At 71.1% G+C, this 57671-nt stretch carries 45 protein-coding genes and 1 other RNA gene (2 of these 46 cut by a window edge); 9 read left to right on the top strand and 37 right to left on the bottom strand.

Annotated elements, in window-relative coordinates; all coding sequences use genetic code 11:
* The 12 genes from BLU79_RS39910 to BLU79_RS39855 form a co-directional block, all read right to left on the bottom strand.
* On the bottom strand, positions 1-95 hold the 5' end (the start) of the coding sequence (locus BLU79_RS39910; RefSeq protein WP_256333634.1) for a GNAT family N-acetyltransferase. Its footprint begins 475 nt before the window's first position; 95 of the gene's 570 nt are visible here — the first part of the coding sequence; its start codon is at positions 93-95; the stop codon falls past the left edge of the window.
* Positions 92-1297 (bottom strand): SUKH-4 family immunity protein, encoded by a 1206-nt coding sequence (locus tag BLU79_RS39905; RefSeq protein ID WP_093910929.1) that lies wholly within the window; start codon positions 1295-1297, stop codon positions 92-94. Before BLU79_RS39905 ends, BLU79_RS39910 begins: the two co-directional genes overlap by 4 nt.
* 192 nt (positions 1298-1489) lie before the next feature.
* A complete protein-coding gene (locus BLU79_RS39900) occupies positions 1490-2047 on the bottom strand; it encodes an AAA family ATPase (protein WP_093910973.1) in 558 nt (185 codons plus the stop codon).
* A gap of 31 nt (positions 2048-2078) precedes the next feature.
* Positions 2079-4388 carry a xanthine dehydrogenase family protein molybdopterin-binding subunit gene (locus tag BLU79_RS39895; protein WP_093910928.1) on the bottom strand — a complete coding sequence of 770 codons (2310 nt, stop codon included), beginning with the start codon at positions 4386-4388 and terminating at the stop codon, positions 2079-2081.
* Positions 4385-6118 (bottom strand): 2Fe-2S iron-sulfur cluster-binding protein, encoded by a 1734-nt coding sequence (locus BLU79_RS39890; RefSeq protein WP_093910927.1) that lies wholly within the window; start codon positions 6116-6118, stop codon positions 4385-4387. The genes BLU79_RS39895 and BLU79_RS39890 overlap by 4 nt, the downstream gene beginning before the upstream one ends.
* Positions 6115-7008, bottom strand: a complete 894-nt coding sequence (locus tag BLU79_RS39885; protein ID WP_093910926.1) for an FAD binding domain-containing protein — start codon at positions 7006-7008, stop codon at positions 6115-6117. The genes BLU79_RS39890 and BLU79_RS39885 overlap by 4 nt, the downstream gene beginning before the upstream one ends.
* Before the next feature lie 225 nt (positions 7009-7233).
* Positions 7234-8844 (bottom strand): beta-N-acetylhexosaminidase, encoded by a 1611-nt coding sequence (locus BLU79_RS39880; protein ID WP_093910925.1) that lies wholly within the window; start codon positions 8842-8844, stop codon positions 7234-7236.
* A 15-nt stretch (positions 8845-8859) separates the two neighbouring features.
* Positions 8860-9720: a carbohydrate ABC transporter permease gene (locus tag BLU79_RS39875; protein ID WP_093910972.1), complete on the bottom strand. Its 861-nt coding sequence runs from the start codon at positions 9718-9720 to the stop codon at positions 8860-8862.
* 5 nt (positions 9721-9725) lie between these two features.
* Positions 9726-10616 carry a carbohydrate ABC transporter permease gene (locus tag BLU79_RS39870; protein WP_093910924.1) on the bottom strand — a complete coding sequence of 297 codons (891 nt, stop codon included), beginning with the start codon at positions 10614-10616 and terminating at the stop codon, positions 9726-9728.
* A complete protein-coding gene (locus BLU79_RS39865; protein WP_093910923.1) occupies positions 10613-11908 on the bottom strand; it encodes an extracellular solute-binding protein in 1296 nt (431 codons plus the stop codon). Before BLU79_RS39865 ends, BLU79_RS39870 begins: the two co-directional genes overlap by 4 nt.
* A 186-nt stretch (positions 11909-12094) precedes the next feature.
* Positions 12095-12382 (bottom strand): DUF3039 domain-containing protein, encoded by a 288-nt coding sequence (locus tag BLU79_RS39860; protein ID WP_031478284.1) that lies wholly within the window; start codon positions 12380-12382, stop codon positions 12095-12097.
* 29 nt (positions 12383-12411) lie between these two features.
* The gene (locus BLU79_RS39855) at positions 12412-12984 is read right to left on the bottom strand and encodes a YqgE/AlgH family protein (RefSeq protein ID WP_177001353.1); all 573 of its coding nucleotides are present in this window, start codon (positions 12982-12984) and stop codon (positions 12412-12414) included.
* A 309-nt stretch (positions 12985-13293) separates the two neighbouring features.
* On the opposite strand from BLU79_RS39855, the gene murA reads away from it, so the two are divergent.
* Complete coding sequence (gene murA / locus BLU79_RS39850; RefSeq protein ID WP_093910921.1) at positions 13294-14634, top strand: UDP-N-acetylglucosamine 1-carboxyvinyltransferase; 1341 nt, start codon at positions 13294-13296, stop codon at positions 14632-14634.
* Positions 14635-14912: 278 nt separating this feature from the next.
* On the opposite strand, the gene BLU79_RS39845 is transcribed toward murA, so the two are convergent.
* From BLU79_RS39845 to BLU79_RS39820, 6 genes are all read right to left on the bottom strand, one after another.
* Entirely contained in the window at positions 14913-15194 is a 282-nt protein-coding gene (locus tag BLU79_RS39845; RefSeq protein WP_004000874.1) for an HU family DNA-binding protein, read from the bottom strand.
* 357 nt (positions 15195-15551) lie between these two features.
* Positions 15552-16976, bottom strand: a complete 1425-nt coding sequence (locus tag BLU79_RS39840; RefSeq protein ID WP_093910920.1) for an NAD-dependent malic enzyme — start codon at positions 16974-16976, stop codon at positions 15552-15554.
* Between the two features lie 313 nt (positions 16977-17289).
* On the bottom strand, positions 17290-19722 hold the full coding sequence (locus BLU79_RS39835) for a HelD family protein (protein WP_093910919.1): 2433 nt from the start codon (positions 19720-19722) through the stop codon (positions 17290-17292).
* Positions 19723-19791: 69 nt separating this feature from the next.
* Positions 19792-20616 (bottom strand): anti-sigma factor family protein, encoded by an 825-nt coding sequence (locus BLU79_RS39830; protein WP_093910918.1) that lies wholly within the window; start codon positions 20614-20616, stop codon positions 19792-19794.
* Positions 20616-21137: a sigma-70 family RNA polymerase sigma factor gene (locus tag BLU79_RS39825; RefSeq protein ID WP_010039908.1), complete on the bottom strand. Its 522-nt coding sequence runs from the start codon at positions 21135-21137 to the stop codon at positions 20616-20618. Before BLU79_RS39825 ends, BLU79_RS39830 begins: the two co-directional genes overlap by 1 nt.
* 319 nt (positions 21138-21456) lie before the next feature.
* Positions 21457-22053, bottom strand: a complete 597-nt coding sequence (locus tag BLU79_RS39820; RefSeq protein ID WP_093910917.1) for a CGNR zinc finger domain-containing protein — start codon at positions 22051-22053, stop codon at positions 21457-21459.
* A 227-nt stretch (positions 22054-22280) separates the two neighbouring features.
* Between BLU79_RS39820 and BLU79_RS39815 the strand changes: the two genes are divergently transcribed.
* The gene (locus BLU79_RS39815) at positions 22281-22772 is read left to right on the top strand and encodes an anthrone oxygenase family protein (RefSeq protein ID WP_371132028.1); all 492 of its coding nucleotides are present in this window, start codon (positions 22281-22283) and stop codon (positions 22770-22772) included.
* Positions 22773-22857: 85 nt separating this feature from the next.
* Here the strand turns inward: BLU79_RS39815 and BLU79_RS39810 are convergent, their stop codons facing one another.
* The 7 genes from BLU79_RS39810 to BLU79_RS39780 all read right to left on the bottom strand — a co-directional run bounded on the left by BLU79_RS39810 (position 22858) and on the right by BLU79_RS39780 (position 32575).
* Positions 22858-24009: a uroporphyrinogen-III synthase gene (locus tag BLU79_RS39810; RefSeq protein WP_093910915.1), complete on the bottom strand. Its 1152-nt coding sequence runs from the start codon at positions 24007-24009 to the stop codon at positions 22858-22860.
* 152 nt (positions 24010-24161) lie between these two features.
* A complete protein-coding gene (locus BLU79_RS39805) occupies positions 24162-25544 on the bottom strand; it encodes a nitrate/nitrite transporter (protein WP_093910914.1) in 1383 nt (460 codons plus the stop codon).
* Between the two features lie 258 nt (positions 25545-25802).
* Complete coding sequence (locus BLU79_RS39800; RefSeq protein ID WP_093910971.1) at positions 25803-26807, bottom strand: hypothetical protein; 1005 nt, start codon at positions 26805-26807, stop codon at positions 25803-25805.
* A gap of 137 nt (positions 26808-26944) precedes the next feature.
* The gene (locus BLU79_RS39795; protein ID WP_093910913.1) at positions 26945-28156 is read right to left on the bottom strand and encodes an acyltransferase family protein; all 1212 of its coding nucleotides are present in this window, start codon (positions 28154-28156) and stop codon (positions 26945-26947) included.
* A complete protein-coding gene (locus tag BLU79_RS39790; RefSeq protein WP_093910912.1) occupies positions 28153-30351 on the bottom strand; it encodes a bifunctional polysaccharide deacetylase/glycosyltransferase family 2 protein in 2199 nt (732 codons plus the stop codon). Before BLU79_RS39790 ends, BLU79_RS39795 begins: the two co-directional genes overlap by 4 nt.
* Positions 30351-31445 carry a hypothetical protein gene (locus BLU79_RS49790; RefSeq protein ID WP_177001351.1) on the bottom strand — a complete coding sequence of 365 codons (1095 nt, stop codon included), beginning with the start codon at positions 31443-31445 and terminating at the stop codon, positions 30351-30353. Before BLU79_RS49790 ends, BLU79_RS39790 begins: the two co-directional genes overlap by 1 nt.
* A gap of 158 nt (positions 31446-31603) precedes the next feature.
* Positions 31604-32575: a LysR family transcriptional regulator gene (locus BLU79_RS39780; protein WP_093910910.1), complete on the bottom strand. Its 972-nt coding sequence runs from the start codon at positions 32573-32575 to the stop codon at positions 31604-31606.
* Positions 32576-32658: 83 nt separating this feature from the next.
* Between BLU79_RS39780 and BLU79_RS39775 the strand changes: the two genes are divergently transcribed.
* Positions 32659-34005 carry an MFS transporter gene (locus BLU79_RS39775; protein ID WP_256333633.1) on the top strand — a complete coding sequence of 449 codons (1347 nt, stop codon included), beginning with the start codon at positions 32659-32661 and terminating at the stop codon, positions 34003-34005.
* Here BLU79_RS39775 and BLU79_RS39770 read toward each other — a convergent pair.
* Positions 34002-35372, bottom strand: a complete 1371-nt coding sequence (locus tag BLU79_RS39770; protein WP_093910909.1) for a cytochrome P450 — start codon at positions 35370-35372, stop codon at positions 34002-34004. The two genes, BLU79_RS39775 and BLU79_RS39770, sit on opposite strands and share 4 nt — an antisense overlap.
* 174 nt (positions 35373-35546) lie before the next feature.
* Between BLU79_RS39770 and yicI the strand changes: the two genes are divergently transcribed.
* Both yicI and BLU79_RS39760 read left to right on the top strand, forming a co-directional pair.
* Positions 35547-37799: an alpha-xylosidase gene (gene yicI / locus BLU79_RS39765; protein WP_093910908.1), complete on the top strand. Its 2253-nt coding sequence runs from the start codon at positions 35547-35549 to the stop codon at positions 37797-37799.
* Complete coding sequence (locus BLU79_RS39760) at positions 37799-38809, top strand: LacI family DNA-binding transcriptional regulator (protein ID WP_093910907.1); 1011 nt, start codon at positions 37799-37801, stop codon at positions 38807-38809. The genes yicI and BLU79_RS39760 overlap by 1 nt, the downstream gene beginning before the upstream one ends.
* A 9-nt stretch (positions 38810-38818) precedes the next feature.
* Here the strand turns inward: BLU79_RS39760 and BLU79_RS39755 are convergent, their stop codons facing one another.
* The 7 genes from BLU79_RS39755 to ftsE all read right to left on the bottom strand — a co-directional run bounded on the left by BLU79_RS39755 (position 38819) and on the right by ftsE (position 44965).
* Entirely contained in the window at positions 38819-39817 is a 999-nt protein-coding gene (locus BLU79_RS39755) for an extracellular catalytic domain type 1 short-chain-length polyhydroxyalkanoate depolymerase (protein ID WP_093910906.1), read from the bottom strand.
* 106 nt (positions 39818-39923) lie between these two features.
* On the bottom strand, positions 39924-40901 hold the full coding sequence (locus BLU79_RS39750; protein ID WP_093910905.1) for a DUF4232 domain-containing protein: 978 nt from the start codon (positions 40899-40901) through the stop codon (positions 39924-39926).
* 117 nt (positions 40902-41018) lie between these two features.
* Positions 41019-41387: a transfer-messenger RNA gene (gene ssrA, locus BLU79_RS39745) on the bottom strand.
* 90 nt (positions 41388-41477) lie between these two features.
* A complete protein-coding gene (gene smpB, locus BLU79_RS39740; RefSeq protein WP_093910904.1) occupies positions 41478-42020 on the bottom strand; it encodes an SsrA-binding protein SmpB in 543 nt (180 codons plus the stop codon).
* 69 nt (positions 42021-42089) lie between these two features.
* On the bottom strand, positions 42090-43256 hold the full coding sequence (locus tag BLU79_RS39735; RefSeq protein WP_093910903.1) for a S41 family peptidase: 1167 nt from the start codon (positions 43254-43256) through the stop codon (positions 42090-42092).
* 67 nt (positions 43257-43323) lie between these two features.
* Positions 43324-44241 carry a permease-like cell division protein FtsX gene (gene ftsX, locus BLU79_RS39730; protein WP_093910902.1) on the bottom strand — a complete coding sequence of 306 codons (918 nt, stop codon included), beginning with the start codon at positions 44239-44241 and terminating at the stop codon, positions 43324-43326.
* A 34-nt stretch (positions 44242-44275) separates the two neighbouring features.
* Positions 44276-44965 carry a cell division ATP-binding protein FtsE gene (gene ftsE / locus BLU79_RS39725; protein ID WP_031478235.1) on the bottom strand — a complete coding sequence of 230 codons (690 nt, stop codon included), beginning with the start codon at positions 44963-44965 and terminating at the stop codon, positions 44276-44278.
* Between the two features lie 327 nt (positions 44966-45292).
* Between ftsE and BLU79_RS39720 the strand changes: the two genes are divergently transcribed.
* Positions 45293-45484, top strand: a complete 192-nt coding sequence (locus BLU79_RS39720; protein WP_093910901.1) for a hypothetical protein — start codon at positions 45293-45295, stop codon at positions 45482-45484.
* Between the two features lie 108 nt (positions 45485-45592).
* Here BLU79_RS39720 and BLU79_RS39715 read toward each other — a convergent pair whose 3' ends face one another.
* The 4 genes from BLU79_RS39715 to BLU79_RS39700 all read right to left on the bottom strand — a co-directional run bounded on the left by BLU79_RS39715 (position 45593) and on the right by BLU79_RS39700 (position 51002).
* Positions 45593-46216 carry a hypothetical protein gene (locus BLU79_RS39715; protein WP_093910900.1) on the bottom strand — a complete coding sequence of 208 codons (624 nt, stop codon included), beginning with the start codon at positions 46214-46216 and terminating at the stop codon, positions 45593-45595.
* Positions 46217-46508: 292 nt separating this feature from the next.
* The gene (gene prfB, locus BLU79_RS39710) at positions 46509-47612 is read right to left on the bottom strand and encodes a peptide chain release factor 2 (RefSeq protein ID WP_093910899.1); all 1104 of its coding nucleotides are present in this window, start codon (positions 47610-47612) and stop codon (positions 46509-46511) included.
* Between the two features lie 292 nt (positions 47613-47904).
* Positions 47905-49146: a serine/threonine-protein kinase gene (locus BLU79_RS39705; RefSeq protein ID WP_093910898.1), complete on the bottom strand. Its 1242-nt coding sequence runs from the start codon at positions 49144-49146 to the stop codon at positions 47905-47907.
* 161 nt (positions 49147-49307) lie between these two features.
* Entirely contained in the window at positions 49308-51002 is a 1695-nt protein-coding gene (locus BLU79_RS39700) for a serine/threonine-protein kinase (RefSeq protein WP_093910897.1), read from the bottom strand.
* Positions 51003-51371: 369 nt separating this feature from the next.
* On the opposite strand from BLU79_RS39700, the gene BLU79_RS39695 reads away from it, so the two are divergent.
* The 3 genes from BLU79_RS39695 to BLU79_RS39685 all read left to right on the top strand — a co-directional run.
* Entirely contained in the window at positions 51372-54866 is a 3495-nt protein-coding gene (locus BLU79_RS39695) for an FtsK/SpoIIIE domain-containing protein (RefSeq protein ID WP_093910896.1), read from the top strand.
* A gap of 270 nt (positions 54867-55136) precedes the next feature.
* Positions 55137-56513 (top strand): ABC transporter substrate-binding protein, encoded by a 1377-nt coding sequence (locus tag BLU79_RS39690; protein WP_093910895.1) that lies wholly within the window; start codon positions 55137-55139, stop codon positions 56511-56513.
* Positions 56514-56517: 4 nt separating this feature from the next.
* On the top strand, positions 56518-57671 hold the 5' portion of the coding sequence (locus BLU79_RS39685; RefSeq protein ID WP_093910894.1) for a carbohydrate ABC transporter permease. It continues 193 nt past the right edge of the window; the window shows 1154 of its 1347 coding nt (coding positions 1-1154); the start codon lies at positions 56518-56520; its stop codon lies off the right edge, out of view.

Raw genomic sequence — 57671 nt, 5'->3', positions numbered from 1 at the left:
GCGACTGCCGCCAAATCGGCAGGTTCGGCCGGGCGGACGGTGATGTTGTCCTTGTCCTTACGGACGCCCTCACCCACCCCCCTGCCCGACGTCACCGCACCCCGCCCACCGACTCCAGCACCCCGCTCGCCGCGTCCTGGAACACCTCGGTCCAGTAGTGCCGGCCGTCCCCGCCCGCGGCGGCGACGCCGGTCGGGTCGACCGTCGACAGGACCTGGAGCATGGTCATGGCCAGTTGGTCATAGGTGTCGGCCGTCAGCTCGTGGCCCGACTCCTCGTCGATCGCCTGCTCACGGTGGAGCAGCCACAGCGTGAAGGCGAGCGTCGAGATGTCGGTGTTCAGGGGGAACAGCCGCGCCTCGGGCTCGCTCCAGTTCAGGACTGCGCCCGTCGCTCCGTCGACGACCAGGCTGTTGTCCTCGATGAGCCGGCCGAGACGTATCAAGTGATCGGCCCGGAAGGGGAGTTCGGCCGAGGGGGCGACGTCGGCGTAGTGCTCGGCCAGGGTCGGCAGGGGGACGTCGGTGTCGAGGTCGAGGGAGAACAGGTCGCAGTCCTCCGGCAGCCCGACCTCGCGCAGAAAGCGGCGGGTCGGCTCGTGCGTGAGCGTGGCGGGGAAGTCGACCTCCTCGAAGCGCACCATCTTGCGCGGGCCGAACTCCTGGTCCAGCAGGCGCAGCGGCAGGTCCAGGGCCAGGCCCGACGCGCCGGCCCGGCCCGCCACGAGCGCGAGCGGGCGGATCAGGGCCGCCATCTTCCAGAAGGGCGCCGGCTCGCCGTCCGTGGCCTCCTCGAAGACCGCCAGCAGGTGCCGCGAGGCGTCCGCGACCGCCTTCGGGCCGTAGCGGCCGACGTAGGAGGCGAACTGGCCGCGCAGACCGGCCAGTTCGTCCGTCGCCTCCGCGAAGCGCACCAGCGTCCGCAACGACGGCGCCAGCGGGCGGCGGCCCATCAGGTCGGGGCGGTCGTACAGGAAGTGCGTCGTCGAGATCTCGCCCGTCGCGCCGTCGAGCAGGACCGACTCCGTCTCCAGGGCGCCGACGCCCAGCAGTCCGCCTATCACCAGCTGGTCCCGCAGCTCCGCGGCCAGCCGGTCGCCCGGACCGCCCGTCGAGTCCGCCACGGTCCGCAAGCCCTCGCGGCCCAGCTCGGCGAAGCTCAACACACCGCTGTCGCACGGCAGTCCGGGCCCGGTCAGCCATCGCCGCGTCGACGCGTGCGTGACGTACGGATCCAGCTCGGTCTCCGTCAGGATGATCGCCGTATCACCGGCGCGAGTCGTGATCGTCGTGCTCATGGCTCCCCCGCATGCGCTTGCTCGCCGCCCCCGGGCAGGACACGGCCGACCGTCCGGTCCCCTGCCCCGGCTGCCGTCCCCACTGCCCAGAACACTACGCGCCACCACTGACAACGCCCCCGGATCGGCACGACCACCGACAACGCACCGAATCAGCACGACCACTGACAGCGCTTCACATCAGTAAGACGCTCAACCCACCCTCGCGCGTTCCCACCCGGCCAGAATCGCCTCCACCGTCTCCCCCACGGTCAGCTCGGAGGAGTCCACCCACAGCCCGATACGCGGCGTCCGAGCGCGCAGCTCCCCGTCCAACCGCTCGACCGTCCAGGCCCCGTAGCCCGTCTTCGCCCGCCCGGCCTCCCGCGCCGCCACGGCCGCGGCGCTCGGCGCCAGGACGACCACGTGGAGCGGACGCGTGCGCACGAGCCGTACGTACGCCGCCAGCTCCGCGCCCAGCACCACGTCCTGCACGACCGCCGTGAACCCGGCCTCCGTATACGCGTCCGCCGTCGCGGCCGACAACCGGTACCGCAGTCGGAGTTGAGCCTCGCCCTCGCCAGCATCGACGCCCCCGCCGCCGTCGTCGTCCTCGACGGCGGGTTCGTACTCCACGCGCCCCGAGACGATCATCCGCCGGAAGACGTCCCCACGCACATGCGCAGCTCTCGGCAGCCTCTCCGCCAGCGCCTGCGCGACCGTCGACTTCCCGGCCGCCATCACCCCGGTGACCAGGACGACCCCGCTCATCATGGCAATCGGCAGAACAGCCGGAGCCGGCTCACTGGCCGGTCACCACCGCCGCCTGCGGTCGGATCGGCAGGCGGTTCACCGGGCGGCCCGTCGCGGCGCGTACGGCCGACGCGATGGCGGCCGGCGAGGTCACCACCGGCACCGCGCTCACCGCCTTCGCACCGAACGGCGCGACCACGTCCCGCTCCTCGACCAGCTTCACGATCCGGATGTCGGGGGCGTCCAGGGCCGTCGGCAGGGAGTAACCCGTCAGGTCCGGGTGGCGGATCAGCCCGCGCGCGCTGCGCAGGTTCTCCGTGAGCGCTATGCCCACGCCCTGCGTCACGCCCGCCTCGATGCGCGCCTCCAGCTGGGCCGGGTTCAGCACCCGGCCGACGTCCTGGGCGAGCGCCAGCTCGACCACGCGCACCGAGCCCAGTTCGATGTCGACGTCGACGACCGCGCGGATCGCGCAGAAGGACATGCCCACGAAGGCATCGCCCTGGCCGGCGTCGTTCAGCGGTTCGGTCGGGTGCGGGCGGCACTGGGCCGTCGCCCACAGTTCCTTGCCGTCCAGCGCCTCGGTGACGGTGGTCGACAGGACGCCGTCGTACGACGTGATCTTGCCGTCGGTGATCTGGAGCAGCTCGGTGGACATGCCGAACTTGTGCGCCAGGGGCTGCAGCAGCTGCGTGCGGACCATCTTGGCCGCCCGTTCCACCGCGCCGCCCGACACCCAGGTGTGGCGGCCTCGGCAGCCCGCGCCCGCCGGGGGCTGGTCGGTGTCGACGGGGGCCACGTGCACCTCGTCGATGCCCAGCGTCTCCTGGACGATCTGCCGGGCCAGCGTCGTGAAGCCCTGGCCGGTCTCGACGGCGGCGCACAGCACCGTCGCCACGCCGTCGTGGACCTTCACCGTCGCCGTGGAGACCTCGTCCGCGCCCTCGGCCCCGAGCATGTGCACCATGCCCAGGCCGTAGCCGACACCCCGCCGCACGGCACCCGGTTCGCCCGCGCCCTCGGGGCCGCCGGGCAGCAGCCACTCGTCCTCGGGGGTGTCCTTGGGAAGCGCCGGCAGGGGGTAGTCCCGTACGGCCTGGAGCAGTTCGGCCACGGGGGCCGGGCACGTCACCGTCTGGCCCGTCGGGAGTACGTCGCCCGTCGCCATGGCGTTGCGCAGACGCAGCTCCGCCGGGTCCACGCCGAGCTTCTTGGCCAGCTTGTCCATCTGCGCCTCGTAGGCGGCGCACACCTGCATGGCGCCCTCGCCGCGTACGTGGCCGGAGGGCGGGTTGTTGGTGCGTACGGCCCAGCCCTCGATGAAGGCGTTCGGGACGACGTACGGGCCGCAGGCGAAGCCGACCGCGGCGGCCAGCGCTTCGGAGGAAGTGTCGGCGTACGCTCCCGCGTCCAGCAGGATCTGCGCCTCGACCTTGACCAGCTTGCCCTCGGCGTCCGCGTGGTGGCGGTACCGGAGCAGGGTCGGGTGCCGGTGGGTGTGGCCGAGGAAGGACTCCTCGCGCGTGGCCGTCAGCTTCACCGGGCAGCCGGTCTTCAGCGCCAGCAGGCCGAGCGGCAGTTGGAAGCCCTGGTCCTCGCGGTCGGCGGTGGCGCCGGGGACGCCGGTGACGACGACCTTGACGCGCTCGGGCTCCAGGCCGTAGCAGGCGGCTGCCCGGTCACGGTCGGCGTGCGGGTCGGTCGAGGCGAGGTAGAGCTCCACGCCGCCGTCGGGACGCGGTACGGCGAGGCCCGCCTCGGCGCCGATGGGGGCCGGGTCCTGGCGGCCGATGCGGTACAGGCCCTCGACCACGATGTCGCCGGCCGCGTCGGGGTCGCCGTGGCGCAGCGGGATGTGGCGGATCAGGTTGCCGTCGGGATGCAGCGGCTCGGCCTCGAAGGCCTGCTCGGGGTCGGTCACCGGGTCGAGCACCTCGTACTCGACGATGACGGCCGCGGCGGCAAGGCGGGCGGTGTCCGGGTGGTCGGCGGCCACGGCGGCGATGGGCTCGCCGTGGTGGCGTACGACCTCGGAGGCGAAGACCGGTCGGTCGGCCTTGCCCCGTCCGTGCAGCGCGCTGCCCGGCACGTCCTCGTGCGTGACGACGGCCCGGACGCCGGGCATCTCACGCGCGTGGGAGGTGTCGATGGACGTGATGCGCGCGTGCGGGTGCGGCGAGCGCAGCACGGCCGCCCACAGCAGGCCCTCGGCCCACAGGTCGGCCGCGTACGGGAAGGTGCCCTCGGTCTTGGCGCGCGCGTCGGCGGGCGGCAGAGAGGCGCCGAGGCCGTGCGGGATCTGATCGGGGGCGGGGGCTGCCTCCGCGGCTGTGGTCGCGGTGGCGGCTTCGTTGCTCACGCCTGGCCTCCGTCCGGTCCGTACGCCTGGTCATGCGGTCCCCTGGCACCCGGCGGATCGAACGCCGACGGGTTGACCCCGCCGGCCCCCGGGCCCGCCTGATGAGGGATACGCGGCTCGTCGCCGCCGTGTTCGGGCTCGTCGGCCGTCGCCTGCGCCTCGCGCTCGGCGACGACCTCCTGGACGGCGTCCACCACGCCCCGGTAGCCGGAGCAGCGGCACAGGTTGCCGCACAGCGCCTGGCGGGTCTCCAGCTCGGTCGGCGCCGGGTTGCCCTCCAGCAGGTCGTGCACGGTCATCGCCATGCCCGGCACGCAGAAGCCGCACTGCACGGCGCCGCACCGCGCGAGCGCGCGCTGCACGTCGGAGGGCTGCCCGTCCTGGGCGAGCCCCTCGACCGTACGGACCTCGGCGCCGGCGGCGGTCACGGCGGGCACCAGGCAGGACGCGACGAGCCGTCCGTCGACCTGCACGTTGCACGCCCCGCACTCACCCTGCGAGCAGCCGTCCTTGGCGCCCGCGAGCCCGAGCCGCTCGCGCAGCACGTAGAGCAGCGACTCGCCGATCCAGGCGTCCGAGACGGGCCGGTCGGCGCCGTTGACGCGCAGGACGTAGGAGGCGAGGGGGTGTTCCTCGCCGGGGGGCGCCGGTACGCCGTCGGAGGCGGCGGCCCCGGCGGTTTCCTCGGCGGAGTCGCCGCCTTCGGCGGGGGCGCTCTCGACGGAAGCCTCTTCCGGGCCCTGAGCGGCCTCTGTGGCGCCCTGGGCGTCCGTGGCGGGCTCACCGGCTCCGGGAGCGGCCTGTGAGGCCGCTGAAGCGCTTTCGGCGGGATCCTCGACGGGCGCGGAGGCGTGCGCCTGCTCCTCGGCGGCGCGCGCGGCGGAACCGGGGTGCACGCGCGCGTGGGTGTCCGCTCCGGGCGCCGCGGGCGGGTTCCCGCCCGGGCCGAACCCGGCCGCCGCGGGCGGCTGCTCGTGCGTGTTCGGGGCGGGCCGTACGCCGGGCTGGTCACCGGGGTGTACGGCGTGCTGGTCACCGGCGTGCGGTCCGGGCCGGCCGGGAGCGTGCCCGGCATCGGCCGGCCGTCCGGGTCGGGGCACGGTCCCCAGCGCTTCGCCGGTCGCCGCCGCGGCCTCCGCCTGCTCACCCCACGGCTGACCCGCGGCCTGCGTCGCCCAGGGTGCGGGCGCGCCGCCGGGCAGCGTGGCCGGCGGGGTGCCGCCCCACTGCTCGACGAGCGACGACGTGGTGAACTCGCCCGATTCGTCCGGAAGGTCACCGTCGGCGACGGGAATCGACCACTGCCCGGTCACGTCATGACCGGGCGCCCCGACGGCCTCCTGGCCCGCCTGACCGGCCGAGGTCTCCGAGAAGTTCCACTGCTGGGTGGCCCCGGGGTTGTACGCGAACTGGCCGCTGCCCTGGTCCTGCGGGGCGGCGTTCGGGTCGGGCCACTGGGCACCCTCGGCGGGCGCACCGGCGACCGGCCAACCACCGGCGGTCGCGGGGTCGGCGTCCGGGGCCGAGCCCGGCGCGAACGCTATCTGCGGCGGCACATACCCGTGGCCGCGCGCGGCGAGCGGGGTGTCGGAGGAGGCCAGGAGGGCGTCGATGCCCCCTTCGGGGAGTTTGACGAAGGCGGTGGCGCCGTCGTCGTAGTCGCCCTGGGGCAGCGGGTCCCAGCGACCCCTGCCCTGGGGCGTGCCCTCTCCGTGCTGGTCGTCGGTCACGACAGCGCCCTCCCCAGTGCTCGTCGGGCCAGCGCGGCGACGGTGCGCCGCAGGTGCAGTACGGCGGGCGGATGCGGAGTCACGGACCCGTCCTCGGCCGGTACCGGGTCGGGGATGCAGGCCGCGGCGACGTACTCCCCGAAGGCGTGCAGCGCCTCGGGGACGATCGCGCGGCTGTTGTCCCAGTCGATCAGCCGGGCCACCCACTCCTCGGCCTCCAGCGGCCTCAGCGGCATCGGCGCTATGGCGCCCACGGCGCACCTGACTCCGCGCCGGGCGGGGTCGAGGACGACCGCGACGGAGGCCATCGAACGCCCCGGGCCGGTGCGGCCGGTGGCCTTGAGGAAGACTTGCGGGGCGTGCAGCAGCGGCACGCGCACGAAGCCGATGAGTTCGCCGGCGCGCAGCATCTCCATGCCGGCCAGCAGGTGCGACACCGGGATCTCCCGGCGGGCTCCGCCCGGGCCCGCGATGATCAGGGTCGCTTCGAGGGCGGCGAGGACCGGCAGCGCGTCACCGTTCGGGGACGCCGAGGCGATGTTGCCGCCGAGGGTGCCCGCGTTGCGGATCTGCGGCGGGCCCGCCGCCCGCGCGGCGGCCGCAAGCGCCGGGATCAGGGCGGCGAAGTCGGGGCGGCCCATACGCGCGTGGGTGAGGCCGGCACCCAGCAGGGCGTGGCCGTCCTGGTACTGCCAGCCGCGGATCTCGCTGATCCGGCCGAGGCCGACCAGCGCGGCGGGCCTGAGCTGTCCGGAGTTGACGGCGGCCATGAGGTCGGTGCCGCCCGCGACCGGCACGGCGGCGGGCATGGCGCTGAGTGCCGCCACGGCTTCGTCCAGCGTCGTGGGCAGCGTGACGGCCTGCGCCGCCTGCGGTGCGCTCGTGGTCAAACCGGCTGCCCCTTCCCGCTGCCCCACCTGGTCCCACCTGTGTTGCCGTACGGTACGTGCTGACAGGGCGGACGTGGCAACTCTGGCACATCTTCGCAGGACCCGAAGACAGGGGTCCGCTAGGAGGCATTCGCCCACCTCATCGCGGAGATGGTCCGTTTTCGTACGGCATCACCGATGCGTTCCGATTGACACTCTTCGGTGACGCCTTGCCGGTTTTTTCCATTACCTGTTCGGGGGCGGGCCGTCGATCGGGCGGCCGAGCACACCGGGGCGCCGCTGCCACGGCCGCGGTCCGGTGGGCGGACGGTACGCGACCCCCAGGGCGTCGAGTCGCCCGTAATGGGCGGCCATCCGCCGCTCGAAGTCGGTGAAGTCCCGTTCCGCCGGGGCGGGCAGGCTGCTCCAGGCCACCTCGGCGAAGGCGGCGAGGCGCGGGAAGGTCTGGTAGTCCACGCGCGCGTGGTCCTCCATCACCTCGGTCCAGACATTGGCCTGCGTACCGAGCACGTGCCGGGCCTCCTCGGGCGTCAACTCCGCGGGGACGGGCTCGAACCGATAGACGTCCTCCAGCGTGCGCACGTACCCGATCGGCACCGGCTCGTCGGCGCCCGCGTCCTGACGGTGGTCCAGATACACCTGCTGCTCGGGGCACATGACGACGTCGTGGCCCGCGCGGGCCGCCGCGATGCCGCCCGCGTACCCGCGCCAGGAGGACACCGTCGCGCCCTGCGCGAGCCCGCCCTCCAGGATCTCGTCCCAGCCGATGAGCCGGCGCCCGCGCGCGGTCAGCCACTTGTCGAAGTGGCCGATGAACCACGCCTGGAGCTCGTCCTCGTCCTTCAACCCGAGTTCTCTGATGCGTTCCTGCGCGGTGGGCGACTGCCGCCACTGGTCCTTGAGGCATTCGTCGCCCCCGACATGAACGAACTCCGAGGGGAACAGCTCCAGGACTTCCTCGAAGACCCCCTCGTAGAAGCGCAGGGTGTTGTCAGTGGGGGCGAGTACGTTCGGATTGATCCCCCAGGTGTCCCAGACGGAGAGGGCGTTGGTGTCGATGACGTCGGTGTTGCCGAGTTCCGGGTACGCGGCGATGGCCGCCTGCGAGTGGCCGGGTACGTCGATTTCGGGGACGACGGTGATATGCCGCTCGGCGGCGTACGCGACGATCTCGCGGATGTCGTCCTGGGTGTAGAAGCCACCGTGCGGCTTGTCGTCCCAGAGCGGCGAGGCCCGATGGCCGAATTTGGTGCGCGCCCGCCAGGAGCCGACCTCGGTGAGCCGGGGGTACCTCTTGATCTCGATGCGCCAGCCCTGGTCGTCCGTCAGGTGGAAGTGGAAGACGTTGAGTTTGTGGGCGGCCAGCAGATCGAGGTAGCGCAGGACTCCGTCCTTGGGCATGAAGTGCCGGGCCACGTCGAGCATGAGGCCGCGCCAGCGGAATCGGGGGGCGTCCCGGATCTCCGTCAGGGGCAGCCGCCACGTACGGTCGGAAAGGGGTGCGCGCCGGAAGGCGTCGGGGCCGAGGAGCTGGCGCAGCGTCTGGGCACCCCAGAAGACACCGGCGGGCGAGCCGCCCTGGATGTGGAGGCCATGGGGGGCGATGACGAGGCGGTATTCCTCGGCGTCGAGGCCTGGCCGGACGGACAGATGGAGGACGTCGTACTCGTCCCCCTTCTTGGGCGGCAGCGCGAGCCCGGTCGCCGCGCCGAGCGTCGCGCGCAGCCAGCGCGCGGTGTCCTCGGTGCCCGGGCCGGCCTCGATCCCGAAGCCGTCGCCGAGTTCGTAGAAGCCCTCGGCCCGCTCCGTCTGGCGAGGTGCCGGAATGAGATCCATGAATGATCAGACCCTTCAGTCCTTGACCGCGCCGCCGAGCCCGGACACCAGGCGCCGCTGTACGAGTACGAAGAAGACCAGTACCGGAATGGTCATCACGGTCGAGGCCGCCATCACCCCGCCCCAGTCCGGCTCGTCCGGCTTGTAGAAGACGAGCAGGGCCATCGGGAGGGTCGACTGCGAGGTGTCGCTGATGATGAAGGACTTGGCGAACAGGAAGTCGTTCCAGGCCGAGATGAAGGAAAACACGCTCGTGGCCACGAGCCCCGGGAAGACCAGCGGGAAAAGGATCTGCCACAGGAATCGCGAACGGCTCGCCCCGTCGATGTACGCGGCCTCCTCCAGGGCCTCCGGTACGGCCTTCACAAACCCCCGCAGCATCCAGATCGCGAACGGCAGCGAGAAGGCGATGTGCGGCAGGATCAGCGAGCCGAGCGTGTTCAGTTGGCCGAAGTCCCGCATGAGGAAGAACAGCGGGATGGTGAGGGCCTCCACCGGCACCATCTGGGCCACCAGAAACATGATCAGCAAGGTGGTCCGGAGGCGGAAGCGGAATCGTGTCACCGCGGTCGCGGCGAGAAACGCGATCAACGCCGAGACGATCACCACGCTGCACGCGACGACAAGGCTGTTGAGGAAGTAACGGCCGAATTCGTTCTGCTCGAAGACCCGCCGGAAGGAATCCAGGGAAGGCGCCAGCGTCCACGGCCGAGGCTCGCTCGACTCGATCTCCCCGGCCGGTTTGAAGGCGCTGAGCACCATCCAGTACAGCGGAAAGGCCACCACCGCCGCGATCAGCAGCGCGGACGTCTCCGCGAGCAGCCGCCAGGGCCGCCGTACGAACGTCACGGACCGCACGGAACGCAGGGAACTCATGAAGGTCACAGCTCCTCCCCCTGTCTGCGCAGCAGCCGCAGATACACGAGCGTCACCGCGAGCAGGATCAGCAGCATCACGATGCCGATCGCCGAACCCAGGCTGTACTGCGAGGACGCGAACGCCTTTTGGTAGGCGTACACGTTCAGCACGAGGTTCTGGCCCGCGATGCCGCCGCCGTTGGTCATGACGTAGATCTGGGTGAAGACCTTGAAGTCCCAGATCACCGACTGGATGGTGACGACCACCAGGATCGGCCGCAGCATCGGCGCCAGCACCGACCGCCAGATCCGCCACTGCGAGGCGCCGTCCAGCGCGGCGGCCTCCAGCACCTCGGACGGTACGGCGCGGATTCCGGCGTACACCGTCACCATCACGAACGGGAAGGAGCACCACACGACTTCGAGCAGGACGAGGAAGAAGGCGCTGAACCTCCCGTACGTCCATGAGTGGTCGCCGAGCCCCAGCACCCGGTTCACCGGCCCGAAGTCCGGGTCGAACAGGAACAGCCACACCGTCGACCCGGTGATGGCGGGGGTCGCCCACGCTCCCAGCGCGGCCAGCATCAAGGCCAGCCGCGGCACGGCACGCACGCGCGTGAGCAGCACGGCGAGCGCACAGCCGACGGCGAGGGTCGACACGACGCAGGCCGCCGCGAAGACGACGGTCGCCAGCAGCACCTGCCAGAACTGCTCGTCGCCGAAGAGCTCCGCGTAGTTCCCGAAGCCTTGGAAGGTGGTGGGCTCCCCGCCGCTGACCTGCGCCTGGGTGTAGTGGAAGAACGAGATCAGCCCGAGCTGGTAGATCGGGTAGACGAGCAGCCCGCCGAGGACGACGAGGGCGGGGGCGAGATAGAGCCAGGGCGTCCAGGTGGTGCGATTGGTCACCGAGGTCACCCGATGGTTCCGAACGCGTCGTCCATCTTCTTCGCGGCCTCCTCGGACGCCGCCGCCACGTCCTTCTTACCGCTGATGACCTCCTGGAACATCGTCGGCAGCACGAGCGAGGAGTCGATCTGCGCCCACGCGGGCGAGGCCGGCACGAACTTGGTGCCCGCGGAGAGCGTCTGCGCGAACGGCTTGACGTACGGCTCCTTGGCCGCGACCTGCTGCCGCACGTCCGAGAAGGTCGGCAGGAACCCCATCGCCTCGAACATCGAGCCCTGCGTCTTCTTCGAGGTGAGCTGCTCCATCAGTTCGACCGCCAGCGTCCGATGCGAGGTGCTCTTCAGCACACCGACGTTGTTGCCCCCGGCGAACGCGGGCGCGACGGACCCCGTCTTCACCCCCGGCAGCGGCACGACCGCGTACTTGCCCTTCACCTTCCCGGCCTCCACGGCCGTGTGGCTGAAGTCGCCGCCGATGGCCATGCCGGCCTTGCCGGCCGCGAACGCGGTGACCGTGTCGTTGCCGCCCATGCCCGCGCACTTGGCGGCCGGACAGTTGTCGTCGCTGAACAGGGACGTGTACGCCTTGATGCCCTTCTGGGCCGCCGCGCTGTCGATCGCCGAGGCGTAACTGCCACCCTTGCCCTCGGCGATCTCACCGCCGTTGGCCCAGACGAAGGGCATCGCGCCGTACGTGTACGCCCCGCCCACCACGAGCCCGTACAGCTCGGGCTTGGCGGCGCGGATCGCGCGGGCCGTCGTCGCCAACTCGTCCATGGTCTTCGGGACTTCGAGGCCGAGTTCCTCGAAGACGTCGGTCCGGTAGTACAAGGCGCGGACCCCGACGTAGAAGGGCGCGCCGTAGATCTTGCCGTCCACGGTGACGGACTGCTTGGCCGTGGGGTCGGTGTCCTTCGACTCGCTCCAGTCGCCGAACTCCTCGGTGACGTCGAGGAGTCCGCCGTCCTTCACATAGCCGGCGGTGTCGGTGTTGCCGAACTCCATGACGTCGGGCGCGGACTTCGGGTCGTTGAAGGCGGCCTTGACGCGCTGGGCGCGGGTCTCGATCGGTATGTACTCGACCTCGACCTTCGCGCCCTCGTGCTCCTTCTCGAAGGCGGCGACGACGGAGTCGACGACCTTCTCCTTCGGCTTGTTGCCGACTTCCTGGAAGAGCCAGACCCGCAGGGTGCCGGTCTTTTCGTCCTTGTCGGAGGAGGAATTGGAGGACGTCTGCGGGGCGCAGGCGGTGACGACGACGGCCGCCGCCAGAAGTACGGCCAGTCGGGAGGGGAGCTTCATGGGGGAGTTCCTCCGAGCGTGCGTTGCAGCATATGCAATGACGGTTTCGCTCTGTACAACGCCCGGAGCCTAGGGACTACATGAACACGTCCACAAGAGGTCTCAACCACTTCGTGACACGCAGAAGCCCCCGGGGCGCGCTCAAACGCACCCAGGGGGCTCGCGGAACTGAGGCCGAAGGCAGGGTTACTTCTTGTCGCCGCCCTTGCCCTTGTCGTCCCCACCGGCGCCCATGGACTCGTAGATCTCCTTGCACATGGGACACACCGGGTACTTCTTCGGGTCGCGACCAGGCACCCAGACCTTGCCGCAGAGCGCCACGACGGGGGTGCCGTCGAGGGCGCTCGCCATGATCTTGTCCTTCTGGACGTAATGGGCGAAGCGCTCGTGGTCGCCGTCGCCGTGGGACACCTGTGGCGTCGGCTCTACGAGGGTCCCCGTACCAGTCCCGCGCTCGGGCTCGAGAGTGCTCATAACGCCAAGAGTACTGAAGCTCACATGTTTCAGTTGAGCGACGGGTCGTCCGGGTACGTGGCCACCATCGCGAGCTCGTTGCGCTGGCGGCGCAGCACCTCACGCCACAGCCGTTCCGGGGACGGCGAGGAGACGTCGCCGGGTTCGGACTCGACGACGTACCAGGCGCCCTCCACCAGTTCGTCCTCCAGCTGACCGGGGCCCCAGCCGGCGTATCCGGCGAAGATTCTCAGACTGCCGACGGCCGGGGCGAGCAGCTCCGGCGGCGCCTCCAGATCCACGAGCCCGATCGCTCCGTGCACCCGGCGCCAGCCCAGCGGGGCGCTCTCCCCGTTCGCGTCGCCGGGGATGACGGCGACCCCGAGTGCCGAGTCCAGGGACACCGGACCGCCCTGGAAGACGACACCGGGTTCGCCGGCGAGGTCCGCCCAGCCCTCCAGGATGTCGCCGACGTCGACGGGGGTCGGACGGTTGAGGACGACACCGAGGGAGCCCTCCTCGTCGTGGTCGAGAAGGAGCACCACCGCGCGGTCGAAGTTCGGGTCCGCCAGGGCGGGCGTGGCCACGAGCAGCCGCCCTGTGAGCGAGGACACCTCGGTCATGCCAGACATGATCCCGCATCTTCCCTTCGTGTGGGGAGGCAATGCCGGTTCGGGAGTGAATGCAGCCATGAATTGAAGGAGCGGCCTGGTAAGGCCTCGTTTGAGGGTGGTGGTGGGAGACGGGAGGGCGGAAAGAAGCGGTGCCCGGCGCACGATCACGATGGTGACCGCTTGTGCCCGACGGCGAACGGTTCGTGTTGTGACAGAGCTATGACGTTCCTGAGCCGTACTCGGGCTTACAGAAGGGGGGGCGTCGGCGATTACCCTTTCCCTCCTGGCCCCTGCCCAACTCATCGGAACGCGAGATACATGACCGTCAACGACGATGTCCTGCTTGTCCACGGCGGAACCCCGCTGGAGGGCGAGATCCGTGTCCGCGGTGCGAAGAACCTCGTACCGAAGGCGATGGTCGCCGCCCTGCTGGGCAGCGCGCCAAGTCGACTGCGCAACGTGCCGGACATCCGTGACGTGCGTGTCGTACGCGGGCTGCTGCAACTGCACGGGGTGACGGTCCGTCCGGGTGAGGAACCGGGCGAGTTGGTGATGGACCCGTCCCACGTGGAGAGCGCGAACGTCGCCGACATCGATGCCCACGCCGGGTCCAGCCGCATCCCGATCCTCCTGTGCGGTCCGCTGCTGCACCGCCTCGGCCACGCCTTCATCCCGGGCCTCGGTGGCTGCGACATCGGCGGCCGGCCCATCGACTTCCACTTCGAGGTGCTGCGTCAGTTCGGCGCGACGATCGAGAAGCGGGCCGACGGGCAGTACCTGGAGGCTCCGCAGCGGCTGCGCGGCACGAAGATCCGGCTGCCGTACCCGTCGGTGGGCGCGACCGAGCAGGTGCTGCTGACGGCCGTCCTCGCCGAAGGCGTCACCGAGCTCTCGAACGCGGCCGTGGAGCCGGAGATCGAGGACCTCATCTGCGTCCTGCAGAAGATGGGCGCCATCATCGGCGTGGACACCGACCGCACGATCCGCATCACCGGTGTGGACTCGCTCGGCGGCTACAACCACAAGGCCCTCCCGGACCGCCTGGAGGCCGCCTCGTGGGCGTCCGCGGCGCTCGCGACCGAGGGCAACATCTACGTCCGTGGCGCCCAGCAGCGCTCGATGATGACGTTCCTCAACACCTACCGGAAGGTGGGCGGTGCCTTCGAGATCGACGACGAGGGCATCCGTTTCTGGCACCCCGGCGGCCAGTTGAAGTCCATCGCCCTCGAAACGGACGTGCACCCCGGCTTCCAGACGGACTGGCAGCAGCCGCTGGTGGTGGCCCTGACGCAGGCGACCGGCCTCTCGATCATCCACGAGACGGTCTACGAGTCGCGCCTCGGCTTCACCTCCGCGCTGAACCAGATGGGCGCCCACATCCAGCTCTACCGCGAGTGCCTCGGCGGCTCCGACTGCCGCTTCGGCCAGCGCAACTTCCTGCACTCCGCGGTCGTCTCGGGCCCCACCAAGCTCCAGGGCGCCGACCTCGTCATCCCCGACCTCCGCGGCGGCTTCTCGTACCTCATCGCGGCCCTGGCGGCCCAGGGGACTTCGCGGGTGCACGGCATCGACCTGATCAACCGCGGCTACGAGAACTTCATGGAGAAGCTCGTGGAGCTGGGCGCGAAGGTGGAACTGCCGGGCAAGGCACTCGGCTGACGGCGATCTCCTGACTCCGGCCGGGGACACGCGGTCTTCGGCTGGGGGTCCGGGGGTTATCCCCCGGGAAGACACAGCATGGAGAAGCTCGTGGAGCTGGGCGCGAAGGTGGAGTTGCCGGGCAAGGCACTCGGCTAAGTCCAGCCAAATCCAGCCCGGCCGGCGTTCGCGGCCACTGGAAAGCGAAACCACGATGGGGCGGCACCCGGAATCCGGGGCCGCCCCATCAGCGTTCTACTACAAGCCGCACACCGTCCCGTGGTGTACAGACGGCAAGGTCACTTGCCCTTGGCCGCTTCCTTGAGCTTGCTGCCCGCGGAGACCTTCACGCTGTAGCCGGCCGGGATCTGGATCGGGTCGCCGGTCTGCGGGTTGCGGGCGGTGCGAGCGGCACGGTGGGTGCGCTCGAAGGTCAGGAAGCCGGGGATGGTGACCTTCTCGTCGCCCTTGGAGACGATGTCGCCGACGACCTCGGCGAAAGCGGCCAGCACGGCGTCGGCGTCCTTGCGGGTCACCTCGGCGCGGTCGGCCAGCGCGGCCACCAGCTCACTGCGGTTCATGTTGTTACTCCCGTGTTCATTTGCCTTGAGGCGTGCCACGCGGCGGAGCCGCTTGTCGGCACAGCGATGTCGATGCTGCCAGGGCCCTGGGAACTCCCCGGACCCGGGTCCGTCGTCAGACCCTCGCGCCCAGAGACGCATCCTGCCCCTACCTGCGGCGGGAAAGCCAATCCGGCGCCCGGAGGAGTCGCGAGAACACCCTTGGGTGTCACACGAAGAGAGGGCCCAAGCTTGGCCGTCACGATAAACGGCGGCCAGATGCCCTTGGTTCCACGACGCGCCGTTACAAGGGCTTGCCGTGGCGATCCTCACAGCCCACCCACACTTTCGGGGCTGTGAGGCGCCGATCCCAAGTGGTTACTCGGCCGACGTCACCGCGGACGCCGACTTCGCCGCCTCCCGCACCGCCCCGGCGACCGCGCCCGCGACCTTGTCGTTGAAGACGCTCGGGATGATGTAGTTCGGGTTCAGCTCGTCCTCGGTCACCACGTCCGCCAGCGCCTTCGCGGCCGCGAGCATCATGTCGGTGTTGACCGTGCGGGACTGCGCGTCCAGCAGACCGCGGAAGACACCCGGGAAGACCAGCACGTTGTTGATCTGGTTCGGGAAGTCGGAACGGCCCGTGGCCACAACTGCGGCCGTCTGGCGGGCGATTGCGGGGTCGACCTCGGGGTCCGGGTTCGCGAGCGCGAACACGATGGCGTCGTCGGCCATGGCGGCCACGTCGTCGCCGTCGAGCACGTTCGGGGCCGAGACGCCGATGAAGACGTCCGCGCCGCGCACGGCCTCCTTCAGCGTGCCGGTCAGGCCCTCGGGGTTGGTGTTGTCGGCGATCCAGCGCAGCGGCGAGTCGGCCGGGGCCTGACGCAGGTCCTCGCGGCCCGCGTGCACGACGCCGTGGATGTCGGCCACGACGGCGTTCTTCACACCCGCGGCGATCAGCAGCTTGAGGATGGCCGTACCGGCCGCGCCGGCGCCGGACATGACGACGCGAATGTTCTCGATCGCCTTGCTCGCGACGCGAAGTGCGTTGGTCAGAGCGGCCAGGACGACGATCGCCGTGCCGTGCTGGTCGTCGTGGAAGACGGGGATGTCGAGGGCCTCGCGCAGCCGCGCCTCGATCTCGAAGCAGCGGGGCGCGGAGATGTCCTCGAGGTTGATGCCGGCGAACCCGGGGGCGATCGCCTTGACGATCTCGACGATCGCGTCGGTGTCCTGGGTGTCGAGGCAGAGCGGCCAGGCGTCGATGCCGGCGAACCGCTTGAAGAGGGCCGCCTTGCCCTCCATGACGGGCAGCGCGGCCTTCGGGCCGATGTTGCCGAGGCCCAGCACCGCCGAGCCGTCCGTCACAACCGCAACGGAGTTGCGCTTGATGGTGAGGCGGCGGGCGTCCTCGGGGTTCTCGGCGATCGCCATGCAGACGCGGGCCACACCCGGCGTGTAGATCATCGAGAGGTCGTCACGGTTGCGGATGGGGTGCTTGGACGCCATCTCGATCTTGCCGCCGAGGTGCATCAGGAACGTACGGTCGGAGACCTTGCCGAGCGTGACGCCCTCGATGGTGCGCAGCTGCTCGACGATCTCGTCGGCGTGCGAGGTCGAGGTCGCCGCGATGGTGACGTCGATGCGGAGCTTCTCGTGGCCGGAGGCGGTCACGTCGAGGCCGGTCACCGAGCCTCCGTGGGACTCGACGGCTCCGGTGAGCTGGGAGACCGCGGTTCCGCTCGCGGGCACCTCCAGCCGGACCGTCATCGAGTAGGAGACGCTGGGCGCCGTTGCCATGGCCGACTTCCTCTGCTTTCACCGTGTGTCGCTGTTCGCCGTCCGATCGTCGCACCTACCGCTGAGTAGGAGTTAGCCGGGCGTGGATTGCGAACGTATTGTTCGCCACGTCTTCGCATGAAAAGAGGCCCACGTCACATCGTGACGTGGGCCTCTTCAACGTTCATGACACCGACCCGCCATGCTCGCCTCGCGGCAAGTGGTCGCTCGTAGCGACGAAGGTTGGGCCCGGGGGCTTGGATCGAGCCGGTGCCACACCCAGGCTAACAAACCGATCCCGTAAGGCCATTCCCGTACCGGTAGTTCATCCGGATCAATCTCGCAGGAGGTCGGGCACCCCGGTCGCGTCCGGCTCGTCCCGCTCCGCCGACACCACCGTGAGCTGCTGGGTGGCCCGGGTGAGCGCGACGTACAGCACGCGCAGTCCGGCCGGTGACTCGTCCGCGATCTCGGCCGGGGAGACGACGACCGTCGCGTCGTACTCCAGGCCCTTCGCCTCCAGGCTGCCGAGCGCCACGACCCGGTCGCCCAGCCCGGCCAGCCATTTGGCCGCCTCCTCGCGCCGCTGCATGGCGACGACCACTCCGACCGTGCCGTCGACCTGGTCGAGCAGCCGGGCGGCTTCCTCGCGGACGGTCTGCGCGAGGGAGTCTCGTGCGACGGTGCTGCGTGCATTGTTCGTTGCCACGAAACGGGGCTGTACGCCGGTGGAGCGGACCGCCGACGGTGACGTGGAGCCCGGCATGGCGAGGGCCAGTACCTTCGCCGCGAGCTCGGCGATCTCGGCCGGGTTGCGGTAGTTCACGGTGAGCTGGAAGCGGCGGCGCGGGCGGCTGCCGAGGGCCTCGTCGCGGGCCTCGGCCGCCTCGTCCACGTCGGACCAGGACGACTGGGCCGGGTCGCCGACGACCGTCCACGTCGCGTGCCGGCCCCGGCGCCCCACCATCCGCCACTGCATCGGCGTGAGGTCCTGGGCCTCGTCGACGATGACATGGGCGTACTCGACACGCTCGGCCGCCAGCCGCTCGGCGCGCTCGCGCTGCGACTCCTCGCGGACCGGCATCAGCTCCTCAAGGCCGGTGAGCTGGTCGAGCGGGTCCAGTTCGCGCTTCTTCCGGGGGCGGGCCGGGGTGCCGAGGATCGCCTGGAGCTCGTCGAGCATGGCGATGTCGTGCACGGAGAGGCCGTCCCGCTTGAGCGAGCGGGCCACCTTGCGGATCTCGCCGGGGTTGAGGATCCGGCGGGCCCAGCGGCCGAGGCGGCGCTCGTCGGCCATCGCGTCCAGGACGGCCTTCGGGGTGAGCTCGGGCCACCAGGCGTCGAGGAAGGCGAGGAAGCTGTCCTCCGAGGTCACGTCCTCGTCGAAGGAGGAGCGCAGCTCGGCGGCCAGTTCCGGGTCGGTGTGGCGGGAGGCGCCGCCGGACTGCGCCCACAGGGCGTCGAGCAGCAGCTTGCGGGCGCGCGGGCGCAGCAGGTTCACGGGGGCCGTGCCGCCGAGGGCGGTCCGGCGGATACGTTCCAGCGCGTCGGCCTCCAGCTCCAGGCGGCGCCCGAAGGCGACCACGCGCAGCCGCGTGGGCGGTCCGGCGGGGGTCCGCGCGGGTGCGTCGGCGTCGGTGTCGTCGTCGCCGAAGGCGAGCTGCCCGGTGCGGTTCGCCCCCGCGTCACCGGCGGGGGGCCGGCCGGGAGCGGTCCCGCCTCCCGGTCCCCCCTCCAGCGCGCCCCGCGCCGCCTTCCGCAGCACCTTGAGCATGCGGTACGAGCCCTTGGCGCGGGCCACGGCCGGGGAGTCGTACAGCGTGGCCTCGGCGCCGTCGACGAGGGAGCCGATCGCGCGGATGGCGACCTGGCCCTCCTCGCCGAGGGACGGGAGCACGCCTTCGGTGTACGCCACCAGCAGCGGGGTCGGCGAGACGATCAGGATGCCGCCGGAGTACCGGCGCCGGTCCTGGTAGAGCAGGTAGGCGGCGCGGTGCAGGGCGACGGCGGTCTTGCCGGTGCCGGGGCCGCCCTCCACGTACGTCACGGAGGCGGCGGGGGCGCGGATGACCAGGTCCTGCTCGGCCTGGATGGACGCCACGATGTCCCGCATGGTGTGGCTGCGGGCCTGGCCGAGGGCGGCCATGAGGGCGCCGTCGCCGATGACGGGCAGCTCGTGCCCGCCGAGGGACGCCTTGAGCTCGGGGCGCATGAGGTCGTCCTCGACGCCGAGTACGCGGCGCCCCTTGGAGCGGATGACCCGGCGCCGTACGACCCGCCCCGGATCGACCGGGGTGGAGCGGTAGAAGGGCGCCGCGGCCGGGGCCCGCCAGTCGATGACCAGCGGGGCGTAGTCCTGGTCGAGCACACCGATCCGGCCGATGTGCAGGGTCTCGGCGATGTCGGCGGTGTTGTCCTCGCGGACCGCGCCCTCGGCGGGTTCGACCGCGGTGTAGGCACCGTCCGGCCCCTTCTTGCCGTCCCTGCCGAGCAGCAGGTCGATACGGCCGAAGAGGAAGTCCTCGAACTCGTTGTTGAGCCGGTTGAGGTGGACACCCGCCCGGAAGACCTGCGCGTCCCGCTCGGCGAGCGCGCCGGGTGTGCCGACCTGGCCGCGCTTGGCCGCGTCGTTCATCAGGAACTCCGCCTCGTGGATCTTCTCCTCGAGGCGCTGGTACACGCGATCCAGGTGTTCCTGTTCGACGCTGATCTCTCGGTCTCGCAGGGAGTCTTCGAGCGCGGTTTCCTGTTGAGCCTGAGCGGCCACCGGGCCCCCTTCTGACGTGCTGGGCAGCCGTCAACCGTACGCGAAGGGGACCCGGAAAAGCTACGGCGACTACGCGTCGACCTCGACGAGCTTCTCGCCGTCCTGCGTCACGACCTCGAACTTGTCGATGTCATTGACGCTCGGCGCGGCGCCGCCGCCGATGTAGAGCGGCTGCTTGGACTGCTCGGTCTTGCCGTCCGGGAGGCCGTAGCCCCACTTGCCGACGGTCCAGGAGGCGACGGTCCAGCGCTCGCCGTTGTCGCCGATGGCGATCAGGGAGCACTTGAGCGGGCCCTTGACGCCCTTGAGTTCGAGGAAGGCCGAGGTGCCCCAGTCCTTCTCCGCCATGGCGACGGTCGCGCTGACGCCGGTCGTGGCGTCCTTGCCCGACACCTTGGTCTCCATGGAGTCGAAGATCTCCTTGGCGGAGCTCGACAGGACACGCGGCTGGTCGCTGCCTCCGGAGTCACCACCGCCGGCGGCCATCGCGGCGAACGGTCCGCCGACGATCAGCGCGGCCGACGCGGCGACCATGTAGAAGCTGCGCCGGCGCTTCTGGGCGCGGCGCTCGGCGACCTCGTCGACGAGCTTGTTGACCAGCCGTGGGCTGGGCTTCGCCGACAGGGACTCGCCGATGGCGGGCGAACCGGATCCGGGCAGGTCCGCGAGCGCGGCCAGCATCGGCTCCATTCCGGCGAGCTCGTCCAGCTGCTGGGCGCACCATTCGCAGGTCGCGAGATGCGCTTCGAAAGCGGTTGCCTCGGCGTCGTCGAGAATCCCGAGGGCGTAGGCGCCGACGGTCTCGTGCTCGCTCGGAACCGGATGTCCCTGCATGGGGCCAGACATACCCGAACCGCCCATCCCGAATCCCTGGTTTCCCCCGTAAACACTCATCACGCCGTCACCCCCCGCTCCTCCAGAGCCAGCTTCATCGACCGCAGGGCATAGAAGACCCTGGAGCGGACGGTGCCACTGGGTATGCCCAGCGTCTCGGCCGCCTCATTGACCGTACGCCCCTTGAAGTACGTCTCGACGAGCACCTCCCGGTGGGCGGGGGTCAGGTCGTCGAGTGCGTCCGACAGCGTCATCAGCCACAGCGCCTTGTCGATCTCGTCCTCCGCGGGGATGACCTCCAGCGGCGACGGATCGACCTCCTGCGGCCGGGCCTGCCGGCTGCGGTGGCCGTCGATGACGATGCGCCTCGCGACCGTCACCAGCCAGGGGCGTACCGATCCGGTCGCTCGATTGAGCTGCCCGGCGTTCTTCCAGGCACGGATGAGCGTCTCCTGCACGACGTCCTCTGCTCGTTGCCGATCACCGGCGACCAGTCGAAGGACATACGCAAGGAGGGGTCCGGCGTGCTCTCTGTACAGCGCACGCATCAGCTCCTCATCTGGTTCCGAGGGCTGGGACATGCGATGTCGGGCCCTCGATCCACGTTCATTGGCCACGACGGAATCCTTGCGCACGCCCACCTCCGATGTCCGGGGGTTCCCCCAGTCGGTCGCTCGACTACCCGTACGGAAGGGGCCCGTTGAGCGTTCAAAGTGAGGCGACAGTTTTCTGCGGAGTGACGTGACGAGCGGGACATGGCAGCACATTCCCACCGTGCGATCTTTACATTTCCGTCACATCGGCAAGATCGAATCCGACCTTCCCTACGGGTGCGTAGGTAAACGGCATGTAATCGAAATCACTTCGACTGCCGTTTCACAGAAGGCGCATAACGGACCATCAGGCGCGGGCGAGGGCCGCGCGACGACGGTGCCGGGCGACCCTTTCGCGGTTCCCGCAGACCTCACTGGAACACCAGCGCCTCCTGCGCCCCCGGGACGAATCGAGATAAACGATCGGACAGTTGTCCCCCTCGCACTCCCTCAGCCCGGCCCGCGCGACCGGATCGGTGAGCAGCTCCAGGGCGTCGCGCGCGAGGGCGCCGAGCAGGGCGGCGCCCTCGGGCGGATGATCCAACTCCCGGACCAGGGTGCCGTCTTCACCGCGTACGGCACGGGGGGCCGGGGGCGCGGCAAGGGCGATGTCGTTGACCCGGGCGAGCGCGAGGTCGTACGACGGCCAGGGCTCGGGATTGAGGCCGCCCCGCACCAAATGCCCGACAAGTCCGCGCAGTTCGCGGAAGGTGACCAGCCAGGAGGCGTCGGCGTGGGCGAGCGGCGTGTCCGGCGGGACCAGCCCCGCCCGGGCGATCCAGGCGCACAACACCTCGACGGAGTCGAACCGTTCCTCGGGGTGCGTGGTCGCGAGGAGATCCAGACAGATCCGTCCGGCGTCGAACCGCAGCTCGTACGCGTCCGTGGCCAAACCCAGTGCCATGTGCCTGTCACCGCCTAGGGGTCACCCCGGTCAGCAGGGGTCGGTGAGGTGCCGTGAGGAGGGCTGGGGGAACCGTTCCCTCTAACAGTGCCTGCCCGCTCGCGGAGCCGGAACCCCTCGTACCGGGGTTGGCGCTGGACGACCGCGTATGGGGCTGCGCGTGACGGCCATGTTCGGACGCGGTGAGGGTCCGTTGACTGGAGGACATGACACGGAACAGCACACTTGTGGGAACCGTACTGGGCGCGGCCACGGTAGCCATGGGCCTGATCGCCGGGGCCTTCTACATCTTCGCCTGCGGGGTGATGCCGGGGTTGGCGCGCAGCGATGACCGGGTGTACGTCGAGGTCATGCGTGACATCAACGACGCGTTCGAGAACCCGGTGTTCTTCCTGAGCTTCATCGGGGCGCTGGCGCTGACGGGGGTGTCGGCCTGGCAGGTGCGCGAGGCGCCGTACCGGGGGTGGGTGTGGGCGGCCGCGACGGCGTACGCGCTCGCCTTCTTCGTCACCGTCGCCTTCAACATCCCGCTGAACGACGGCCTGAAGGGGACCGGTGATCCGGCGGCCCTGCGGGAGGAGTTCGAGGGTCCGTGGCTGGCCTGGAATGCACTGCGGGCGGTGCTGGCGACGGTGGCGGTGGGGTGCTTGGCGCGGGCGCTGGTGGATTACGGCCGCTCTCGGCGCCCGTCAGCGCATTCCAGCCCGTCCGGCGCTTGAGGACGAGGCCCATTCGGGGCCGAAAGCGGGGGCGCCTGGGGGCTGCGAGCCCCCAGCGAGGGCGACACCAACGCCGGGTGCCTCCTCACACGTCCGCGTACTTCGCGTCCGCCGCCGGATCCAGCGCCAGCCGATACCCCCGCTTCACCACCGTCTGGATCAACTTCGGCGCCCCCAGAGCCGTCCGCAGCCGAGCCATCGCCGTCTCCACCGCGTGCTCATCGCGGCCGGCGCCCGGCAGCGCACGCAGCAGATCCGCCCGGGCCACCACCCACCCCGGCCGTCGGGACAGGGCCCGCAGCAGGGACATGCCCGCGGGCGGCACGGGACGTAGCGCCCCGTCGACCAGGACCGCATGGCCGCGGATCTCCACCTGGTGCCCGGCGATCGGCAGCGACCGGGCCCGGCCGGGCAGCTCCTGGCACAGCAGCTGGACCAGCGGACCGAGCCGGAAGCGTTCGGGCTGGACCGTGTCGACTCCGTGGGCCTGCAGTGGCAGCGCGGTGACGGGGCCGACGCAGGCCGGAACGACGTCGTGGTGGAGGGCGGCGAGCAGCTCCGGAAGCAGCCCGCGTTCCTCGGCACGGGACAGCAGGGACGCGGCGGCGGGTGCGCTGGTGAAGGTCAGGGCGTCCAGGCCGCGGGAGACCGTGGCGTCCAGCAGGCGGTCGACCGGGCCGATGTCCTCCGGCGGCAGCCACCGGTAGACCGGCACCCCGAGCACCTCCGCTCCCGCGGCCCTGAGCGCCTCCACGAATCCGGGCAGCGGCTCACCGTGCAGCTGGATGGCGATACGGCGCCCGTCGACGCCCTCCTCCAGCAGCCGGTCCAGCACCTCGGCCATGGACTCGCTGGACGGCGACCACTCCTCGGTCAGCCCGGCGGCCCGGACCGAGCCCTTGACCTTGGGGCCGCGGGCGAGCAGCTCGACGCCGCGCAGCCGTTCCAGCAGGTCCTCGCCCAGTCCCCACCCGTCGGCGGCCTCGATCCAGCCCCGGAAGCCGATCGCGGTCGTGGCGACCACGATGTCCGGCGTCCGCTGGATGATCTCCTTCGTGGCTGCGAGCAGCTCGCTGTCGTCGGCGAGCGGCACGATGCGCAGGGCAGGGGCGTGCAGGACGGCCGCGCCGCGCCGCTGGAGCAGGGCCCCGAGTTCGTCGGCCCGGCGCGCGGCGGTCACGCCCACGGTGAATCCCGCCAGCGGCCCGTGTTCCGATTGCTGCTGTTCGTCGTACATAGCTCTCGTCCCGCTCGAGATGTGGTGCGTGCGCCAGGCGGTCGCACCGTGGGAGTTCCTGACTTCACCCAGGGTGTTCACACCTGCATGCCGATCGAGCCTGTCAACGGTGCGTGACAGGCTCGGTTCGGCTTCATGTCGGCAGTGTTACGTCACACCTCGGCGTAGCTGAGCTGCGGCTTTGCCTCTGTCGCCGATGTGGCGTGGGTCTCGGAGGCGGCCGGGCGGCGAAGGTATACGGCCCAGGTGACCGCGAAACAGACGCCGTAGAAGGCGAGGAAGGCGACGAAGGCGCCGGTGCCGGAGCCCACGGTGAGGAAGGACTGGCGGAAGGCGAGGTTGATGCCGAGTCCGCCGAGCGCGCCCACCGCGCCGATGAGACCCATGGAGGCACCGGACAGGCGGCGGCCGTAGGAGGCGGCCTCCTCACCGGTGAGCCCCTTGGCGGCAGCCTTCGCCTGGAAGATGCCGGGGATCATCTTGTACGTCGAACCGTTGCCGAGGCCGGTCAGCACGAACAGGGTGATGAACGCGGTGGTGAACAGCGGCAGCGACTTCTGCATCGAGGCCACGATGATGACCGAGGTCGCGGCGGCCATGCCGACGTAGTTCCACAGCGTGATCTTCGCGCCGCCGAACCGGTCGGCGAGCGCGCCGCCCAGCGGGCGGATCAGGGAGCCGAGCAGCGGGCCGATGAAGGTGACGTAGGCGGCCTGGAGCGGCGTACGGCCGAACTGGGTCTGCAGGACGAGGCCGAAGGCGAAGCTGTAGCCGATGAACGAACCGAAGGTGCCGATGTAGAGGAAGGACATGATCCACGTGTGGGCGTCCTTGACGGCGTCCTTGGCGGCGCCGGTGTCGTTCTTGACGGACGAGATGCTGTCCATCTTCAGCCACGCGAGGACGGCCGCGATCACGATGAACGGGATGTAGATCCCGAGCAGCACCCGCGGGCCCCCGCTGGCGCCGATCACCGCGAGACCGATGAGCTGCACCACGGGCACGCCGATGTTGCCGCCGCCGGCGTTCAGGCCGAGCGCCCAGCCCTTCTTGCGGAGGGGGAAGAAGGCGTTGATGTTGGTCATGCTGGAGGCGAAGTTGCCGCCGCCGATGCCGGCCAGCATCGCGCACAGCAGGAAGGTGGTGAACGACGTTCCCGGCTCCATCACGGCGAACGCGGCGACCGTCGGCACCAGCAGCAGACTCGCCGAGATGACCGTCCACATCCGGCCACCGAAGACGGCGACGGCGAAGGTGTAGGGCACGCGGACGATGGCGCCGACCAGTGTGGCCATCGACACGATGAAGAACTTGTCGGCGGGGGTGAGCCCGTACTCCGGCCCCATGAACAGCACCATCACGGACCACAGGGTCCAGATCGAGAACCCGATGTGCTCGGAGAGCACCGAGAAGAAGAGGTTCCGGCGGGCAACCTTCTCACCGGTCTCGTTCCAGAAGGCCTCGTTCTCGGGGTCCCAGTGGTCGATCCAGCGGCCTCCCCTGCTCGCGGCGGGGGCTGTGCTAGGGGCTGTCATGGCGCCTCCACGGTCTTCGGGGCTCGGTCGCGCTTGAGTGGCTGGTCCCGAAGGTAGGGAGGGCGCGTTTCCGGGCTGTGGCACCGGGTGACCGGAAAGGAACTTTGCTCTCACCCGGCGCGGAGGGCGGATGAGAGGTTGTGTTGGTCGTCCCTATATAAGGACGAGATATGGGGACGGGATGGGGGACGGGTCGTCGGGGGACACCCGGTGCATGGACATTGAGGATATAGGGGGCGAAGAGCAACCCCCTCCCCGTCAGCGCTGCGGGGGCTGCCAGTGGGGGTTCTGCTGCGGGTGGGGCGGCTGAGGCGGCTGGGGGCTCTGCTGCTGGGGGTAGGGCTGGGGCTGGCCGTAGGGCGGCTGGGGCTGGCCGTAGGGCGGCTGCGGCTGCTGGGGCGTGCCGTACGGGCTGCCCTGGGGCTGACCGTAGGGTCCGGGCTGGTTGCCGTACGGGCCGGGGGCGGCGGGCTGCGCGGGATACGCACCCGGCGCGGCAGGTTGAGCCGGGTAGGCGCCCGGCGCCGCGGGCTGACCGGGGTACGCACCCGGCGCCGGGTGCTGGCCGTACGGCCCGGGAGCCTGCTGCCCGTAACCACCCGGCGTGCCCGGGGCGGGCGCCTGGTTGCCGTAGGGACCGGCCGCGAACGGGTTGCCGTGCCCCGGCAGCTGCCCGCCGGGCGGCAGATAGCGCACCCGCCCGGTCTCGTCGGTGATCGGCGCGAACCCGGCGGCCTGCAGCCGGGCCGCGAACTTGGCGTTGCGCTTGCGGTTGACGGCGAAGCCGATGCCGATGATCGCCATGAAGAGCGCCCACACGATGACCGCCGTGATCCAGGCGGCGGCGTCCCCGCCCAGCCGCACGCCGAGGATCCCGGCGCCGAGGGTGAGGCCGATGGCGCCGTAGCCCATCCGCTTCTCGGCGCTCTTGCCGGTGAGATCGAAGTTGATGCGGGCCTTGAGGAGCTCGAAGGCGTCGGGCACGAGGGGCGGCACGGACACCCCGTCACTGGCGTTCGGGTACTGCGCCCAGTTCTGGCCGGCGCGGGCGCGGGCCTGAGGGCTGGGGTCGGGCGCGATCAGCATGACGAGCGCGTTGTTGCGCCCGGCGCTCTGCCGTACGTCCACGTACTCGTACCCGAACTGCTGGGCGATGAAGGCCAGCCTGGCGAGCTTCTTCACGGAGGCCAAGGGGCTGGTGAGCTCGACGGGCTCTCCGCCGGCCATCAACCGCAGCATCTTCTGCACTTGCCGCTTGCTCATCAGCGCCTGCTCCCCACCGACCACCGGGCCACTCGGCCCCTCGGGCCACCCCGTTCACTTGCGCAACATCGTCAGTGTTCCACGGAGGTCTGACCGTGCGGAACCTCGGTCGGCGGGGTTCACAGGCTGTTGGCGGTTCAGTACCGGGAACGCCGTGCCCTGCGGCCGGTGCGCCCCTTGGAGCCGTCCGGCCACACCTGCGGCCGCCTCTTCGCCGCCAGATCCTCCGCCCACCCGAACCACACGATGCAGCTTCCGATGAGCACCCAGGTGAAGGCCAGTACCGGCCACGGGCTCTCCAGCAGCCAGGAGAAGTGCATCCACATCACGTCGATGCCCCACAGCTGGTCCCACATCGTCGCGGCGATGAGGATGCAGATGTTGTGCCACAGGTAGATCGTCACCGCACGGGAGTTGAGCAGGGTGATCACCCGGTCCCAGCGGCGCAGGCGGCGCGGCCACTCGGACCAGGAGGGGCTGAGGTGGAGCAGCAGCATGACCGTGCCGAAGGACCAGAGGGCCTGGGCCATGGGCATGCTGTCGAGGTCGTTGCCCTCGCCGAAGTCGTGGTTCAGGGCGTACCAGAGGCCGACCGCGGCGAAGATCGGGGCCACGGAGGGGACGACGTAGCGCGGGATCCGGCGCAGGATGCCCTCCTGGTGGGCCATGCCGAGGATCCAGCAGGCGCCGAAGGTGCTGAAGTCCGTGAGTGCGGACGGGATGCGCTCGCCGGGGAGGGTGATGTAGCCGAAGTTGAACGCCGCCGACAGCGCGAGGGGCGCGAGGAGCGTCGCCAGCGGCATCGCGCGCAGCGCCTTCAGCAGGAACGGTGAGAGCAGGACGTACCAGAGGTAGGCGCGGATGTACCAGAGCGGTCCCGCGAGGTCGACGGCCCAGTTCTCGCCGAGGAAACCGTGGATGCCGGGGAGGCCCTCGGCGTACGGCGGGTCGCTGAGCGGGACGATCCAGTAGGCCAGGTGGATCCACCACCAGCCGGGGTGGCCGTCGACGTCCGGACCCCAGCCCTGGATCACCATGCCGGTGACCCCGACCACGCCCAGCAGCCACAGCGGGGGCAGGAGGCGGCGTATGCGGCTCCTGATGACCTGCACGGGCGGGCGCTTCAGGGAGCGGGCCATGAGGTTGCCGGCGAGGGCGAACATCACGCCCATGGAGGGGAAGACCAGGGGGAGCCAGGCCCAGCCCGTCAGGTGGTAGAGGACCACGCGGAAGAGGGCGAGGGCGCGCAGGAGGTCGAAGTAGCGGTCGCGGACCGGGGTCGGCCGGGCGGGCTGCTCAGGCGGCGCCGAGTCCGACGGCAGGGTGGGTGCGGTGGTGGGAGGGTTCATCGGACCGGCCTTTCGTCCATGACCTGTCGGCGCTGCGTCGGCACGGTCGGCGGTGCGGACACCCCGCCCTTGCGCCGCAGCTTCTGCCAGCGAAGACGGCCGCCGGTGAGGGCCGTGATCCAGGACTGGAGCAGGACGACGTACATGAGCTGTCGGTAGAGGATCTGCTGGAGCGGGAGGGAGATCAGCGGGGTGAGGCGCTCGCGGTCCAGGACGAAGGCGTAGGCCGCGCAGGCCGCCTGGATGGCGAGGACGCCGAACCAGGCCAGGATCGTCTTCTCCGTGGGCCCGAAGACCAGGCCGTAGATGAGGAACACGTCGATCAGGGGGGCGAGGAGCGGGGCCAGGACCATGAAGAGGGACACCAGGGGCAGGCCCACCCTGCCGAAGCGGCCCGACGGCCCTCGTTCCACCAGGGCGCGGCGGTGCTTCCAGATCGCCTGCATGGTGCCGTACGACCACCGGTAGCGCTGCGACCACAGCTGCTGGACGGACTCGGGCGCCTCGGTCCAGGCCCTGGCCTTCTCGGCGTACACCACGCGCCAGCCGTCGCGGTGGATCGCCATGGTGATGTCGGTGTCCTCGGCGAGGGTGTCGTCGCTCATGCCGCCGACCCGTTCCAGGGCCGAGCGGCGGAAGGCGCCGACCGCGCCCGGGATCGTCGGCATGCACTGCAGGACGTCGTACATACGGCGGTCCAGGTTGAAGCCCATCACGTACTCGATGTGCTGCCAGGCGCCGATGAGGGTGTCCTTGTTGCCGACCTTGGCGTTGCCCGCGACCGCGCCGACGCGCGGGTCGGCGAAGGGCTGGACGAGTTCGCGGACCGTGGCCGGTTCGAAGACGGTGTCGCCGTCCATCATCACGATCAGGTCGTAACGGGCGTTCGCCAGGCCGCGGTTGAGCGCCGCCGGCTTGCCCGCGTTGAGCTGGCGGATGACGCGGACGTTCGGCAGGCCCAGCCCCTCGACGATCCGGGCCGTACCGTCGCTGGAGCCGTCGTCGATGACGATGATCTCGATGGGGTACTCGCTGCGCATCAGCGACCGCACGGTGTCTTCGATGCACTTGGCCTCGTTGTACGCCGGGACCAGCACCGACGCCGGTTCGGTGACCGGCGCGTTCGGGCCCCAGACGAAGTCGCGGCGGCGGGTGCGGCGGGCGTGGAGGGCGGAGAGCAGCAGCATCAGGCCGAAGCGGCCGATGACGAGGGAGCCGATGGCGGCGAGTCCGACGACCAGGATCGCGGTGATGTTGTCGGAGGCGTCGACCAGGAAGACCCAGGCCTTGCCCTTCCACAGCTCCAGACCGGTGACCTCGGTGTGGGCGCTGGGCGCGCTCAGGGCCTCGGTGAGGTTCTGGAACTCGTAGCCCTTGCTCTTGAGTTGGGGAATGAGCTGGTCCAGCGCCTGGACCGTCTGGTGCCGGTCGCCGCCGGAGTCGTGCATCAGGACGATCGCGCCCTGGCCGCTCTTGGGCGTGGAGTTGCGGATGATCTGGTCGACGCCCGGCTTGCGCCAGTCCTCGCTGTCGGTGTCGTTGACGATGGTGATGTAGCCGCGGCCGCCGATGTACTCGGTCACCGGCCAGGAGTTGTTGTCCATGTTCTCGGACTTGGACGAGTACGGCGGCCGGAACAGCGAGCTGCGGATGCCGACCGCGCCCGCGAGCGCGAGCTGGTTCTGGGACAGCTCCCAGTCGATGCGCTTCTTGGACTGGTAGGAGAGGTCGGGGTGGTTGAAGGTGTGCAGGCCGATCTCGTGCCCCTCGTCGACCATGCGCTGGACGAGGTCCGGGTAGCGGGAGGCCATCGTGCCGGTGATGAAGAAGACCGCGTGCGCGTCGTTCCGCTTCAGGGCGTCCAGCACCTTCGGCGTCCACTCGGGGTCGGGGCCGTCGTCGAAGGTGAGGACGACGCTGTTGTCCGGCACCCGCAGCGTGCTCGCGTCGCCGTCGCGGGTGTCGATGACGGGGCCGCCCTTGAGGATCTCCTGCGGCACCTTGTCGTTGGCCGCGGCGGGCCGGATGCGGTAGTCGGCCAGGATCTCGCTGTGGACGTAGCCGCGCAGCATCAGCATCGCCATCAGGGCGACGAGGACGAGCGAGGGCAGAAGCAGACGCATGGGCACGCGGCGGCGCCGGGAGCCGTCGGGGGCTCCCTTCGCGGGCCCGTGACGGCGGGTGCGGGATGCCATCAGAGGGTGTACTCCGGGGACGGGGCGGCGGGCGCGGGAGCGGAGGTGTCCGGCTCCTGCGCGATGGGGCTGGGGTCGTTCGGGCCGTTCGCGACCGTCCCGGTGGCGGGTTCGTCGGTGGTCGCGGGATCGGTCGGCTCCTCGGTGGGGCCGCCGCCGTCCGTCGGGCTCGGGTCGGGGTCGGGGGTGGTGGGCTGGGTGGTGGGCTCGGGGTCCGGGGTGGGGTTCGTGCCCGGGTTGACGGTGGTCTTGGTGGGGCTCGGCTTCGGGTCGGCGGACGCGCCGGGGTCGGCGCTGGTGGACGCGCCGGGCGCGGTGGCGTCGGCGCCGGGCGACGGGGTCGCGTCGGTGCCGGCCGTCGGGGAGGTGCCCGGGGAGACGCTGCCGGTGCCGGAGGGCTGCGGGGCCGACTCGGCGGGCAGCGGCGGGGTGTCGACCTGGCCGGCCGGCTGCTCCTTGGGAGGCTCCACCGGCAGCCAGGGCGCGTCGGAGTTGCCGGACAGCAGGGTGGCGACGATGACCACGGCGTAGACCGCGCAGGCGAGGCCCACGGCCATGCCGATACGGCGGTAGAGGCGGCTGCGGCGGCCCGACTCGTCGACGAACACCGGTCCGTCGGAGGCCTCGCCGCCACCCGGGGCGTCCTTGGCCGCGCGCAGCATGTTGTCCAGCTGGAGGCCGACGCCGTCGAGTTGGATGGTGACCTCGTGCGGGTCGTGGGTGGCGCCTGAGCCGGTGGTGCCGTGCCGCGCGTCCGGGCGCGCGGGCTCCTCGGGCTCTTCGGCCTCCGCCCACGGATCGCGGACCGCGGGCATACGCGTCGTCTCACCGGCAGGCGGGTGGGCGTTGTTCCTGAAAGCCGAGGGCCGGTCGAAGGCCGACCAGCCGTCGAGTATCTCGGTCTGTCCGGTCCCTCTCGTCCCCGTCTCGGACCGGGAGCGCGGGCCCCGACCAGGGACCTCGGTCTCCCCGGTCACCGGGAAGGCCTGGGTCGCCTGGACGTCACTCTTCGAGCCCTCCGGGGAAGTACCGCCCCCGGACCCCGATGCGACCTCGGGCCACTCCGGTTGGGCGTCTTCTCGCCACTTCTTCACGCGCACGCACATCCCCCCACGGGACCGTTCTGGGTGCGCGCACGACACTGAGCGCCCGTCGCCGTACCGAGCCCCCACCCGGCCGAGCGCCCCCCATTACCACAAACGTGCTCAGGCCAAGAATGTAGCGCACGCGGAGGTTTTGTGTTTGCCGAGTGTCAGTTGTGGACGTTCATCGTGTCCAAATCGATGGCTGGAATCCATCCCCCGGCGGGGCGCCGCAGCCACCCCTCCTCGGCCGCGATCTGCGCCGCCGCCCGTCGAAGGGCGTCGAATGCGGGGTGCACCAGGCCCTTTCGCCATACCAGTGACACGGGTGACAGGGGCACGGGGTCGATCAAGGGGCGCTTCACCGCCCCGGGCATGGCCGGAAATTCGATGACGGCCAGGACGGGGGTCCGCATCTTGGCCATGATCCGCTGGAACTCCTCGGCGCCGACGGCGAGCGGCGCGGGCGCGGCGACCTCGATGCCCCGTCCGTCGAACAGCCGGTGCGCGAGGTCGGTCCACTCCGGCGTGCGGGGGTTGCCGGCACCGGCGTACACGGTCTCGCCGGCCAGCGCTGCCAGCGGCACCCGTTCCAGTTCGGCCAGCGGATGGTCCTCGGGCAGCAGGATCGCCATGGGCTCACAGCGCACCGGCTGATGGTCGAGGCCCGCCCGCAGCGCCGGGTCCAGCCCGGCGAACCGCCCGAAGGAGGCGTCCAGCCGCCCCGCTACCAGCTCGCCCGCGGCACCCGTCAGACCGCTCTCGTAGCGGGCCATCAGTTCGTGCTCGGGGGCGAGTTCGCGGGCCCGCCGCAGGACCTTGTGCCCGGTGGCCATGCCCGGCGAGTTCAGGTCCACCAGCAGGGGCCGGGCCTGGCCGAAGGCGGCGAGCAGGTCGTCCTGGGCCTGGAGGGCACGGCGGGCGTGCGGCACCAGCCGCTCGCCGTCGGCCGTCAGCGTGACCTGCCGGGTCGTCCGCACGAACAGCTCGGTGCCCAGCTCCCGCTCCAGCCGCCGTACGTCCCGGCTGAGCGCCTGCTGGGCGACGTACAGCCGGGCCGCGGCCCGCGTGAAGTGCAGCTCCTGGGCCACGGCGAGGAAGGCGCGCAGGAGGCGGGGGTCGAGATGAGCGGGAGCGGACATGCGGCGAACTTACAACGCGGGTGCGTGAATCCGTGCCGAGCAGGTGTTGGACCCCTTGATCCACCGCGGGCGACGGTGGAGTCATGCCGCAACAGCCGTACGAGAATGCCCCAAAGACCCTGAAGACACCGAAGACCGCGAATCCCGGCCCGTACCGCCGGCTCTTCGCCCGCCCCGGTGTCCGCGCCTTCACCGTCGGGAACCTCGTCGCCCGGCTGCCCATGGGCATGTTCAGCGTGAGCGCGGTCGTGATGATCGCCGGGACGCGGGGGTCGTACGCCCTCGCCGGCGCCGTCACGGCGACCGGCCTCGCGGCGACCGCGCTGGTCGCCCCCTGGACCGCGCGGCTCGTCGACCGGTACGGCCAGGCGCGGATCGCGGTGCCCGCCACGCTCCTCGCGGCGCTGGGTGAACTCGCGCTGGTGCTGTGCGTACGCCACGACGCCCCCGCCTGGACCCTCTTCGCCGCGTACGCCGCCACCGCGACCATCCCCAACACCGGCGGTATGTCCCGCGCCCGCTGGGCCCATCTGCTGAAGGGCGACGCCGAGTCCCTGCACACCGCGAACTCCTTCGAGCAGGCCGCCGACGAACTGTGCTTCATGCTGGGCCCGGTGCTGGCGGCCTTCCTGTGCGGGACGTTCTTCCCGGAGGCGGGGACGCTGGTCGCCGTGGTGCTCCTGGTGACCGGCGTGCTGGTCTTCACCGCCCAGCGGTCGACCGAGCCGCCACCTCAAGGCCGTACGGCCGGCATATCGGTGCCGTCGCCGTTCCGCGCCCCCGGCATGCCGCCGCTGCTGGCCGTCTGCCTGGCCATGGGCGCGGTGTTCGGCTCGACGGAGGTCGTCACGATCGCGTTCGCGGACGCGGAGGGCCACCGCACGGCGGCGGGTGCGGTGCTCGCGCTCCAGGCGGCCGGGTCCTGTGCGGCGGGCCTGTGGTTCGGCCGGCTCAGGCTGTCCGGTCCCGCCGAGCGCCGCTACGCCTGGTGCATAGCGGCGATGACCGCCCTGCTGACGCTGCCTCTGCTCGCCGCGTCCGTCGCCGGTTCGCTCCTGCTGCTGTCCGTCGCCCTGCTGGTCTCCGGCATGGCCACCGCGCCGACCATGATCACCAACATGGCCCTGGTCCAGCAGCGCACCCCCGACGGCCGCCTGAACGAGGGCATGACCCTCGCGGTGACCGCGCTGCTGGGCGGTATCGCGTGCGGCGGCGCGGTCGGCGGCTGGGTGGTGGAGCACCTGTCCCCGACGACGGCATACGGCGTCCCGGTCACGGCGGCAGCGGCCGCACTACTCATCGCCCTGGCAGCAACGCCCTCAGGGGCACGGGCTGAATCAATGTGCGGCTCCGCCGCGTGGGCGCGACCAGCCACAACGGCGCAGCGGACAAACAACGACACATCGCGGCACTCGCCTCCGACCGCCTAGCCCCGCGGAGCGATCCGCGCCCGCGCCGGCCCCTTCGCCATCAGCGTGATCCCCGCCCCGACCGGCACCTCCCCCGCCTCCGCATCCTCGAACTCGAACTCCCGCAACAGCACCGCCAGCCCGAGCACCGACTCCAGCATCGACAGGTGCTGACCTATGCAGGCACGCGGCCCGCCCCCGAAGGGGAACCATGCGTAGCGTGGACGCCCCGCCTCCGCCTCCGGCGTGAAACGGGTGGGGTCGAAGCGGTCCGGGTCCGGCCAGTAGCCGGGGTGGCGCTGGGTGACCCAGGGGCTGACCAGGAGGTCGGCCCCGGCCGGGATCCGTACGCCGTCCACCTCCGCGTCGGCGACCGAGCGACGGCCGATCACGGGCGCCGAGGGATACAGCCGCATCGCCTCCTTCAGCACCATCGTCAGATACGGCAACGCCTCCATGTCCTCGGCCGTGGGCGCCCGTCCGCCGGGACCGCCGAGCACCCGGTCCACCTCGTCCCGCACGCGCCGCTGTTCCTCGGGATGCCGGGCGAGGAGATGCAGAGCGAAGGCCAGCGCGGTGGCGGTCGTCTCATGGCCGGCCAGCAGGAAGATCAGCACCTGTTCACGGAGTTCGTCGGCGTCGAGGCTGCCGTCCTCGGCGTTCTCGGCGTGCACGAGGAGGGTGACCAGGTCGTCGCGGTCGTGCCGGTCGCGGCGGTTGTCGATGATGCCGTCACACAGCGCGTACAGCTCCGCCTGGAGGCGTGTGGCGCGGCGGTTGGCGGGGGTGGGCCAGGTGCGGGGTGCCTTGATCGGCGAGAAGCCTCGCTTGAGCGAGTACTCCTGGAGCGGCGGCAGGGTGCGCTCGATCACCTCGAACGCCTTGCCCACATCCGTGCCGAACAGGATCCGGCCGACGACGTGCAGCGCGAACCGGTGCATCTCACCCACCAGTTCCACGGTCCCGCCCGGCACCTCCCGCCACCCGGCGGCCAGCGCGACCGCCTCCTCGGCGACCTGCTGCGCGTAACCGTTCACCCGGCGCCGGGTGAACAGCGGCTGCACGAGCCTGCGCTGGCGCAGGTACGCGTCGTCCTGGCTGGTGAGCAGCCCGTTGCCGACCGACTGGCGCAGTTCCTCGTAGAAGACGTTGTCCTTGCGGAAGTTGGCTGCCCGCGTCGCCAGTACCTGCTGTGCACCCTCGGCGGAGAACACCGCGTAGACGTCGGACCGCAGCCCCGGCGGCCCTGCCCGGAAACGCACCACGTCGCCATGGTCGCGGCGTGCCCGCAGATAGGCGGCGAGGGGGTCGTTCAGCAGGTCGATCATGGAGCCGAGCAGGGGGTGCCCCGCCACGATCGGCGCCGGGGCGGTCGTCGTCATCGTCATGGCTCCCCCATTCCCGCACGAGCCATTGACGCACCCTCAGCCCACACATACCTTCGACAAACGAGTAATCGAAGCGCTTCGACGCCATCCGTCGAAACGATTCGACGAATCGCAGCGGGGCATCTCCGTGGACGCAGTCGCAGTCGCAGTCGCAGTCGAGTTAAGGACCCCCACATGAAGTTCACCGACGGCTACTGGCTGCTGCGCGAGGGCGTCACCGCGGCCCACCCCGCCGAAGTCCTCGACGTCACCGAGTCGGACGGCGCGCTGGAGATCCACGCGCCGACCCGGCCCATCCGCTCGCGCGGCGACCTGATGACGGGACCGGTCATGACGATCAACGCCCACACACCGATGCCCGACGTCATCGGCCTCACCCTCACCCACTTCGCGGGCGAGCAGCCGCGCGGCCCCCGGTTCGAGGTCGCCGAGTCGGAGGAGACCGCCCCGCAGATCTCGTACGACGACGAGCACGCGACCCTGACCTCCGGCGCGCTGTCGGTCCGGGTCGCCCGCACCGGCCCCTGGCACGTCGAGTTCCTCGCCGGCGGCCGCACGCTCACCTCCAGCGGCCCCAAGAGCATGGGCATCATGCGGGACGCGACCGGGGCGCACTACCTGCGGGAACAGCTGGTCCTGCGCGTCGGCACCTCCGTCTACGGCCTCGGTGAGCGCTTCGGGCCGCTGGTCAAGAACGGGCAGGTCGTCGACATCTGGCAGGCCGACGGCGGCACATGCAGCGAGCAGGCCTACAAGAACGTGCCGTTCTTCCTGACCGACGCGGGCTACGGCGTCTTCGTCGACACCCCGGGCAAGGTCTCCTTCGAGGTCGCCTCGGAGGTCGTGTCCCGGGTGCAGTTCAGCGCGGAGGCCCAGGAGCTGACGTACTACGTCATCCACGGCCCGACCCCGAAGGACATCCTCCGCAAGTACACGGCCCTGACCGGCCGCCCGGCGCTGCCACCCGCCTGGTCGTTCGGCCTGTGGCTGTCGACGTCGTTCACGACGTCGTACGACGAGGAGACGGTCACCTCCTTCGTGGACGGCATGAGAGAGCGCGAACTCCCCCTGTCCGTCTTCCACTTCGACTGCTTCTGGATGCGGGAGTTCAACTGGTGCGACTTCCAGTGGGACCCCAGGGTGTTCCCCGACCCGGAGGGCATGCTGGCCCGGCTGAAGGCGAAGGACCTGCGGGTCTGCGTCTGGATCAACCCGTACATAGCCCAGCGCTCGCCCCTGTTCGCGGAGGGCAAGGCGCTCGGGCACCTGCTGAGGCGGCCGGACGGCAGTGTCTGGCAGTGGGATCTGTGGCAGCCGGGCATGGCGCTGGTCGACTTCACCTCCCCGGCCGCCCGCGACTGGTACGCCGGCAAGCTGGAGGCGCTCCTCACGCAGGGCGTCGACTGCTTCAAGACCGACTTCGGCGAGCGGGTGCCCCTCGACGTGGCCTGGTCCGACGGCTCCGACCCGGAGCGGATGCACAACTACTACACCTACCTCTACAACCGCACCGTCTTCGACGTGCTGCGCAAGCACCGGGGCGAGGAGGAGGCGGTGGTCTTCGCCCGCTCGGCGACGGCCGGGAGCCAGCAGTTCCCGGTGCACTGGGGCGGCGACTGCGAGGCGACGTACGAGTCGATGGCGGAGTCCCTGCGCGGAGGCCTGTCGCTGGGCCTCTCCGGCTTCGGCTACTGGAGCCACGACATCGGCGGCTTCGAGGGCACCCCCACACCCGCGCTGTTCAAGCGGTGGCTGGCGTTCGGCCTGCTGTCCTCGCACAGCCGGCTGCACGGCAGCTCGTCGTACCGCGTCCCCTGGCATTTCGACGAGGAGTCCGTGGACGTGGCACGGAAGTTCACCCGTCTGAAGCTGCGGCTCATGCCCTATCTCTACGAGGTCGCCCGCACCGCCCACACCGAGGGCGTGCCGATGATGCGGGCGATGGTGCTGGAGTTCCCGGACGATCCCGGGTGCGCGCATCTGGAGCGGCAGTACATGCTCGGCCCTGACCTGCTGGTGGCGCCCGTCTTCAGCGACGAGGGCGACGTGGCGTACTACGTCCCCGAGGGCACCTGGACCCACTACCTCGGCGGGGAGACGGTGACCGGGCCGCGCTGGGTGCGCGAGAAGCACGGCTTCGACAGCGTGCCGCTGCTGGTGCGGCCGGGTGCGGTGATCCCGGTGGGCGCGGTGGACGACCGGCCCGACTACGACCATGCCGACGGGGTCACCCTGCGGGCGTTCGGGCTGGAGCGGGGCGCGCAGGTGACGGTGCGGGTCGGGGAGGTGGCCTTCACGGTCGTACGGGAGGGCGACACGCTGCGGGCCTCCTGCAGCGACCCCTCCGCGCCCTGGGCTCTGGCCGCCGGGGAGCGCGAGGCACGGGCCCGGGCGGGGGCCGGGTTCCTGACGGTGGAGACGGCCTGATGGTGAAGATCACTGACGTGGCCCGGCATGCCGGAGTCTCCGCCAGCACGGTGTCCTACGCGCTGAGCGGCAAGCGTCCGATCTCCGAGGAGACCCGGCGCCGCGTCGAGGAGGCCGTCCGCCTGCTCGGCTACCGCCCGCACGCCGGCGCCCGCGCACTGGCCGGCCGGCGGTCGAACGTGCTGGCGCTGGTGGTGCCGTTACGGGCCGGGATCAATGTGCCGGTGGTGATGCGGTTCGCGGTGTCGGTGGTGACGACGGCGCGACGGTACGACCATGACGTACTGCTGCTCACCCAGGAGGAGGGCGAGGAGGGGCTGCGGCGGGTCGCGGACACGGCGCTGGTGGACGCCCTGATCGTGATGGACGTCCAGCTGCACGATCCCCGGCTGCCGCTGTTACGGGACCTGGACCGCCCGTCCGTGCTGATCGGCTTCCCCGCCGACTCCGACGGACTGACCTGCGTCGACCTCGACTTCAAGGCGGCGGGCGAGGCCTGCGTGGAGCATCTGGCGCGGCTCGGACACCGGGCGGTGGCGCTGGTGGGCTCTCCGCCGGAGGTGTACGTACGGCAGACGGCCTTCGCCCAGCGGGTCGTCCAGGGCTTCACGGCCGCCGCGGACCGGGGCCGCCTGTCGTCCGCGGTGCACCCCTGCGAGGCGTCCCCGGCGGCTGCCCGCGCGGTCGCCGAGCAACTGCTCTGCGAACAGCCCGCGTTGACGGGAGTGGTCGTCCACAACGAGGCGATCCTGGAGCCGCTGATCGACGCCTTCGAACAGCTGGGCCTGCGCGTGCCCGCCGACCTGTCGATCACCGCGATCTGCCCCGACGAACTCGCCGAGTCACTGCGCCTACCGGTCACCTCGATCGCCCTGCCGTCCACCGAGGTGGGCACGCGGGCCGTGGAACTGCTGATGCGCAAGCTGGACGGCAAGGACGCACCGGAGGCGACGCTGCTGCCGCCGAGGATGACGGAACGGGCGAGTACGGCGCGGCGGGCCCTTGCGTGACACGGGAGTTCAGCCCGCGAGCCCCCAGGTCAGCCCCAGGCGGTAGGCGGCACACAGGTTCACATCGAGGATGTAGGCCCCGGCGGTCCCGCACTGCTCGGTGCCGCTGCCGGGGTCGACGGGCTGCCCGTGCCCCATGCCCGTGATGCTGTACGTCTCCGCCACCGCCTTCCCGGCCGGGTCACGGAAGACCTGGTGCGGGTAGCCGGCCACGGTGTCACTGACGTCGGCGGTCTGGTCGGCCCCCTGCACATCGGTCCACTGCTTCATCAGGTCGGTCATGTTGACGGGCTTGACGGTGTAGTCGGCGCTGCCCTGGAAGACGGTGAGCGTGGGCCAGGGTCCGGTGTAGCCGGGGCGGGCGGCTCGCACCCGGTCGCCCCACTGCTTCGCTGTCTGCGTGGCGCCGACGTACATGCACACGTACGGCGACCCGGCGGCCTGCGCGCATCCGTACGGCAGCCCGGCGACGATCCCGCCGGCGGCGAACTTCTCCGGGTACGCCGCCATCATCACGGCGGTCATCCCGCCCCCGGCGGACAGCCCGGTGGCATACACGCGCGACGCCTCACCGGAGACGTCGGCGAGCTGCCGGTCGACCATCTGCGCGACGGACGCGGCCTCGCCCTGGCCACGCGCGATGTCGCCGCTCTGGAACCAGTTGAAGCAGGACGAGGCGTTGTTGGCGGTCTGCTGCTGCGGCAGCACCACGGAGAAGCCCCAGCGGTCGGCCAGTTCGGTCCAGCCGCTGCCGGTGCCGTAGCCGGACGCGTTCTGCGTGCAGCCGTGCAGCGCGACGACCACGGGCCGGCCGGCGGGCAGCCCGTCGGGGACGTACCGGAACATCCGCAGCGCACCCGGGTTCGACCCGAACCCGGTGACTTCCTGAAGCGAGGCCGCCGCGGCTGGGCCCGGTGTGAGGAAGGCGGCGATCAGGGCGACCAGCAAGGTCGCCAGGAGAGCTGAACGGACAGGGATATGACGGCTTGCGGCTCTGGTCTGTGTCATGAGGAGGGACCGTAGAAGCGTGAACGACCCGTCGATATGGGGTCGGACAACACATCGGGCACGTCCGCCATGTGAGGGGAAGCGCGGGAGGGCGTGGAAAAGAGCCCTACGGCGTCGGCGTCGGCCGCTGCGTGCCCGGGCGGGCACCCTGGTACGTCTCGTCCTTCTGCCACGGCCCGACGCCGAGCTTCCCCGTCGTCCCGAGGTCCAGTTCCGGCACCACCATCACGGGGCTCGCGCCCGCCTTCGCCCGCACACGGACGTACGGCGCATTCACCGGATCGCCGAATTCGGTGGTGTTCCGCCAGGCCAGCGTGGTCCGCGCGGCCTCGCCCGGCCGCAGCACGACGCGCTGCGGGCTGCCCTCGCCTCCGACGCCGGTGCTGATCCGATCGGTCCCGTCGAGGATCCGCACACCGTCGGCCTTGTCGTGGTCCTCGTCGAGGATTTCGAGTTCCGGGTAGCCGTTGAGTTCGTACGGCCGGGTCCCGCAGTTGACGAGATGCAGCCCGACGACACGCAGGCCCATGGCGGCGTCGCCCTGGTCCGCGTAGACGTGCAGCCCGGACGCGGGGCAGGTCCCCGAGGCGGTCGACGCCTCGTCGGCGGGGACGCTGCGCACCTTGACCACTTCCACGCCCGTCACATCGGCGTCCGGCCCGAGCGACTCCCCCATGGCGACGGTCTTCTTGACGGTCCGCCCCGGCCCGACCGACGTGACGATCTGCTCCGCGTTGTCGACGCTGCCTCCGGACGCCGAGCGGAAGCCGACGGTGACGGTGTAGGTGGCCGCCTCTTTCCCCTGGTTGGTGACCTCGAACTCGGCGGAGAAGTCGGTCCCACAGCCACTCTCCGGGCCCCAGGCGTACAGGCCGGTGACCTTCACGCCGCCCTCGCCCGGACCGTCGAGCGAAGGCAGGGGAAGCGGAGTCGGCGCACCGGAGGCCTGGCCGCCCCGAGCGAAGTCCGACGGACACGGCACCCCGGCACCGGCCGGGGACTCCGAGTCACGCTCCGCACCGCACGCGGCGAGCAGGACTAAACCGGCGAGGACGCTGGGGACCGTACGGAAGGCGGTAGGCATCCGCCCAGTAGATCACCGTCCCCCCGTCGGCCGTCATCCGGCATGACAAAGGCCCCGCTGCCCGAAGGCGGCGGGGCCTTTGCCCACATGGGTTAGGGAGGTTCGGAAACCTCCCGATCGTGGAGATGGCGGGAATCGAACCCGCGTCCAACGGTGCAAAATCAGGGCTTCTCCGTGTGCAGTTCGCTGCGATTTTCTCGGCCCCGGCGATCACGCGAACAAGTCGCCGACGAGCCCAGTCACTGTTAGATTTCCCTCTTCACCCCGTGACCGGGATCAAGGTTTAGTTCCCTAGCTGATGCCAGGATCCGGGTCGGGAACACCCCCGGGCTGACACTTCGCAAGTCGCTACTTAGGCAGCGAGGGCGAAGGAATCGCGCTTGGTATTGGCGATTATTTTTTGCGACATATGGTTTACGAGATCATTGCCGCTTCCTCGACACGCTTCCCCTGCTTCAACAGCCGCTGTCGAAACCGATCATCCCCATGTTTTGTTTTCAATGCGTGCACCCTGCGTTGGGGCGCGATGCCATCGTACGTGACCAACGCCCGCGGATGCCACCGTATTCCTCCGGGCTACGCCTCCCGCTGGCGCCGCTTCGCCGCCGCGATCGCCCGGTCCGACTCCCGCCGGTCCTGCTTCTCCCGCAGGGTCTGACGCTTGTCGTACTCCTTCTTGCCTCGCGCGAGAGCGATCTCGGCCTTCGCCCGGCCGTCCTTGAAGTACAGGGCGAGGGGCACGATCGTGTGCCCCGTCTCCTGGGCCTTGGCCTCCAGCTTGTCGATCTCCTCGCGGTGCAGGAGGAGCTTGCGCTTGCGGCGCGCGGAGTGGTTGGTCCAGCTGCCCTGGTGGTACTCGGGGATGTGGGCGTTGTGCAGCCACGCCTCGCCCCCGTCGATCTGGACGAAGCCGTCGGTCAGCGACGTCCGCCCCTCGCGCAGCGACTTGACCTCGGTGCCCATGAGCACCAGGCCGGCCTCATAGGTGTCGATGATCGCGTAGTCGTGCCGGGCCTTCTTGTTCTGGGCGACGATCTTGCGCTTGCCGCCCTTCTCGCCGTCCCTGGACTTCGCGGCCGCCCCGCCCTGCTTGGGCTGGGACTCCTTCGGTACGTACATTCCCTTGCTCATAGTGCCGTCCATTTTCGCACTACGGAGGGGGTGCGCGGAAAGCCCATTTACGAGGCGCTACGAGTCGCCGAGGCCGCTGAGGACCGTCGCGGCCCGCTCCAGGACGCCCCGGTCGGCCTCCAGGTCGGGCGTGATCCCCTCGCCGTCGACGGCCCGTCCGGAGGGGGTGCGGTAGTGGCCGACGGTCAGCTCGGCGACGGAGCCGTCGGGGAGGCGGCTCGGCATCTGGACCGAGCCCTTGCCGAAGGTGCGGGTGCCCACGACGACCGCGCGACCGCGGTCCTGGAGCGCACCGGTGAGCAGCTCGGCCGCGCTCATCGTGCCGCCGTCGACGACCGTGACCAGGGGTCGGGTGGTGTCGCCGCCGGGTTCGGCGTGCAGGGCGCGCTGGTCGCCGTCGACGTCGTACGTCGCGACGAGGCCGCCGTCGAGGAAGGCGGAGGCGGCGGTGACGGCCTCGGTGACCAGGCCGCCGGAGTTGCCCCGCAGGTCGAGGACGATGCCGGCGGCGGCCGGGGACTGCCGTACGGCGGAGCGGACCGCGTCGCCGGAGCCCTTGGTGAAGGAGGCGATCCGGATGACGGTGATGCCGCCGGCGAGTTCTCGAACGGTGACCGAGTCGGTGGACAGCACGGCCCGGCGCAGAGTGAGGTCCCACGCGCGCGTGCCGCGCTCCAGCCCCACCGTCACGGCCGTGCCGGCGGGCGCGTCCTTCGCGTCACCCCTCAGTAACGAGACGACCTCGGTGACCGGACGCCCGTCGACCTTGGCGCCGTCTACGCTGCGCAGCCGGTCGCCCGCGCGGATCCCGGCGGTGGCCGCGGGCGACCCCGCGCGCACCTTGGTCACCTCGATACGGCCGTCCCGCTCGCGCCGCGCCCAGAGCCCGACGCCGGTGTACTCGCCGTCGAGGGCCTCCTCGAACTCCTCGTACTCGCCCTCGGAGTAGACGGCGCCCCAACGGTCCCCGCTGCGGCTGACCGCGCGCTCGGCGGCCTCCACGGGGGACTCGCCGGCGGCCATGGCCTCGGCGGCCACCTCGGCGATGTCCTCGTGCCGGACCGCGGAGGTGTCCGAGCGGGTTGCGCCGTCCGGGGACTTCCGGTCGGGGCCGGGCAGCGAGCCGGTCGCGGCACCGGCGACGAGCACGCTCGCGAAGACCAATGTCAGGGCGGCCCCGCGGCCGAAGCGGCGGGGCTGACAGAACAGGTCACGACCTGACATGCCGGTGAGTCTAGGACAACGCAAGGGGCCGTACGGTCCGTTGCCCGTACGGCCCCCTTGGCGTTGGTCACACCTTCAGGTACTTGCGCAGCGCGAAGAACGCCGCCAACGCCGGCATCAGCAGGCTTGTCGCGAGGATGAGCGGGAGCTTGGTCAGGACGGCGTCCCAGCCGATGAAGTTGACCAGGGTCAGCTGGTCCGCCAGGGCCAGTCCGTGGTCGATGAGGAAGTACCGCGCGATCACCAGGAACGCGCAGGCGACCGTCCCGCCGATGAGCCCGGCGACCGCGGCCTCCATGATGAACGGCGCCTGGATGTAGAAGCCCGAGGCACCGACCAGGCGCATGATCCCGGTCTCACGCCGCCGGCTGAACGCGGACACGCGCACGGTGTTGACGATCAGCATCAGCGCGACGACCAGCATCAACGCCATCACCGCGCGTGCCGCCCAGTTCATACCGTTGAGCAGCTTGAAGAGGTTGTCCAGGATGCCCTTCTGGTCCTGCACGGACTGCACGCCGTCTCGCCCGTTGAAGGCGGTGGCGATGACCTGGTACTTCTCCGGGTCCTTCAGCTTGATCCGGTACGACTCCTGCATCTGGTCCGGCGTGAGGGAGGCGGCCAGCGGGGAGTCGCCGAACTGCTCCTTGTAGTGCTTGTACGCCTGGTCCTGGGACTCGTACGTCGTCTTCTCGACGACCGACATCTTGCCCAGGTCGGCGAGGATCTCCTTCTTCTGGTCCTGGGTGACCGCGCCCTTGGCGCAGTTGGGGTCGGACTCGGCGTCACTCTTGTTGCAGAGGAAGACGGAGACGTTGACCTTGTCGTACCAGTAGCCCTTCATGGTGGTGACCTGGTCGCTCATCAGGAGCGACCCGCCGAACAGGGCGAGCGACAGGGCGACGGAGACGACGACGGCGAACGTCATCGTCAGATTGCGGCGGAGACCGACACCGATCTCGGACAGTACGAACTGGGCGCGCATGGCGTCTGGTTGAGCCTTTCCGTGGACGGTGCGGTCAGTGCTGGTAGCCGTAGACGCCGCGTGCCTGGTCGCGGACGAGGCGGCCCTGCTCCAGCTCGATGACGCGCTTGCGCATCTGGTCCACGATGTTCTGGTCGTGCGTGGCCATCACCACGGTGGTGCCCGTCCGGTTGATCCGGTCGAGCAGCTTCATGATGCCGACGGAGGTCTGCGGGTCGAGGTTGCCGGTGGGCTCGTCGCAGATGAGCAGCTTGGGCCGGTTGACGAAGGCCCGCGCGATGGCGACGCGCTGCTGCTCACCACCGGAGAGCTCACCCGGCATCCGGTCCTCCTTGCCGCCCAGCCCGACGAGGTCGAGCACCTGGGGCACGGACTTGCGGATCTCGCCGCGCGACTTGCCGATGACCTCCTGCGCGAAGGCCACGTTCTCCGCGACCGTCTTGTTCGGCAGCAGCCGGAAGTCCTGGAACACCGTCCCCAGCTGGCGCCGGATCTGCGGCACCTTCCAGTTGGAGACGCGCGCGAGGTCCTTGCCCAGGACGTGCACCTGCCCGTGGCTGCACCGCTCCTCGCGGAGGATCAGCCGCAGGAAGGTGGACTTTCCGGAGCCGGAGGACCCCACGAGGAACACGAACTCGCCCTTCTCCACTTCCAGGGACACATCCCTGAGTGCGGGGCGGGTCTGCTTGGGGTAGACCTTGGAGACATTGTCGAATCGGATCACGGATGCACCACGGGTCGCCGGGGGTAGATGTGCGTGACCATACGCGAACCGGAGGGCGAGGCGCAGTCGCCAGGACGGGTTGCGTAAGCCTTGTGCACTTTTGTTCCGGTTGCGCTCTTGAGGGCCGGCGGGACAGCGCCCCTGAAAGGGGCGCGGGGAACTGCGCGAGCAACCCCAACGGCGCCGCAGCCGCGAAACCCCCTCAGCCACCCCTCTGGGAGCGACCCGGCGCAGCTTCCGCAGGAACCTGGCACAGTAGAGGAGGGGAACGTTCTCGAGGCCGAGCCCGTTGAACCCCCGGAGGGAACACGCTGAGGAGGGTGGCGCATGACGTACGACCGGCTGGTGTGCGCGAACTGTGCCGCGCCCGTGAGTGAGGGCCGCTGCCCCGTCTGCCGGGCGAACCGTGAGCGGCTGCAGCAGGAGAGCCCCTTCGCGGGCCTGAACCCGATGACATTGATCGCCCTGCTGGCGGTGCTGATCGCGGCGGTCGCGCTGCTGGCGCACCAGACGGCGTAGGGCGGCGCACCCACCGCACACGGACATGGCGAGGGGCCCGGAGCGCAGCGCGCTTCGGGCCCCTCGGCCGTACGACCTACGTCACACGGCGTGTATCAACGGCTACCGTCAGGCAGCCGCACCGCCGCGGCCGCCCACGAGGCGCGGGAGGATGCGGAAGCCGACACCGCCGGCGATCATCGTGGCAGCGCCGACCAGCAGGAACGTGGTCTGAGCCGCACCGGTCTCGGCGAGCTCGTCGCCGCCGCCCTGGGCGGTCGTGCTGGTGCCCGTGCCGGTGTTCTCCGTGCCGGTGTCGGCGAGGCCCGAGGAGCCCTCCTGCTGCGGGGAGGTGCCACCGTCGGGGTTGGTGTTGTTGCCGCCACCATTGTTGCCGTTGTTGCCGTCGTCGTTGCCGCCACCGTTGTTGCCGTCACCCGGGTCGGTCGGGTCGGTGGTCGGGTCGTCGGTGGGGTCCGTCGGCTCGGTCGGCTCGGTCGGGTCCACCGTCGGGTCCGTCGGGATGTCCGTCGGCACGTCGGTCGGGATGTCCGTGGGGATGTCCGTCGGCGGGTCGGTGGGAACCGGCGGGTCGGTCGGGTCCTCGTTGTCCCCGAGGCAGATGCCGAGCAGGCAGCCGTCGCCCTCCGTCTCCGCGGCAGATGCGGCACCCGCAGCGGTCAGCGAGGCACCGGCCGCGATCACGGCGCCGGCTGCGAGCCGCGCGATACGGATCCGCGTCTTCTTCGTCATGTGGTTGCTACCCCCAGTAGCTGAATCGTCAATGAGGCGGGCGCCAGGGACTTGTGATCGACGGAGGTAGCTGAACTTGAGCCCCCCGGTTCACATGCGCCCCAGAGACACGCATGCCACGCTTTACCCTTCCCATTTTTCAAGGACTCGTCAAGGCCGTTTGCGGCCGCCATGTCCAATAACGGGAGCTATGGGGAGGGTTGGAGCCTGTGAGTGTGATGTAAAACCCAGACATGCAGGCACAGAAAAGGCAACTGCCGCCGAGGTGGCGGCAGTTGCCTTGTCGACAAAGTTACTTCTCTTGCTGCTTGCGCCAGCGAATTCCGGCTTCGAGGAACCCGTCGATCTCGCCGTTGAACACGGCCTCGGGGTTGCCGACCTCGAACTCGGTCCGCAGGTCCTTGACCATTTGGTACGGGTGCAGCACGTAGGACCGCATCTGGTTGCCCCAGGAGCTGCCGCCGTCCTTGAGGGCGTCCATCCTGGCCCGCTCCTCCTGGCGCTGGCGCTCCAGCAGCTTGGCCTGGAGGACGTTCATCGCGGTGGCCTTGTTCTGGATCTGGGACCGCTCGTTCTGACAGGAGACGACGATGCCGGTGGGGAGGTGGGTGAGGCGCACCGCGGAGTCGGTGGTGTTGACACCCTGACCACCGGGCCCGGAGGACCGGTAGACATCCACCCGCAGCTCGGACTCGTCGATCTCGATGTGGTCGGTCTGCTCGACCACGGGAAGGATCTCGACGCCCGCGAAGGAGGTCTGCCGGCGCCCCTGGTTGTCGAAGGGCGAGATGCGCACGAGCCGGTGGGTGCCCTGCTCGACCGAGAGGGTGCCGTAGGCGTACGGCACCTGCACGGCGAAGGTGGTCGACTTGATGCCGGCCTCTTCCGCGTACGACGTCTCGTAGACCTCGGTCTTGTAGCCCTTCTGCTCCGCCCAGCGCAGGTACATCCGCTGCAGCTTCTCGGCGAAGTCCGCGGCGTCCACGCCGCCGGCCTCGGCGCGGATGTTGACGAGCGCCTCACGGGCGTCGTACTCCCCGCTGAGCAGCGTCCGCACTTCCATCTCGTCCAGTGCCTTGCGGACGGCGGAGAGCTCGGACTCGGCCTCGGCACGGGTGTCCGGGTCGTCCTCCTCCTCGGCCATCTCGAACAGCACGGCGAGATCGTCGATCCGCGAACGCAGGGCCTCGGCCTTCCTCACCTCCGCCTGGAGGTGGGACAGCTTGCTGGTGATCTTCTGCGCCTCGTCCGGGTTGTCCCACAGGGACGGCGCGGCCGCCTGCTCCTCGAGCACGGCGATGTCTGCCCTCAGCTTGTCGAGGTCCAGAACGGCCTCGATCGACTCCATGGTCGAGGAGAGGGACTTGAGCTCTTCGGATACATCGACGACTGCCACGCCTCCAGCGTAACGGCTCCGCCAAGCGGGGAGCTCCGGGTGCCGTGGGCTGACGAGGTCTTCGGCGTTACCGGGGCATTTGCCCACTCCCGTCCCTAGGCCCCCACCCACCCGTAAGCAGCCGTCTCCTCTCAACGCCGGTCCGTGTCATTCAGCCCGTCCGGCGTTTGCGGACGAGGCCCGTTCAGGGCCGATAGCGGGGGTCTGGGGGCGGCGGCCCCCAGAAAGGCCGGGGTCGACGGGGCAGAGCCCCTGGAGGATGGGACGGGTAGGGGCGGCGGGGGCGAGGAGGCTACGGGGTCGCCGGGGCCGAGTTGTTCGAGTCCTGGGGTGTCGCGCCGGCGTCGTCCTCAGCGGTGGCCAGCCACGTGCCCACGCCCGCCGCCGCCACCAACGCCACCGCCGCCGCGCCGAGCGCCACCCGGCGTCGCCGAGTCGCCGCCCGATGGCGGGCCGAGCCCGGCCGGGGGGCACCCGCCGCCCGCGGGACGCGTGCCGTGCCGCGCGCACCGCCCGCCAGCTCGTCCGGCCCCGGCACCCTCATCGACGTATGGGTGTCACGGTTGGAGTCGGCCGGCTTGGCGCCCGGCACCAGGGGCACCGCACCCCGCCGCCGTACCCGCTCCCCCGCCGGCACCGCCTCCTCCGCGACCGGAGTCTCCTCCTCCGCGGGCTCCGCGTCCGGCTCGTCCACGTCCAGCGGCGGCATCCCGGCCAGCATCGGCAGCAGCTCCCGCAACCGCGCCCCCAGCTCCGACGCCCGCAACCGCGAGGCCGGCGCCTTCGCCAGGCACTGCACGATGAGCTGCCACAGCTCGTCGGGGATGCCGGGCAGAGGAGCCACCGTCTCGGTGACGTGGCGGCGGAGGACCGCGCCGGGGTGGCCGCCGCCGAAGGGGGTGAAGCCCGCCAGCAGCTCGTACAGGACCGTGGCGAGCGCGTAGATGTCGACCGCCGCCCGAGGAGGCAGGCCCTCCACGATCTCCGGCGCCAGGTAGTCCGGCGTACCGATGATCTTCGTCGCGCGGGTGCGGCGCGGTGAGTCGATGAGTTTCGCCACACCGAAGTCCGTCAGCAGGGCGGGGTGGGAGCCGCCCGGCCCGAGCGGGCCCTGCATGTCCAGCAGGACGTTCTCCGGCTTCACGTCCCGGTGCACGACCCCGGCCGCATGCGCCGCCGCCAGCCCGTCCGCGATGTCCGCGACGATCGCCACCGCCGCCTCGGGCGCGAGCCGCCGGTCGCGGTCGAGCCTGGTGCGCACGTCCGTGCCCCGGACCAGGTCCATGACCAGCGCGAGGTCGTTGCCGTCGACGACGAGGTCGCGTACGGAGACCACGTTCGGGTGCTCCAGACCGAGCAGCGCCGTCCGCTCCTGCACGAAGCGTCCGACGAGCTCCTGGTCGGACGCGAGATCCTCACGCAGCAGCTTGATGGCGACGGGCCCCTCGGGCCCCTCACCCAGCCACACCGTGCCGGCGCTGCCCCGCCCCAGGATCTGGTTGGCGGTGTACCGGCTGCCGATCTTCCGTGCCAAGACTGCTCCTACCGACGCGTGTAGTCGCTAAAACTACGCGCCCGAAGAGCCAACCTTCACTGCAGAGGCGGAAATCACCCGCCAGGTGTCGACAAATCACCAACCCGGCCGAGGCCGTGCCTCGTCGGCTCGGCGGCTCGTCGCCGCGTCGCCTCGTCCGGTCAGTTGGTGCCCGAGCTCCCGCCCAGCTCCCCGATCCAGCCCGTCACGGTGCTGAACCAGTCGGTGAGCTGGTCCCAGTAGCCCTTGCCCGTGCCGATCCACTCCTGCAGCGGGCTCAGCTCCCAGACCAGCCAGCCCGCGACGAACAGGATGATGATCGTGAACAGGCACCCCTTGAGGCAGCCGAGGCCGGGGATCCGCATCGGATTGGAGCTGCGCTGACGCGGCTGACGCGGCTCGCGCTGCGGCCGCTGCGGCTCCGGCGGCGGGGCGTACCGCTGGGGCTGCTGCTGCGGCTGGCGCTGGGGGGCGTACGGCTGCGGCTGGTGCTGCTGCGGCTGGCCGTACCCCTGCGGCGGCCGGCCCTGCGGAGGCCGCTGCTGCTGGGGGTGCGGCGGCTGCTGCGGGCGGGCGACCTGCCGCTGGGGGCGGCGGCGCAGCGGGTCCTGGTTGGGGTCGAGGTACTGGACCTGCGTCTGCTCATTGCGGTCCCGGGCCGCGCGCAGCTGGTTCTGCCAGGGGTGCGGGTCCTCGGGTCCGGGCTGCCCCGGCTGCTGACCGGGCTGTCCCGGGGGCATCGGCGGCATGACCGCCGTCGGGTCGGCGCCGCCGCGTCCGCCCGGACCGCTCGTGTTCGGCAGTACGGCGGTGGGGTCGGCTGCGCCCGCCGGGCCGGGGGCGCCGGTGTGCGGCAGGACGCTGGTCGCGCCGTTCGGGTCGTATGCGCCCGCGCCGTGCTGCAGCACCTGGGTGGGGTCGGCCGAGCCCGGCACGGTGGCCGGCGAGGGGTCGGGGGCGAGCAGTGCGGCGACGCCCTCGGCGGCCGCGATCTGCGCGGAGTTCGCGTGCACGCCGACGCCCTCGGCGACGACGCGCAGGGCGCGGGCGAGGTTCTCGGCGCTGGGCCGCTGTTCGGGGCTCTTGCGCAGGCAGCGTTCTATGACCGTCCACAGGGGGTCGGGGACCGTGGACGGGCGGCGCGGCTCGGCGCTCAGGTGCTGGTGGAGGACCTCGAGGGCGGAGCCGCCGCCGAACGGCGGGCGGCCGGTGACCAGCTCGTAGAGGAGGATTCCGGCGCCGTAGATGTCGACGGCGGACGTCTGCGGGCGGCCCTCGGCGGACTCGGGCGCGATGTACGCGGGCGTGCCGACGAACTCATGGGTGCGGGTCAGGCCCGGGGAGTCGGCGAGCCGGGCGATGCCGAAGTCGGTCAGCATCGGGTGCATCTGGCCGCCGTTCTGCTGGAGCAGGACGTTGGCGGGCTTCAGGTCGCGGTGGACGACGCCGTCGGCGTGGCTGGCGCCGAGGGCGTCGGCGATCTGCGCGGTGAGCAGGGCGGCGGCGACCGGCGAGAAGGGGCCGTTCTCGCGGAGGTAGCGGTGCAGGTCGGGGCCATCGACGAGGTCCATGACCAGCGCCAGCAGCTCACCCTCGACGACCAGGTCGCGGACCCGGACGATGTTCGGGTGGGTCAGCCGGAGCAGGACGGACCGCTCCCGCAGGAACCGCATGACGATGTCCGCGTCGCTGGCGAGCTCCTCCTTGAGGACCTTGATCGCGACGGTCTCGCCGGGCTGCCCCTGCACTGCCGCCTCGGCGCCCGCGGTCTCCCGCTGACGGGCTCGCCAGACGGTCCCCGTGGCGCCACGTCCGAGCGGCTCCTCGAGGAAGTACTTGCTGCCTACCGGCCGCACGTCGCGCTCCCTGCTGCTTGCCTACGTTCCGATCCACTGTAGTGCCGTCCCCCACGGCACCGGCCTGTCGTCATTCTGTCCGTCTTACGTACGGCTTCCCGTACATGTTCGAAGGAAAGACGCTCGGCTCTGTCTGGTGGTTGCCGCAAGCGGACGTGAGCGATCTCAACTGATCACCGGCAGTGCAGTTGTCAGGCACTTTTGCGGGCAGAGCCGACCAATCAAGATCACTTGCCTTCGGGCGGGGGGCGCGTTGTCAGTGGCAGGTGCGAGGATGCGTGGAGTACTGGCCGAAGTGCTCGTGTGGGGTGGGGAGATCCATCGGACGGCCCCTGGTCCGCGCCCGCGCAGAAGGGACCGCTGACGCCGATGCAGATCCGGCTGACCGTCGTAGACCCGCTGGCCCCGCCTGCCCCGGCGCGAGGCCGAGCCGCGAGCTGCGACGTGCTGGTCACGGCGCCCGCGGGCACGGCCCTGGCCGCGGTGGCGTCGGGGCTCGCCTCGGCGGTGTCCGGGGGCGACGGCCCGGTCGTGCTGTACGCCGGGGCGGAGCGGCTGGACGACCGGCGCAGCACGCTCGGCGAGCCCCCGCTGACGGACGGCGCGGTGCTGTCCCTGGGCGCCCCGCAGGCGCCCGAGCCGCACCCCGAGCTGGACGACGCCCCGACCCAGCTCCATGTCGTGGCCGGCCCGGACGCGGGCGGGGTCCATCTGCTGCACGGCGGCGAGATCCGCATCGGCCGCTCCGCCGACGCCGACGTCCCGCTCGACGACCCGGACGTCTCCCGCCTCCACTGCGCGGTCACGGTCGCCGCCGACGGCCGCGTCTCGGTCGCCGACCTCGCCTCCACCAACGGCACCACGCTGGACGGCTCCGGCGTGAGCACCCGCCCGGTGCGGTTCGCGCCGGGGTCGCTGCTGCGGATCGGCGAGTCGGCCCTGCGGCTGGCTCCGGCCGGCGGGCCGGGGGCGCGGGTGCGGACGGAGCCGGACGGGGAGGGGCATGTGCGGGTCCCGTCCGGGGACGACCGGGACGCCCCCCGCCCGGGAAGCGACGGCCCGGCGGCGCCCGCGCGCGGTACCGCCACGCCGCCTCACGCACGCGTGGCGGACGGCGGCGACGCGTCCGCTCCCTCCGGAGCCCTGTCGGCCGCTCAGGAGCACGATCCCGTCGAGCCGCCCGTCGTGCCGCTCCAGGGCGGGGCTCCGCGGATAGAACGGCACGCCGGGGAGGCACGGCCGTCTCCGGGACCGCGCGGCGGCGACACACACGGCGCGGGCTTCGGGGTGGGCGCGCTCCAGGCGGGCGACCCGGATCACAGCGGCGCCGAAGACATGTCGGGCGACGGCGGGGGCACCCCGGCGCACGGCGGCAACCGTAAGGGCACCCCGCTGCGGGGCACCGACGTCCCGCCGGGCGTGCGCAGGCGCGGAGGCCTCTCGGCGTGGGCGCGGCGGCTGGCCGGCGGGCGCGGGGAGCAGGGGGCGACAGCCCGGCGTGGGGCCTACGACGACGATGAGCCGCTGGCCCCGACCGAGCCGACCTCGACGACGAACGGCCCCCGCCTGCCGGAGAGATGGCCGGATCCCGCGTCCCTGCTGCTGACGGCCCTGGGGCCCGGGCCCCGGCTGTGGGAGCGCGCACCGGGTCACCCGGAGGCGCTCACGGTACGGCTCGGCACGGCGGACCGGGCGGCGCCCGACGGCTCCGGGCTGCTGCCCGCGGTGCCGGTGACCGCCGATCTGCGCGAGGTCGGGGCGCTGGGTCTGGCCGGCCCGCGCGAGCGGCTGGCGGGGCTGGCCCGCGCGGTGATCGCCCAACTCGCCGCGCTGCACTCGCCGGACACCCTGGAGCTGGTCCTGATCAGCGCGGACCGCTCCCGCCCGTTGGAGGAGCGCACCGCCGAGTGGTCCTGGCTGGGCTGGCTCCCGCAGATCCGCCCTGGCCACGGCCAGGACTGCCGCCTGCTGCTGGCCTACGACCGCGAACAGGCGACGGCTCGTACGGACGAGTTGCTGCGCCGCCTTGAGGACCTGGCGGCGGAGACACCCGCCGGTGCGGGGTCTGCCGGTGCCGTGAGCGGTGCGGGTGGCTCGGCACATGGCGCGGGCGGGCAGGTCCCGGCCCAGCGTGCCGTGCGGCGGCCCTCGTGGGCGCGGGACGACGACCCTGCCGACGGGGCGGCCGGATTCGCGGGGCCGTACAGCGTGATCGTGGTGGACGGCGATCCCGGCGGTGCCGATGTGCGCGAGGCCGTGGCGCGGCTGGCGGCGGAGGGGCCGCGGGCCGGGATCCATGTCGTGTGCCTGGCCGAGACGGCTTCGGCGTCACCCGCGTCGCCGGTGACGGAGACCTACGAGGCGGCGTGCACGGTGTCGCCGGTGTTCCGGGAGTGCGGTGCGGTCGCCCTGCTCAGCGGCGATGTGGCGACGGCGCTGCGGCTGATGCGGGTGGCGCGGGGCGCAATCGCCGATCAGGGCGCGGTCGGCCCTGGCCGCGTGGAGGACGGCACGGTCGGCGACGCCCGTGCAGGATCCGTCCCGGCCTCCTCCACCGACCCCGACCCCGGCCACGGTCCCGTCGGGCACGGCATCGTCGCCGCGGTGGACGCCGTCTCGCTCGCCTGGGCGGAGCGGTTCGCGCGGGCGCTGGCGCCGTTGCGGACGGAGGGTGCCGGCGGCGAGCGGCACGCGCGTGTGTCCGTGCCGTTGCCTCAGGCGGCGCGGCTGCTGGACGAGTTGGGGCTGGCCCGGGCCACACCGGCGTCGCTGATGGCGCGGTGGGCCGACGCGGGCGATGACGCGGAGGCCCTCGGCGGGCGGGCGTGTGCCGTGCTCGGGGCCGGGCCGCGCGGGCCGGTCAGCGCGGACCTCGGCGCCGACGGACCGCACCTGCTGATCGAGGGGCCGTCCGGCAGCGGGCGTACGGAGTTGCTGCGGGCCGTCGTCGCCTCGCTCGCCGCGGCCGAGCGGCCGGACCGGCTGAGCGTCGTGCTGGTGGACGGCCGCGACACGGTGAGCGCGGGCGGCGCACACGGCGACGGACTGCGGGTCTGTACGGACGTCCCCCATGTCACCACCCACCTCACCGCCAACGACCCGGTCCGCATGCGGGAGTTCGCCCAGTCGCTCAGCGCCGAGTTGAAGCGGCGCGCGGAGTTGCTCGGGCGGTCCGACTTCACCGAGTGGCACACGGGCCGTGAGCTGTCGAGCCGGATGGTCGCGCAACGCGCGGCGGGGGCCGGGGCCGGTACCGGGGGCGGTGATCTCACGGGCGATCTCGACACACCGCCCAGCTCCACCATCCGGCTGCGGCCGGGGGCGGCGCGTCGGCAGGCCGCGGCCGTGCCGCCGTTGCCGCGGCTCGTCGTGGTCGTGGACGACCTGGACGCACTGGTCTCGCCCGCGCTCGGGTCACCGGGCAGGCCCGCGGCGGGCTCGGTGATACGCGCGCTGGAGGCCGTGGCCCGGGAGGGCGAGCGGCTCGGGGTGCACCTGGTGGCCGCCGCGGGCATCGGGGGCCGTACGGCGGAGTCGGAGCCGGCCCGCCTGGCGACGCTCCGGGTGACGCTGGACGCGGTCGCCGCGGGGCCGGACGAACCGGCGCCGGGGCGGGGGCGGTTGGCCTGGGCGGACGGGAGAGCGGTGCCGTTCCAGGGCGGGCGGGTCACGGGACGTATTCCGCGGACGGCGACGCTGCGGCCCACGGTGGTGCCGATGGAGTGGCACCGGATGGGCGATCCCCCGGCCCGGCGTCCGGTGCGGGAGTTGGGGAACGGGCCTACGGATCTGGCGTTGCTGGCCAGCGCACTGGAGAGAGCGGCGCGGGAGGTCGCGGCGACCGAGGTGCCGTCACTCCTCTAACGCCGATGGGGGCATTTCAGCCCGTCCGGCGATTGAGGACGAGGCCGTTCAGGCCGATAGCGGGGTCTGGGGGCGTAGCCCCCAGGGACGACGCGAGCCCCCGCCCACCGCACCTATCCGGCCCAATCGTCGGAGACACCCTGTCACGAGGCGGTCACGATCTCCCGCTTGACAGCGGACGCGGTCTTGCCGCCCCCAACCCCAAGGCGTAGACCAGATCAAACGGGACAGCGCTCGAACGTTCGACGAGGCACCAAGAACGGGGCAGTGATGCGCAGCACGAGCAGCAAGAACCGGACAAGCAGGGCCGCCAGGACCGCGGCCGCCGTACTGGCGGGAGCCCTCGCGCTCTCGCTCACGGCATGCGGCGGCGATGACGACGGCGGCGACGAACAGACCGGTTCCGGCCAGGAGACCGCCGGCACCGTCACCCTTCCCAAGCTGAACGGCGAATCCCTTGAGGTCGCCGCCGTGTGGACCGGTGCCGAGCAGGCGAACTTCAAGAAGGTCCTGGCGGAGTTCGAGAAGCGCACGGGCGCCAAGGTGACCTTCGTGCCCGCCCAGGACCCGATCATCAACTTCCTCGGCTCGAAGGTCGCGGGCGGCCAGCCGCCGGACGTCGCGATGCTTCCGCAGCCCGGCGCCATAAAGCAGGCCGTCGACAAGAAGTGGGCCAAGCCCCTGGGCGCCGACGCGATCAAGGAGCTCCAGGAGAACTACTCGCAGGGCTGGCAGGACATCGGCAAGGTCGACGACAAGCAGTACGGCGTCTACTACAAGGCCGCCAACAAGTCCCTGATCTGGTACAACAACCAGGTCTTCGAGAACGCGGGGGCCGCCGAGCCCAAGACGTGGGACGAGCTTCTCACCACCGCGCAGACCGTCTACGACTCCGGCGTCACCCCGTTCTCCGTCGGCGGCGCGGAGGGCTGGACCCTCACCGACTGGTTCGAGAACATCTACCTCTCCCAGGCGGGTCCCGAGAAGTACGACCAGCTGGCGCAGCACGAGATCAAGTGGACCGACCCGTCCGTGAAGGACGCGCTGACCACGCTCGCCCAGGTGTGGGGCAAGAAGGACTATGTGGCGGGCGGCGCGACCGGCGCGCTCCAGACGGACTTCCCGGCATCCGTCACCCAGACCTTCACCGGTGGCGACCAGCCGAAGGCCGCCATGGTCTACGAGGGCGACTTCGCGCAGGTCAACATCACGCAGGCGAAGGCGAAGGTCGGCACGGACGCGAAGGTGTTCCCGTTCCCGGCCGTCGGTGAAACCGCGCCCGTCGTCTCCGGCGGCGACGCGGCCGTCATCCTCCAGGACTCCAAGGCGGCGCAGGCCCTGGCCACCTTCCTGGCCTCCCCGGACGCGGCGACGATCCAGGCGAAGCTCGGCGGCTATCTCTCGCCGAACAAGAACGTGGACAACTCGGCGTATCCGAACGAGGTGCAGCAGAAGATCGCCAAGGCCCTCATCGACTCGGGCGACGACTTCCGCTTCGACATGTCCGACCAGGCCCCGCAGGCCTTCGGCGGGACGCCCGGCAAGGGCGAGTGGAAGGCCCTGCAGGACTTCCTGAAGAACCCGTCGGACATCGCGGGCACCCAGCAGAAGCTGGAAGCCGACGCGGCCGCGGCGTACGGAAACTGACGCCATGGCGTCGACGGAAGCGGCAGGGGCCCCTGAGGCCCCTGCCGCACCCAAGTCGCGCAAGAGTGTCACCGGCACGCGCTTGACCATGGCGGCGCTCTTCCTGCTGCCCGCCCTGGTGCTGCTCGGCGCGCTCGTGGTCTACCCGATCGGGTACTCGGTCGTGCGCAGCTTCTACGACCAGTCCGGCGGCGGCTTCGCCGGGTTCGACAACTACGAGGCCCTCTTCACGGACGACGGCATCCGCACCGCCCTCAAGAACAACATCATCTGGGTGGTGTTCGCGCCGACGGTCGCCACCGCGCTCGGTCTGATCTTCGCGGTGCTGACCGAACGGGTGCGCTGGGGCACGGCGTTCAAGCTGGTCGTCTTCATGCCGATGGCGATCTCGATGCTGGCGGCGGGCATCATCTTCCGCCTCGTCTACGACCAGGATCCGGACAAGGGTGTCGCGAACGCGGTGTGGGTCGGCGTCCACGACACCTTCGCGCAGGCGTCCGCGTTCCCGAAAGCGCACCCGGGCCGGGAATCGCCCCTGGAAGCGGCGCCGGGGGGCGGTTTCATCACCAAGGCCACCGTCAGCGCCGGCACCCCGGTCGTCCTGCCCCTCGTCGGCGTCGCCCCGGACCAGATGCCGGACGACGCCAAGACCGCCGTAGCGCCGAAGGCCGACCCGGGCAAGATCACCGGCACCACCTGGCAGGACTTCACGCGCGGCAAGGGCGTCGGCACGCTCGGCGGGGTCGACGCGTCCGAGCTGGGCTATGCCGGGATGCAGATCGAGGCCGTGAAGGACGGCAAGGTCGTGGCCTCCACGAAGGCGGCCGACGATGGCACGTTCACGTTGCCGGCCGCCGCCGAGGGGGCCCAACTCAAGCTCCCGGCGGACAACTTCAAGGAGCCGTACAACGGGCTGGACTGGCTCGGCCCGTCCCTCGTCACACCGTCCATCATCGGGTCGTACATCTGGATGTGGGCCGGTTTCGCGATGGTGCTGATCGCGGCCGGCCTCGCGGGCATCCCGCGCGAGCTGCTGGAAGCAGCCCGGGTCGACGGCGCCAGTGAGTGGCAGGTGTTCAGAAGGGTCACGGTGCCGCTGCTCGCACCCGTCCTCGCGGTCGTCACCGTCACCCTGATGATCAACGTCCTGAAGATCTT

The sequence above is a fragment of the Streptomyces sp. cf386 genome (genome assembly GCF_900103585.1).
In the GTDB taxonomy this organism is placed as follows: domain Bacteria; phylum Actinomycetota; class Actinomycetes; order Streptomycetales; family Streptomycetaceae; genus Streptomyces.
This window is presented reverse-complemented; position numbering and strand designations above follow the sequence as displayed.

Coding starts and splice junctions, on each gene's coding strand:
- BLU79_RS39790 (WP_093910912.1), bottom strand. CDS start 30,351: ATGGCATCCCGCACCCGCCGTCACGGGCCCGCGAAGGGAGCCCCCGAC.
- BLU79_RS39875 (WP_093910972.1), bottom strand. CDS start 9,720: ATGAGTTCCCTGCGTTCCGTGCGGTCCGTGACGTTCGTACGGCGGCCC.
- murA (WP_093910921.1), top strand. CDS start 13,294: ATGACCGTCAACGACGATGTCCTGCTTGTCCACGGCGGAACCCCGCTG.
- BLU79_RS39780 (WP_093910910.1), bottom strand. CDS start 32,575: ATGTCCGCTCCCGCTCATCTCGACCCCCGCCTCCTGCGCGCCTTCCTC.
- BLU79_RS39735 (WP_093910903.1), bottom strand. CDS start 43,256: ATGTCAGGTCGTGACCTGTTCTGTCAGCCCCGCCGCTTCGGCCGCGGG.
- smpB (WP_093910904.1), bottom strand. CDS start 42,020: ATGTACGTACCGAAGGAGTCCCAGCCCAAGCAGGGCGGGGCGGCCGCG.
- BLU79_RS39695 (WP_093910896.1), top strand. CDS start 51,372: ATGCAGATCCGGCTGACCGTCGTAGACCCGCTGGCCCCGCCTGCCCCG.
- BLU79_RS39775 (WP_256333633.1), top strand. CDS start 32,659: ATGCCGCAACAGCCGTACGAGAATGCCCCAAAGACCCTGAAGACACCG.
- ftsX (WP_093910902.1), bottom strand. CDS start 44,241: ATGCGCGCCCAGTTCGTACTGTCCGAGATCGGTGTCGGTCTCCGCCGC.
- BLU79_RS39825 (WP_010039908.1), bottom strand. CDS start 21,137: ATGTCCCAGCCCTCGGAACCAGATGAGGAGCTGATGCGTGCGCTGTAC.
- BLU79_RS39905 (WP_093910929.1), bottom strand. CDS start 1,297: ATGAGCACGACGATCACGACTCGCGCCGGTGATACGGCGATCATCCTG.
- yicI (WP_093910908.1), top strand. CDS start 35,547: ATGAAGTTCACCGACGGCTACTGGCTGCTGCGCGAGGGCGTCACCGCG.
- BLU79_RS39845 (WP_004000874.1), bottom strand. CDS start 15,194: ATGAACCGCAGTGAGCTGGTGGCCGCGCTGGCCGACCGCGCCGAGGTG.
- BLU79_RS39760 (WP_093910907.1), top strand. CDS start 37,799: ATGGTGAAGATCACTGACGTGGCCCGGCATGCCGGAGTCTCCGCCAGC.
- BLU79_RS39755 (WP_093910906.1), bottom strand. CDS start 39,817: ATGACACAGACCAGAGCCGCAAGCCGTCATATCCCTGTCCGTTCAGCT.
- BLU79_RS39805 (WP_093910914.1), bottom strand. CDS start 25,544: ATGACAGCCCCTAGCACAGCCCCCGCCGCGAGCAGGGGAGGCCGCTGG.
- BLU79_RS39715 (WP_093910900.1), bottom strand. CDS start 46,216: ATGACGAAGAAGACGCGGATCCGTATCGCGCGGCTCGCAGCCGGCGCC.
- BLU79_RS39750 (WP_093910905.1), bottom strand. CDS start 40,901: ATGCCTACCGCCTTCCGTACGGTCCCCAGCGTCCTCGCCGGTTTAGTC.
- BLU79_RS39800 (WP_093910971.1), bottom strand. CDS start 26,807: ATGAGCAAGCGGCAAGTGCAGAAGATGCTGCGGTTGATGGCCGGCGGA.
- BLU79_RS39900 (WP_093910973.1), bottom strand. CDS start 2,047: ATGAGCGGGGTCGTCCTGGTCACCGGGGTGATGGCGGCCGGGAAGTCG.
- BLU79_RS39820 (WP_093910917.1), bottom strand. CDS start 22,053: ATGGCACTGGGTTTGGCCACGGACGCGTACGAGCTGCGGTTCGACGCC.
- BLU79_RS39830 (WP_093910918.1), bottom strand. CDS start 20,616: ATGAGTGTTTACGGGGGAAACCAGGGATTCGGGATGGGCGGTTCGGGT.
- BLU79_RS39865 (WP_093910923.1), bottom strand. CDS start 11,908: ATGAAGCTCCCCTCCCGACTGGCCGTACTTCTGGCGGCGGCCGTCGTC.
- BLU79_RS39855 (WP_177001353.1), bottom strand. CDS start 12,984: ATGACCGAGGTGTCCTCGCTCACAGGGCGGCTGCTCGTGGCCACGCCC.
- BLU79_RS39795 (WP_093910913.1), bottom strand. CDS start 28,156: ATGAACCCTCCCACCACCGCACCCACCCTGCCGTCGGACTCGGCGCCG.
- BLU79_RS39690 (WP_093910895.1), top strand. CDS start 55,137: ATGCGCAGCACGAGCAGCAAGAACCGGACAAGCAGGGCCGCCAGGACC.
- BLU79_RS39860 (WP_031478284.1), bottom strand. CDS start 12,382: ATGAGCACTCTCGAGCCCGAGCGCGGGACTGGTACGGGGACCCTCGTA.
- BLU79_RS39810 (WP_093910915.1), bottom strand. CDS start 24,009: ATGTACGACGAACAGCAGCAATCGGAACACGGGCCGCTGGCGGGATTC.
- BLU79_RS39840 (WP_093910920.1), bottom strand. CDS start 16,976: ATGGCAACGGCGCCCAGCGTCTCCTACTCGATGACGGTCCGGCTGGAG.
- BLU79_RS39770 (WP_093910909.1), bottom strand. CDS start 35,372: ATGACGATGACGACGACCGCCCCGGCGCCGATCGTGGCGGGGCACCCC.
- BLU79_RS39880 (WP_093910925.1), bottom strand. CDS start 8,844: ATGGATCTCATTCCGGCACCTCGCCAGACGGAGCGGGCCGAGGGCTTC.
- BLU79_RS39720 (WP_093910901.1), top strand. CDS start 45,293: ATGACGTACGACCGGCTGGTGTGCGCGAACTGTGCCGCGCCCGTGAGT.